The organism is Pseudomonas sp. AG1028 (assembly GCF_007993955.1).
Taxonomy (GTDB): domain Bacteria; phylum Pseudomonadota; class Gammaproteobacteria; order Pseudomonadales; family Pseudomonadaceae; genus Aquipseudomonas; species Aquipseudomonas straminea.
On record NZ_VIVP01000004.1, the window covers coordinates 226818 to 284488 of the forward strand.

Annotated in this window: 32 protein-coding genes and 2 riboswitches (2 of these 34 cut by a window edge); of the genes, 12 read left to right on the plus strand and 20 right to left on the minus strand. The window is 63.3% G+C overall.

From position 1 onward, the window contains the following. Positions 1-190, minus strand: a riboswitch (cobalamin riboswitch); it reaches 7 nt to the left of the window's first position. Between the two features lie 268 nt (positions 191-458). From FB481_RS08280 to FB481_RS08295, 4 genes are all read right to left on the minus strand, one after another. After that, complete coding sequence (locus tag FB481_RS08280) at positions 459-2894, minus strand: membrane-bound PQQ-dependent dehydrogenase, glucose/quinate/shikimate family (RefSeq protein ID WP_147175917.1); 2436 nt, start codon at positions 2892-2894, stop codon at positions 459-461. A 212-nt stretch (positions 2895-3106) separates the two neighbouring features. Next, the gene (gene mntP / locus FB481_RS08285) at positions 3107-3670 is read right to left on the minus strand and encodes a manganese efflux pump MntP (RefSeq protein ID WP_147175919.1); all 564 of its coding nucleotides are present in this window, start codon (positions 3668-3670) and stop codon (positions 3107-3109) included. 4 nt (positions 3671-3674) lie between these two features. Continuing rightward, a riboswitch (yybP-ykoY riboswitch) is annotated at positions 3675-3841 on the minus strand. Positions 3842-3928: 87 nt separating this feature from the next. Then, positions 3929-5296, minus strand: a complete 1368-nt coding sequence (nhaA, locus tag FB481_RS08290) for a Na+/H+ antiporter NhaA (protein WP_093505041.1) — start codon at positions 5294-5296, stop codon at positions 3929-3931. A 192-nt stretch (positions 5297-5488) separates the two neighbouring features. After that, entirely contained in the window at positions 5489-6574 is a 1086-nt protein-coding gene (locus tag FB481_RS08295) for a polyamine ABC transporter substrate-binding protein (protein ID WP_093505043.1), read from the minus strand. A 416-nt stretch (positions 6575-6990) separates the two neighbouring features. Here FB481_RS08295 and FB481_RS08300 point away from each other — a divergent pair, with 416 nt between their 5' ends. Continuing rightward, a complete protein-coding gene (locus FB481_RS08300) occupies positions 6991-7629 on the plus strand; it encodes a response regulator transcription factor (RefSeq protein WP_093505045.1) in 639 nt (212 codons plus the stop codon). Positions 7630-7653: 24 nt separating this feature from the next. On the opposite strand, the gene FB481_RS08305 is transcribed toward FB481_RS08300, so the two are convergent. The 4 genes from FB481_RS08305 to FB481_RS08320 form a co-directional block, all read right to left on the minus strand. Continuing rightward, positions 7654-9651, minus strand: coding sequence for a MacB family efflux pump subunit (locus FB481_RS08305; protein WP_147175921.1), 1998 nt, complete (start codon positions 9649-9651; stop codon positions 7654-7656). Between the two features lie 2 nt (positions 9652-9653). Continuing rightward, complete coding sequence (gene macA / locus FB481_RS08310) at positions 9654-10802, minus strand: macrolide transporter subunit MacA (protein WP_147175923.1); 1149 nt, start codon at positions 10800-10802, stop codon at positions 9654-9656. Positions 10803-10939: 137 nt separating this feature from the next. After that, positions 10940-28651, minus strand: a complete 17712-nt coding sequence (locus tag FB481_RS08315; protein WP_147175925.1) for a non-ribosomal peptide synthetase — start codon at positions 28649-28651, stop codon at positions 10940-10942. Continuing rightward, complete coding sequence (locus tag FB481_RS08320) at positions 28648-38145, minus strand: non-ribosomal peptide synthetase (protein WP_147175927.1); 9498 nt, start codon at positions 38143-38145, stop codon at positions 28648-28650. The genes FB481_RS08315 and FB481_RS08320 overlap by 4 nt, the downstream gene beginning before the upstream one ends. A 594-nt stretch (positions 38146-38739) precedes the next feature. On the opposite strand from FB481_RS08320, the gene FB481_RS23350 reads away from it, so the two are divergent. Further along, positions 38740-39126, plus strand: a complete 387-nt coding sequence (locus tag FB481_RS23350) for a helix-turn-helix transcriptional regulator (protein ID WP_244154167.1) — start codon at positions 38740-38742, stop codon at positions 39124-39126. 102 nt (positions 39127-39228) lie between these two features. Here the strand turns inward: FB481_RS23350 and FB481_RS23165 are convergent, their stop codons facing one another. Further along, the gene (locus tag FB481_RS23165) at positions 39229-39498 is read right to left on the minus strand and encodes a hypothetical protein (RefSeq protein ID WP_093505057.1); all 270 of its coding nucleotides are present in this window, start codon (positions 39496-39498) and stop codon (positions 39229-39231) included. A 239-nt stretch (positions 39499-39737) separates the two neighbouring features. Between FB481_RS23165 and dusA the strand changes: the two genes are divergently transcribed. Together dusA and tal are read left to right on the plus strand one after the other, a co-directional pair. Next, entirely contained in the window at positions 39738-40742 is a 1005-nt protein-coding gene (dusA, locus tag FB481_RS08335) for a tRNA dihydrouridine(20/20a) synthase DusA (protein ID WP_093505059.1), read from the plus strand. 91 nt (positions 40743-40833) lie between these two features. Then, the gene (gene tal / locus FB481_RS08340; RefSeq protein WP_147175931.1) at positions 40834-41760 is read left to right on the plus strand and encodes a transaldolase; all 927 of its coding nucleotides are present in this window, start codon (positions 40834-40836) and stop codon (positions 41758-41760) included. Between the two features lie 62 nt (positions 41761-41822). Here tal and rssC read toward each other — a convergent pair whose 3' ends face one another. Further along, entirely contained in the window at positions 41823-42308 is a 486-nt protein-coding gene (gene rssC / locus FB481_RS08345; RefSeq protein WP_147176110.1) for an anti-sigma factor antagonist RssC, read from the minus strand. 8 nt (positions 42309-42316) lie between these two features. Continuing rightward, complete coding sequence (gene rssB / locus FB481_RS08350) at positions 42317-43501, minus strand: two-component system response regulator RssB (RefSeq protein WP_093505063.1); 1185 nt, start codon at positions 43499-43501, stop codon at positions 42317-42319. Positions 43502-43710: 209 nt separating this feature from the next. On the opposite strand from rssB, the gene FB481_RS08355 reads away from it, so the two are divergent. Then, positions 43711-44010: a PilZ domain-containing protein gene (locus FB481_RS08355; RefSeq protein ID WP_093505123.1), complete on the plus strand. Its 300-nt coding sequence runs from the start codon at positions 43711-43713 to the stop codon at positions 44008-44010. Positions 44011-44099: 89 nt separating this feature from the next. On the opposite strand, the gene FB481_RS08360 is transcribed toward FB481_RS08355, so the two are convergent. Further along, on the minus strand, positions 44100-44759 hold the full coding sequence (locus FB481_RS08360; RefSeq protein WP_372239558.1) for a VacJ family lipoprotein: 660 nt from the start codon (positions 44757-44759) through the stop codon (positions 44100-44102). Positions 44760-44996: 237 nt separating this feature from the next. Here FB481_RS08360 and FB481_RS08365 point away from each other — a divergent pair, with 237 nt between their 5' ends. Together FB481_RS08365 and FB481_RS08370 are read left to right on the plus strand one after the other, a co-directional pair. Then, the gene (locus FB481_RS08365; RefSeq protein WP_093505067.1) at positions 44997-45674 is read left to right on the plus strand and encodes a phosphatase; all 678 of its coding nucleotides are present in this window, start codon (positions 44997-44999) and stop codon (positions 45672-45674) included. A gap of 98 nt (positions 45675-45772) precedes the next feature. Then, on the plus strand, positions 45773-46039 hold the full coding sequence (locus FB481_RS08370; protein WP_093505069.1) for a DUF4404 family protein: 267 nt from the start codon (positions 45773-45775) through the stop codon (positions 46037-46039). Between the two features lie 73 nt (positions 46040-46112). On the opposite strand, the gene queF is transcribed toward FB481_RS08370, so the two are convergent. The 3 genes from queF to FB481_RS08385 form a co-directional block, all read right to left on the minus strand. Further along, positions 46113-46940 (minus strand): NADPH-dependent 7-cyano-7-deazaguanine reductase QueF, encoded by an 828-nt coding sequence (queF, locus tag FB481_RS08375; protein WP_093505071.1) that lies wholly within the window; start codon positions 46938-46940, stop codon positions 46113-46115. 61 nt (positions 46941-47001) lie between these two features. Further along, positions 47002-47700 carry an orotidine-5'-phosphate decarboxylase gene (pyrF, locus tag FB481_RS08380; protein ID WP_147175933.1) on the minus strand — a complete coding sequence of 233 codons (699 nt, stop codon included), beginning with the start codon at positions 47698-47700 and terminating at the stop codon, positions 47002-47004. 88 nt (positions 47701-47788) lie between these two features. After that, on the minus strand, positions 47789-48544 hold the full coding sequence (locus FB481_RS08385; protein ID WP_147175935.1) for a sulfite exporter TauE/SafE family protein: 756 nt from the start codon (positions 48542-48544) through the stop codon (positions 47789-47791). Positions 48545-48650: 106 nt separating this feature from the next. Here FB481_RS08385 and FB481_RS08390 point away from each other — a divergent pair, with 106 nt between their 5' ends. Further along, entirely contained in the window at positions 48651-49616 is a 966-nt protein-coding gene (locus FB481_RS08390) for a LysR family transcriptional regulator (protein ID WP_147175937.1), read from the plus strand. Between the two features lie 51 nt (positions 49617-49667). Here FB481_RS08390 and FB481_RS08395 read toward each other — a convergent pair whose 3' ends face one another. Beyond that, on the minus strand, positions 49668-51188 hold the full coding sequence (locus FB481_RS08395; protein ID WP_147175939.1) for an aldehyde dehydrogenase family protein: 1521 nt from the start codon (positions 51186-51188) through the stop codon (positions 49668-49670). Between the two features lie 275 nt (positions 51189-51463). Between FB481_RS08395 and FB481_RS08400 the strand changes: the two genes are divergently transcribed. Together FB481_RS08400 and mqo are read left to right on the plus strand one after the other, a co-directional pair. Continuing rightward, positions 51464-51832, plus strand: a complete 369-nt coding sequence (locus FB481_RS08400) for a hypothetical protein (RefSeq protein ID WP_147175941.1) — start codon at positions 51464-51466, stop codon at positions 51830-51832. Between the two features lie 329 nt (positions 51833-52161). Then, positions 52162-53772, plus strand: a complete 1611-nt coding sequence (gene mqo / locus FB481_RS08405) for a malate dehydrogenase (quinone) (protein WP_093506991.1) — start codon at positions 52162-52164, stop codon at positions 53770-53772. A gap of 91 nt (positions 53773-53863) precedes the next feature. On the opposite strand, the gene FB481_RS08410 is transcribed toward mqo, so the two are convergent. After that, a complete protein-coding gene (locus FB481_RS08410) occupies positions 53864-54592 on the minus strand; it encodes an amidotransferase (RefSeq protein ID WP_027910674.1) in 729 nt (242 codons plus the stop codon). A gap of 189 nt (positions 54593-54781) precedes the next feature. Between FB481_RS08410 and FB481_RS23170 the strand changes: the two genes are divergently transcribed. After that, the gene (locus FB481_RS23170; protein ID WP_167363183.1) at positions 54782-54952 is read left to right on the plus strand and encodes a hypothetical protein; all 171 of its coding nucleotides are present in this window, start codon (positions 54782-54784) and stop codon (positions 54950-54952) included. 80 nt (positions 54953-55032) lie between these two features. Continuing rightward, positions 55033-55299, plus strand: coding sequence for a PepSY domain-containing protein (locus tag FB481_RS08415; protein ID WP_147175943.1), 267 nt, complete (start codon positions 55033-55035; stop codon positions 55297-55299). Positions 55300-55706: 407 nt separating this feature from the next. Here FB481_RS08415 and FB481_RS08420 read toward each other — a convergent pair whose 3' ends face one another. The 3 genes from FB481_RS08420 to FB481_RS08430 form a co-directional block, all read right to left on the minus strand. Continuing rightward, positions 55707-56606, minus strand: a complete 900-nt coding sequence (locus tag FB481_RS08420) for an AEC family transporter (protein WP_147175945.1) — start codon at positions 56604-56606, stop codon at positions 55707-55709. A 117-nt stretch (positions 56607-56723) separates the two neighbouring features. Further along, positions 56724-57521: a transglutaminase family protein gene (locus FB481_RS08425; protein ID WP_147175947.1), complete on the minus strand. Its 798-nt coding sequence runs from the start codon at positions 57519-57521 to the stop codon at positions 56724-56726. Then, positions 57518-57671, minus strand: partial view of an alpha-E domain-containing protein gene (locus tag FB481_RS08430; RefSeq protein ID WP_093506983.1) — the 3' portion only. The gene runs 797 nt beyond the window's last position; 154 of the gene's 951 nt are visible here — the last part of the coding sequence; its start codon lies off the right edge, out of view — the gene reads right to left on this strand; it ends in the stop codon at positions 57518-57520. Before FB481_RS08430 ends, FB481_RS08425 begins: the two co-directional genes overlap by 4 nt.

Genomic DNA, 57671 nt, shown 5'->3' on the forward strand with positions numbered 1-57671 from the left:
AGCCCCATGCCGGCAGGTCTCCTGACTGGTACGTCTGCACAGCGATGCGGCCTTCCCGGAAATGACTCCAGTGACACGATTGCAGCGCTGCTCTGTACCTACAGTTGCGGGGGCAGTTCCGTTTGGCCACCCGAGGTGGCGACGGATTCCCTATTAATTCCTCGCGGAAACCGGCGGCGGCATCTTAACCAATAAGTAGTCCGCCTGCAGTGTTTTGCGGCGCCGGCTCGTTCAGCCAGGGCAACGCAACGACCTGCGCGAAAGCGCGGCCATTATTGTTACAACATAACATTTTAGCAAGCTGATTCGGTCATGGCTGATAACCAACAGCTAGACGGGGAATCAATACAGGCAGGTTCAGAGCAAAAAGGCGCCGATGAATGCAATAGACCGGCACGACGATCGCCGCCCCATAGAAAAAGGCCCCTGTAGCGACTTCGCTGCAGGGGCTTACGGACTCAGTCCGGCAGTGCGTAGGCGATCACGTAGTCGCCGCGGTCCGGCGAGTTACGGCCGCCGCCCGCAGAGATCACGATGTACTGCTTACCGGTGGCCGGATCCTTGTAGCTGATCGGCGTGCCCTGGCTGCCGACCGGCAGACGACCTTTCCAGACTTCCTGGCCGGTGGCGCTGTCGTAGGCGCGCAGGTAGTAGTCCTGAGTGGCGGCGATGAACAGCAGGCCGCTCTGGGTGGACAGCGTGCCGCCGATGGTCGGCATACCGACTGGAATCGGCAGGTGCATCTTGATACCCAGCGGGCCGGTATCCTGCACGGTGCCGACCGGTACTTGCCAGGCGATCTGCCGGGTGTTCAGGTCAACGGCGGTCAGGGTGCCGAACGGCGGCTTCTGGCACGGGATATCCAACGGCGAGGTGAAACGCAGCTTGGCATTGATCGCGTACGGCGTGCCTTCCAGCGGTACCGCGGCGTTGGCGATGTTGGCCGCTTCGCCGCCGTCATTCTTCGGCACGCTGCCTTTGGCTGGCTGAGGAATCAGCTGCACTTCGAGACCGACACGCATGTCGTTGACGAACAGGTAGTTGCGCGTCGGATCGACCGACAGGCCGCCCCAGTTCATGCCGCCCAGCGAGCCTGGCAGATTCAGCGACGGGTCGGTACCCGGCGGCGTGAACAGGCCGTCATAGCGCATCGACTTGAACTTGATGCGGCACATCAGCTGGTCGAACGGCGTGGCGCCCCACATGTCGGACTCGGTCAGAGTGTCCGCACCGATCTGCGGCATACCGACGGAAACCGGCTGGGTCGGCGAATAACGCTCACCCTCGATCTGCCCCGGTTGCACCGCACGCTCCTGCACTTCGGTCAGCGGCTTGCCGGTCAGGCGGTCGAGCACGAACAGCTGGCCGGCCTTGGTGCCGAACACCAGCGCCGGAACCTTGCTGCCGTCGGGCTGGGTGAAGTCGATGAAGCTCGGCTGCATCGGCACGTCGAAGTCCCAGAGGTCGTTGTGCACGACCTGATAGACCCACTTCTCATCACCGGTGGTGGCGTCCAGCGCCAGCATAGAGGCACCGTACTTGCGGTCCAGCGCGGTGTGCTTGAGGCTCCACAGGTCGATGGCGGCGCTGCCGACCGGCATGAACACCGTGTTGGAGTCCGGATCGTAGGACATCGGCGCCCAGACATTCGGCGTGGAACGGGTATAGGTGTCGCCCACCGCTGGCGCTTCGCGATCTTCCGGCTTGCCCGGGTCGAATGCCCAGCGCATCTCACCGGTGATCACGTCGAAGCCGCGCATCACGCCGCCCGGCATATCCGTGCTGACGTTGTCGGCTACACGGCCGCCAACCACCACGGTCGTGCCGGCCAGGGTCGGCGCCGAGGTCAGTGAATACTGGCCCGCATCGGCACCCTTGCCCAATCCCGCCTTGAGGTCGACACGACCCTGTACGCCGAAGTCGGAGCAGAACTCGCCGGTGTTGGCGTCCAGGGCGATCAGCTCGGACTCGATGCTGTTCATCAGAATGCGCTGCTGGCAAGCGGCGCCGGCCGCTACGCTGGCCACCTTGATGGGCGTCGAATTCGGCTGCGTGGGCTGGGCGATCGGCCGCGTGGCATCGAAGTACGCGAGGCCGCGGCAGCGCATCCACTTCTTCTGCTGGGCATTGATCTGCCGGTTCCAGATTTCCTTGCCGGTAGCCGCTTCCAGGGCGATGACGTTGTTGTGCGGGGTGCACAGGAATACGCGGTCACCGACCTGTAGCGGCGTTTGCTGGTCTTCGGCGCCATTGCCGGTCGGGCTTTCCGGGACGTCACCGGTGCGATAGGTCCAGGCGACCTGCAGATTCTTGACGTTATCGGGGGTGATCTGGTCCAGCGCGACGAAACGCGAGCCGCCTGGCGTGTTGCCGTAGTGCTCCCAGTTTTGCTGCGCCTCGCTCGCCGGCGTCGCCACCGGCGCATTGCCACTGGCGGCCACCACCGGATGGGGCTGGAACATGCCCCATACCGCGGCGCCGAAACCCAGTAACAACACACCGGCCGCCACGAAGGCCGGCGCCGGCCTGGCGGTACGGCCGCTACCGCGCTGCAGCAGCGGATAGGACAACGCCACGCAGATCATGAAGCCGGTCAGCACCATCAACCGCGAGATCAGCGGCCAGAAATCCAGGCCGGCGTCCCACAGGGACCAGGCCAGGGAGCCGACGAACACCGCTGCGAACAGCACACCGCCAGAAGCCCGAGCACGCACGATCTGTAAGCCAGCGACCAGCATCACCACACCGGCGATCAGGAAGTAGGCACTGCCGCCAAGCGCGACCAGGCGGTACCCGTAAACGCTGAAAAACAGGCCGGTTGCCAGAATGACCAGGCCGAGCGCCGCGAGCCAAAGTCGCGCGACAGCCGAAGGTGGCGATCTATCGTTTGCCATCGAATAATCCAAGAAGTCGTTTTAGAAGAGCCCGGCGGGCGATTAACCGGCAATTATACAAGCGCAGCGGCTGTCGAAATATTCAGAAACATGGCTGAATTCATCTATATGTATCGTTTTTCACGATGCCGTTTCGCTGAGTACTCGCAACCGCCCTACTCCAACGTCCGCAAAAGCCTGACGAACGCGCTGCAGCGCAGCGGGCGCGAGCATCACATGGTGTGCTCGTAGAGAATCGCTGCGCCCACGCCAATCAGCACCAGGCCGCCGAGGATCTCAGCCTTTTGACCGATGGCGGTGCCAATCAGACGGCCGAGCATCACACCGATGGTGGCCATGGTCATGGTCGCCAGGCCGATAGCCAGTGACGCCACCCAGATGTTCACGTCGACGAAGGCCAGGCCGATGCCCACCGCCAGCGCATCGATGCTGGTAGCGAGCGCCGTGGCGGCCAGCAGCCAGAACGAATGGGACTTGGGCTTTTCCTCTTCCTCATCAGCGTCGGGTCGCAAGCCTGCGTAGATCATATGCACGCCGAGCAGCAGCAATAGCGTGAAGGCGATCCAGTGATCCCACTCTTCGGCAAAACTGGCGGCCGCCTGGCCGATGAACCAGCCGATCACCGGCGTAATAGCTTCGATCACGCCAAAGATCAGCCCGGTACGCAGCGCGTCGAGAAAACGGGGTTTATGCAGCGAAGCACCCTTGCCAACAGCCGCGGCGAAGGCATCGGTGGACATGGCGAAAGCCAGGAGAACGAGGGATAGGAAGCTCACGGTTACGTCTCGGTCGGGCTATGAGTCAATGACGGATACACGCGCCCGACCTTAGGCACGTATCTGTCATTGGTCTCACCAACCGAAAGGTGTTCGTACCACGGCTGCTGCCGAGAATGTTGATACGAACGCTGCCAAATAAAATTGGCAGCAGGCTACTCCCCAAAGAGGCCCGCACTTTACCCAAAAGTACGGGCCGAAAAAACCATTTTCTCTGGGTATCAATCGCTTGCCGAAGGCCGAAAGACAAGCAGCAGATCAGGCCGCGCTGGAAGAACCCTGGCTACGCAAACGCTTTACGTAAAGCACACCCCAGATCAACCCCAAGATTGCCGAAGCCAGCGAGCCAAGCAGCACGCCCAGCTTGGCTGCAGCCAGCAGGTTGGCATCGCTGAACGCCAGGTTGGCGATGAAGATCGACATGGTGAAGCCGATCCCGGCCAGCAGACCGATCAGCGCGACGCCGCGCCAGGACACGTCGGCCGGCAGGCGGCACAGGCCAAGCCTGACCACCAGCCAGCTGACGCTGATAACCCCGGCCGGCTTGCCGACCAGCAGCGCGATGGCCACGCCCAGCATCACCCAGTGCGAAGTTGCCGACGAAAGATCGGTTCCGCCCAGGCTCACACCGGCGTTGGCCAGGGCGAACAGCGGCATCAGGCCAAAGGTGACCCAGGGGTGCAGTGCCAGTTGCACGCGCACCACCGGTGGCAACAGCTCGCGCTGGGCCAGGCGCAATTCACGCACAGATTGGGCAGCTTCGTTGGACGCCACCGCCGTACCACTGTCGTCTTCCAGCTCACGGGCGATACGGCCCACGGCATCACGCGGCAGCTCGCGGGTTGGCAGGCAGATCACCGGCGTCATCAGGCCGAGAATCACCCCAGCCAGAGTCGGGTGCGCACCGGTCATCAGCAGCCCCCCCCACATCAGGCCGCCAGGCAGTACATAGGCGAAAGCCGAGCCAATACCAATGCGCTGCAGACCCAGCACTGCCAGTGCACCGATGCCAGCCAGGGCAAAGCCGCTGTAGTTGAGGCCGTCGGAATAGAACAGCGCGATGAGGATCACCGCGATCACGTCATCGATCACCGCCAGGGTCAGCAGAAAGATGCGCACGCCAGAAGGAATACCTTTGCCCAGCAAGGCCAGCAGGCCGACCGCGAAGGCGATATCGGTGGCGGCCGGAATCGCCCAGCCGTGCAGACCGGCGCCCTTCAAATTGAGGCTGGCGTAGATTAGCGCGGGCATGATCACCCCGCCGCAGGCTGCGGCAATGGGCAACGACGCCTGGCGCAGATCGGCCAGGGCGCCATCATGCATCTCGCGGCGAATCTCCATGCCGACGACCAGAAAGAACAGGGTCATCAGGCCATCGTTGATCCAGAAATGCAGGGACTGGCTAACGCCAAAGCTACCGAAGCCAAACGACACGGGCGCATGCCAGAGCGCGTGATAACTGTCGGCATAGGGCGAATTGGCCCAGATCAGCGCGGCGGCGGTGGCCAGCAGCAGCACCACACCGCTGAAGGCTTCACGATGAAGGAGGTTACGAACGCAGGCGAAGGCATGCTCAGCCAAACGCTGGGCACGGGGAATATCCTGAAAGGACGGGCGCGATTTCATGGACGAACGAGCTCCGCGCGGCGGCCCGACCAACGCAACAGACCTGTCTCACCGCACCATGCGGCTAACACCCGGGCGTCATCCTACACAGATGATCACTTCAGGCACCAGCCCCACCGACGATCAGATGCAAGATGAGAGAACTGTCGAAATAGCGTAACGGCGGCGCTCACAAGGCGCCGCTACGCGGGCTCAGCGCCCGGTTTTGATCCGCGTCCACTCACGGGTGATGATGCGCTGGATTGGCGCTGGAAGGTCGGCGGACACGTAGAGTTTGCCGATCACCTCATCGGCCGGGTAGATGCCCGGGTTGTCACGCACGCCCGGCTCGAGTAGCGCGGTGGCATCCTTGTTGGGGTTGGCGTAGCCCACGTAATCGCTGACCGGCGCGATCACCTCGGGGCGCAGCAGATAATTGATCAGCGCATGGGCGCCATCGGGGTTACGGGCATCGCGGGGAATGGCGAGCATGTCGAACCACAGGTTGGCGCCCTCCTTCGGAATCACATAACGGATATCCACCGACTTGCCGGCGTCCTTGGCACGACTCTGGGCCTGCATCACGTCACCCGAATAGCCGACCGCCACGCAGATATCACCGTTGGCCAAGTCCGAGATATAGCGCGAAGAGTGAAAGTAGGTCACCGACGGCGCCAGTTTCTGAAGCAGCGCCGAGGCCTTGGTGTAATCGTCGGGCTCATGGCTATTGGGGTCGAGCCCAAGATAATGCAGCGCCTGGGGAATAATCTTCACCGGCGCATCGAGAAAGGCCACGCCACAGCCCTTCAGCTTGGCCAGATTGTCGGCGTTGAACACCAGTTCCCAGGAATCAACCGGCGCGCCATCGCCCAGCACCGCCCTGACCTTCTCGGCGTTGTAGCCAATACCGACCGTCCCCCACATATACGGCACCGCGTATTTGTTTCCAGGGTCAGCGGCCTCAAGGCGCTGCATCAGACGCGGATCCAGATGCGACCAGTTGGGCAGCTTGCCGCGCTCCAGCGGCTGGTACACCTGGGCGCGAATCTGCTTGGACAGAAACTGGCTGGACGGCACCACCAGATCGTAGCCGGAGTGTCCGGACAATAGCTTGGCTTCCAGCATCTCGTTGGTTTCGAAGACATCGTAGGCCACGGCGATGCCGGTTTCCTTCTCGAAGTTCTTCAGGGTGTCGGGGCCCATGTAGTCGGACCAGTTGTAGAAATGCACCTGTTTGTCATTGGCTTGGACGGTGGTGCAGGCGATGAGGCTGAGACTGGCGAACAGCAGCTTGTTCATGGTCGTTTCTCCTGGAACAACAAGTCAGGCAGCCGTGAATGGCACTACTTGAGGCAAGCATAGGAACGAATTCGCAGAATTACCCTGAATACCCTTCAAAGACTTCGAGTCTTTTCTACACGTGCCCAACCAAAAAGCCAGCCACATTTTCACAAAATGGGAACGGCGCGCAGCGAACTCCCCCTACATGTGCACAAATAAAACGCTTTGGAGGAACTAAGGCGCGTAACCGAGCGGAGCTGGTTTCAAAGTCGACGTCAAGTGGTCACAACACCAGGACTACTCTGGCACGGCATGGCAATAGCCCTTTCATCGCTTTCCGAATCTGAATGCCAAGCGAATCACACCAAAATGACCAGCAGGTCATATAATCACCTGACAACAAATTCTCAGTTTTGAATTCATGGATGAAAATCATGCCTTATCGTCTGCTGCCACAGATAGGTAGAGCGATTGCCAGTATTGGAAGCAACCAGTTCACCATTGCTCTTCACAATCTGATCATGGAAAAACTGGGCGTGGATGCTGCCCACTTTCAGTCGATCGCTCTCCTGGCCTCGCCCAATGAGCCCGAGCAAACGCTTGACGACTTGATAACATCGAACAGCGGTCAATTACCGCCTGATAGCGCCTCGCGCCTGCGCATTCAAGAAAGCACCGAACATTTCCAGCACAGCATCGTGGTATTCCGCCAGGAGCCTCTTGGTGATGAGGAGGCAAACCAACTCAATCATCTAGCCCCATTGCTGTTTTCACTACTCGAACAACATCTGCAATGCCAACGAAGCCGTGCCGTCATTTCCACCAGTATCGAGGAGCGTTTTCAAGAGCGCTTACGCGTAACGGGCATGAAATTATCAGAGCGCGAAAAACAGGTTTGCCTGGGACTGCTTGCAGGGCATACAGCCCCGCAGCAGGCCGAGCGTCTTAAGCTTACCGTCAACACAGTCGGCAGCTACATGCGCCGCGCCACGGCAAAGCTCGGTATCAGCGGCCGGAACGCACTGATGCGCTGGCTGTATGAATCATCCGACACCATGCCGTCAGCCAACTAGGGTCTTATAACCCTTGCAAGACTCTCAATCCCGGGCTAAGGCATTGATTGGATCGAGCCGGGCAGCGTTGCGCGCCGGCACGAAACCAAACAGAACGCCTATCAGCGTCGAGCAAGCGAACGCAGTCACCACCGACAGTGGCGAAAACACCATCTCCCATTGGCTGACCACCAGGGTGAATAGGTAACCGATGGCATAGGACAAGGCGATACCAATCACTCCGCCGATCAGGCAGACCATGATCGCCTCGACCAGAAACTGCTGGCGGATGTCCGACTGTCGCGCCCCCACTGCCATGCGAATGCCGATTTCGCGAGTCCGTTCGGTTACCGAAACCAGCATGATGTTCATCACCCCAATACCACCAACCACCAGCGAGATCACCGCGATCAGCGACAGCAGCAGAGTCAGCGAGCGGCTGGTCTTATCGACGGTCTGCATCACACTGTCCAAGTTGTTGGTAAAGAAGTCCTTAGTGCCATGGCGCTGTAGCATCAATGCATTGATGCGCTCCTCAACGGCCTTGCTGGGCATACCGTCTTTGACCCTTACGCTGATACTGTCCAGATGCCGCTGGCCGAGAACGCGCCCAGCAGCCGTCTCATAGGGCATCCAGACATTCAATGTGTTGCCTGCGATGAACAGGTTCTTGTGATCGGCAGTCACGCCAATAACCGTACACGGCAATTGGCCAACCAGAATTACCTGGCCGAGCGGGTTCACATCCGGACCGAACAGCCGCTGCGCGGTGTTGTGGTCCAATACCACCACCTGGGCCTGGCGCCGAGCGTCCTCGTCGCTGAAGCTTATTCCGGCGGCGAGTTGCAGATTGCGCACCTGGAAGTAACGGCTGCTGACGCCATTGAGCTGGGCGTCAACGTCCAGGTTGCGGTAGCGCAGCAGCATGCTGCGGCCTAGCACCGACGTGGCACTGTCGACGTAATACAACTGATTGAGCGCGACCACGTCTGCTGGCAGCAGGGTTTCAATCGACTTGGCCCGACTATCACCGAAATTGCTGCCGGCGTAGATGTCGATGGTATTGCTGCCGATTGCTTGAATATCCTTGAGCACGTAGCGCTTAGCACCCTCGCCAATGGCCGAGATCGACACCACCGAGGTGATTCCAATGATGATTCCGAGCATGGTCAGCAAGGTGCGCATACGGTGTGAGATCAGCGCGATCCAGGCCATGGCGAAGGCTTCACGGAACAGCCCAAGGCCGACCCGCCAGCCGCGTTGGGGCGCAGCCTCGGCGTCAGGCTGCGACAACGCTGCTACTACAGGGACATTGCTTCGGTCGCTGACGATCTGCCCGTCACTAACCTCGATCACCCGGTCGGCATGCTCGGCGATCTTCGGGTCGTGAGTGACCAGCACCACCGTATGTCCGGCCGCGTGCAGCTCGCGCAGGATGCTCATTACCTCGCGGCCACTGGCGCTGTCCAGCGCACCAGTCGGTTCATCGGCGAGTATCACCTGGCCACCGTTCATCAACGCCCTGGCGATACTCACTCGCTGCTGTTGACCTCCGGAGAGCTGGCTGGGCCGGTGCTCCAGATGCCCGCCCAGGCCCAGCCGAACCAATAGTGCCTCGGCACGCTGGTTCCGCGCAGTCTGCGCGGTGCCGGCATAGATCGCCGGAATTTCCACATTGCTCATCGCATTCAGGTGCGGCAACAGGTGGTAGCGCTGGAAGATGAAACCAAAGTGGTCGCGGCGCAGCGCCGCCAGAGCGTCGTCATCAAGGGTGCGAGTCTCACGCCCCTTGACCCGGTAACTGCCTGCGCTGGCGTGATCCAGACAACCGAGGATGTTCATCAGCGTGGATTTGCCCGAGCCTGAAGAACCGATGATTGCCACCAGCTCTCCGGCATAAATATCCAAGTCGATGCCGCGCAAGGCGTGGAACTCACGGTCACCGGCCATGAAGCAGCGGCTCACATCACGCAGCCGCAGCAACGGTTCGTCGGTGTTCAGGGGGTGGTTATCCAACCCCTGAAGGTCAACCTTCTGATTCATGCTCAGCTCCCCGCCGCCAGCGCCTGCGGGTCGGCGATCACCACGCGCTCGCCCTCCTTGAGCCCGTCGCGGATTTCTGCCTGCACGTTGTTATTGATGCCGACTTTCACTTGGCGCGTCTGTGCGAAACCTTGCGCATCCAGCACCCGCACCTTGTGCGTGCCATCGCCATTGCTGGCCCCGAGTGCGGCAACCGGTACGTTGAGCGCATCGGTAGAGGTGTCGAGCACGATACGCACCTGAGCCGTCATGCCGATGCGCAGGCGCTGATCGGGGTTGGGCACGTCGAACAGCGCGTTGTAGAAAACTGCTGCATTCTGCCGCGTCGAGGTGCTGTTCTCGGTTTCCAGATAATCTTGGGGTGCTGGTTCGGTGCCTCGCAGTGTGGCGTAGTAGCGCTTATCGTCACCCAGAATCGTGAAATACACCGCCTGCCCTGGGCTGATATGGATCACATCGGCTTCAGATATCTGCGCCTTGATCGTCATGGTGTCCAGATCAGCCAGTTTCAGCAGCACTGGCACCATCTGTTGAGCAATGACCGTTTGGCCTTCCTGAGTCACGATGCCCACCACAGCGCCATCAATGGGGGCGACGATACGCGCGTAATCCAGATTTACCTTTGCGGTATCGATTTGTACTCGGGCACTTTTGATCTTTGCGTCTAACGATCCAAGATTGGCCTCAAGTACCTCGTAGTCTGATTCGGCCTTCTCGAAATCCTGACGCGAAACGGCCTGATCTTCCTGCAGTTGTTGATACCGCTCATACAGCCGCTTGGCCTGTTTCACCTGCGCCTGGGTCGAACGCCGCTCCGCCTGCAACTGCTCCTCGTCGACCTCGGCCTGGCGCAGGGTATTGCGCAAGACCAGTGGATCTATCTGTGCGAGCCACTGGCCCTTTTCTACCTTGTCGCCCAACTTCACCTTTAGAGACAGCAGCTGCCCGGATACCTGCGCGCCCACATCCACCTGCCTGACGCCTTCCAGCGTACCGGTGGCCAGTACAGCATCCTCGATATCAGCACGGCTAACTTCAGCAGTGATGTAATGCGGTGGTTTGGCTGGTGCACTGATGGCGTAAAGCACCACGCCTGAAAAAACGGTCAACGCCGCTACCCACCCGATAAGCCGCTTTTTTGATTTGTTCATTTTTGCCTAACTACCCTGTAAAAAGCGCTGCCCGCCTGAACCGAGCAGCGTCTGACTGTCTGTAGCGGTGCCAAACCGCGCCGGGCAGGCGCGGGTGACGAGTGACCACCGTTGTTATTACCGCTAAGGTCAATCGCTCATGGCAGGACCTTCTCGACACTGCTGGCCTGCGCCTCATACCACCAGGCAGCCAGGCTATAGACGTCAGGTGTTTTGAGGATACTGAAATGGTCACCTGGGCCATGCCAAAGCTTCAGCCCTGGCAACAATTGCCTCCAGGTCGCCGCCATGCGCGCCTGCTCCAGTCGATTCTCTTGCTCGCCGAGGCCGGCGTCGGTAACCAGCACCAGATGCGTTGAGCCGCTGTACACCCCAGACTTCGGTCGATACTCGCTGCGCAGAGCGCTGCCGAAGGTGCGCACGATGCCCTGTAATGCTTGGCCGGCCAGCCGTGGCGGTAACAGCCCAGTACGCACCATGGCTTCTTCCAGCAGGCGCATCTGCGTGCTGTCGTCCTGGCTAGCAAAGGTCTGACGATCCAGATCCAGGGATCTTCCGCTGGACAATTCGAGCGCTTCGATCAGGCGCTCCAGCACTGCCGTACCGGTATGGGACTTACCACACAGTGCCTCGCCGTTCGGCGCCTCACTGTCTATTAGGGTCAGCGAGCACACCTCTCGTCCCTTGGCGTCGAGCATCACGGCCATCGCGTGCGCTACCCAGCCGCCGAACGAATGCCCGACCAAGTGCAGCGGTCCCTGCGGATACTGGGCTTCCAGCGCCGTCACGTAGCAGCGTGCCGCGGCTTCCACCCGGCTGTGCGGAAGGCTACGTCCGTCCAGGCCTCGATGCTGCAGAGCAAAGATCGGCCAGGTGCTGCCCAGTGCTTCGGCCAAGCCGATGAAGCTGGTCACGCTGTCACCGGCGCCTGGGACACAGAACAACGGTGTCCTGTCGCCCTGGCCACTCTGGATCGCCAGAAGCGCAGCATGTACTGGAGTGGTCGGCCGTTGCAGCGATGCTCTGGACATCGCCTCGCCCAGTGCCTGAGCCAGCACCGCGACATGGGGCGCACGCATCAGGCTCATGTGATCGCCCGGTACGCTCATGCGCTGCAGGTACGGCTCGGGCAGTACCGTTTCCCAACCGTTATTGGCACTGGCCTGCGCCGGAGCCTGGCCACGCTCTTCAGCGCAGAATAAATGTACCGGCAATCCCAATGGCTGCAGCTGGTAGTTGGCCAGGGCATGACCGTGGGCCACCTCGCGTTCCAGATAGTGGCGTAGGGTCAGGTCACTGGCCTTGGCCAGCTCCTCGTAGAGCAGCCCGGCGTCGCGACACGCCTGCAGCAGCTCATCGAAGCCTGGCAAGATCGCCTGGGCCTGCCAGCTCGCCAACTGCCGCACAGCAGTGTGCCCCGCCTCGCCCTGGGTTTGCCAGTGGCTCTGGCAATGCACAAGCAGGTGACGCTGCAATACATCGGGCGCATGCCAGCGCTCCTTGCCCTGATCGGTGAGGCGCGGCGTGTAGCTGTCGATAAGACCGACGAAACCGACCGTCTCGTCCATACCCACCAGCTGCGTAGCGACCTCATAGGCCAGCACCCCGCCGAATGACCAGCCAGCCAATCGATAAGGACCGCTGGGCTGTACGCTGCGGATATGCTCGATCATGTGCGCCGCCATGCGCTCCATGGTGCTCAGCTGTGGCTCGCCGAGAGTGATACCCGGCAGGCCATAGATCGGGAAATCACCCGGCAGATGCTGCCCCAACACCGGGAAGTAAGCATCCAGGCCGGTGAAGTCGTGGAACAGGAAAAGCGCCGGCTCCTTACCCCCCGCACGCACCTCGACAATGTTTTGTGTGACGGCCTTCGCCGGACGCTGTTCAAGCAGTTCGGCCAAGGCGGCGATGCTCGGCCGCTGGAACAACTCGGCCAGGGTCACCGACAGTCCCTCGTCCTGCAGCAGACTGACTAATTGAATCGCTGACAGCGAGTGCCCGCCCAGTTCGAAGAAGCTGTCGCAGCGCCCGATTGGCCCCGTCTGCAGCACCCGCATCCAGCATTCGGCGAGGCGCTGCTCCAGCGCCGTGCGCGGTGGTTCGCTGGCCGCACTCCCCACCTCATGCGCGGCCAGATCGGGCAGCGCGCGGCGGTCGACCTTGCCGTTCTGGGTCAGTGGCATGGCATCCAGACCCATATAGAAGGCTGGCACCATGTACTCCGGCAGGCGTTCCAGCAGATTACTGCGAATCGCAGCGCCGTCCAGTGCTGGGTCACGACGGGTGAAGTAGGCGACCAGGCGCACGGACGCATCGTCCAACTGCCGGGTGACTACTACAGCCTCGCCGATACCGGGGCACTGCGCCAGGTGCTGTTCGATCTCGCCGAGTTCGATACGTACACCACGAATCTTTACCTGATCATCGTTGCGCCCCAGGTAATCCAGGGTGCCATCGTCCAGCCAGCGCACCAGGTCGCCGCTGCGGTACATCCGCGCGCCCGGCTGCGCCACGAATGGATCGGTAAGGAAACGCTCGTCAGTCAGATCCTGGCGATTCAGGTAGCCACGCGCGACCCCGTCGCCGCCGATATACAACTCGCCAGGTACACCAATCGGTACAGGCTGCTGGCGGGCATCCAGGACGTACAGGCGGGCATGCGTCACCGGTTTGCCGATGTGCAATATACCGCCAGGCTCCATCAACCCAGAGCTGGCCACCACCGTGGTTTCGGTCGGCCCGTAGTTGTTCACCACGGCAAAGCCGGGATCACACGGGAACTGCCGCAGGCGGTCGCCGCCGATCAGCAGCGTGCGCAGCGTCGGATGCTTCAGCTCGCGACTGAAGGCGTATTCGGCCACTGGGGTGGGCAAGAACGCCACTTGCAACGGCTGCGCCTGCCACCAGTCGAGCAATGTATCGAGCTGTTCGTTGCCGATATGCGCGGGCGGCAGGTGCAGGGTCGCCCCGGCGCACAGCGCTGGCCAGACTTCCCAGGCCATGGCGTCGAAGCCGAAGCCGGCGACGCTGGCGGTGTGGCTGCCGGCGCCCAGGTCAAAGGCCTGGCAGTGCCAGTCCACCAGATTATTTAGGCTCTGGTGCTCGACCATCACGCCCTTGGGCTGGCCGGTGGAGCCGGAGGTGTAGATCACGTAGGCCAGGTGACGGGCATTGAGGCCCGGCACCTGCGGGTTGTCTTCACGGGCGCTCCAGCTTGGTTGGTCGAGCAGCACAACCGGCGCAGACTGCGTTGGCACACGCTCGAGCAGATCCCGCTGGCTGATCACTACCACTGGCGCACTGTCGCTCAAGAGGTAAGCAATGCGCTCGTCCGGGTGTGCCGAATCCACCGGCACGTAGCCGGCGCCGGCCTTGAGCACTGCCAGCAGCCCGATCAGGGTGTCCAGACTACGGCGGGCCAGCACCGCCACGCGTTCGTCCGGGCGCACGCCCAGTTCGATCAGGTGGTGGGCCAGGCCGTTGGCGCGAGCGTTCAGTTCGGCGTAGCTCAGGGTGGCATCGCCTACCTGGGCGGCAATCGCGTCGGGCTGCTCAAGCGCCAGGCGCTCGACACGCTGATGGACAGGCCGGGTATCTGTTGGCATCACGTAGTTCGGGTTGAAGCGCTCCAGTAGCTCGTGGCACTCGGTTTCAGGCAAAACGCTACAGGTACTCAGCGCTTTTTCTGGCTCCTGTTCCAGGGCCAGCAACAGTTGCTGCACGGCGCATACGAGATAGCCGCAGACGCGCTGTGCATCGATCCCGTTGGCGGTCAGTGCGGTCATCGCAAAGCGGTCGCCCAAGTCATCAACGCTGACCGTCAATGGGTAGCTGCTGCGCTCCTTCGCCTGGAGCAACTCGATGCCCTCCCAAGCCTCCCCGGTGCCTTCTTGCCGGCTGCTGTGCCGATAGTTGAGCAAGGCACTGAACAGCGGTGCACCGGCCGGCAAGGCACTGGCACGCTGCGCCAGGGCCAGCGGTGCATGCTCGTGAGCCAGCAGATCAGTGAGGCGTATGTGGGTCTGGCGCAACGCTTGCTGCACGGACTGGTCAGCCAGATCGACCCGTAACGGCAGCGTATTGATGAACACACCAAGCGTGCGCTCCACGCCCTCGCCACCTTGCAGACGGCCCAGCAACACGGTGCCGAACACCACTCGCTCACGGCTGGACAACTGCCCTAGCACCTGTGCCCAGGCCAGGTGCATCAAGCTTGCTGGGCTAACGCCATAAGCCCGCACCTGTTCGCGGATGCGTGCACACAGCGCGCTATCTAGGCGCTGACTGGCCTCGCCTGGCGCCCGGCTGCTTTGCAGCGCCGTAGGCCCATAAGGCAAGGTCGGCTCGTCGATATCGCCCAGTTGCTCGCGGAAGAACGCCTCATGGGCGCCCTGCCCCGGCCCGCTCAGGGTTTGGGCGATGTAGTTGCGATACGGCACCGGCTCACGCAATGCCGCGCCCTGGTCGAGCAGCAGGGTTTGCAGCTCCTGGCCCAGCAGTTCCAGACCGAGGTGATCCATGATCAGGTGATGGAACGACAGCACCGCCAGGATGCGGCCATTTTGCGGGTCATCGGCATAGGCCAGGCCCAGCAACGGCGCGCGTTGCAGATCCAGTACCACCAGGTCGTCGAGCCTGGCCAGGGGCACTTCGTGCAGCATCAGTTCGGCATGCCGCCAGACCACCTGCACCGGCGCCTCCAGCCCTTCCCAGAAAAGCGCAGTGCGCAACGCGTCATGGCGCGCGACGACCTGGCGCAGTGCCTGGCAGAAAGCCTGCAGGCGCGAGCGGTCGGCAAATGCGAAGCGTGCCTGCAGGCGATAAGGGTCGTCGTCCGGGCGCGACAGGTAGTGGTAGAAAATACCGGCCTGCAACGGCCCCAGCGGGTAGATGTCCTGCACGTTGGCGGCACCACCGGGCACCGCGGCAACGATGCGCTCGATGGCTGGCTGCTCCAGTTGCACCAGGGTCAACATGTCCGGGGTGATGCGCTGGCAACCGGCAGGAATGCGGTTTTCCGGTAGCGCAGTCTGTACGAGCTCTGAGCCGATGCTGGCCGCCAGCGCTGCCAGGGTTGGCTGAGCGAACAGCACGCGCACGTTGGCTTCCAGCCCCAGAGCGCGCAGGCGGGCGATCAGGGTCACCGCTAGCATCGAGTGACCGCCCAGTTCGAAGAAGTCGTCATGCCGCCCCACCCGCTCGACCTGCAGCAGCTCGCACCAGATTGCCGCCAGGGTGGTTTCCAGCTCGCCCTGCGGCGCTTCGAAAGCGCGCTCCGGTAGCGCTTCACGATCCGGCACCGGCAACGCACGGCGGTCGACCTTGCCGTTGGCGGTCAGCGGCCAGGATTCCAACTGCACGAACGCACTCGGCACCATGTAGCCCGGCAGCCGCGCCAACAAGGCACTGCGCAGGCCACTAGCCGACAGCGCCTGCGGCCCGGTGAAATAGGCCACCAGGCGTGGCTGGCCGGGCATGTCTTCACGGGCCAGCACCAGCGCTTCTTCGACCCCCGGCACCTGGCCGAGCTGGCTTTCGATCTCGCCCAGCTCGATGCGCATGCCTCGGATCTTCACCTGATCATCGTTGCGCCCCAGGTAGTCCAGGGTACCGTCGGCGTTCCAACGCGCCAGGTCGCCGGTGCGGTACATCCGCGCGCCCGGTTGGGCCACAAACGGGTCATCGAGGAAACGTTCGGCAGTCAGGTCGGCGCGGTTCAGGTAACCGCGCGCCACGCCCTCACCGCCGATGTACAGCTCGCCCGCTACGCCGCTTGGCACCAGTTGCTGGTGCTCGTCGAGCAGGTACAAGCGCGTATTGGCGATTGGCTTGCCGATGTCCAGGCGCCCTTCCGGCCACAGCCGTCCAGAGCTGGCCACTACCGTGGTTTCGGTCGGCCCGTAGTTGTTCACCACAGCAAAGCCCGGATCACGCGGGAACTGGCGCAGGCGATCACCGCCGATCAGCAGGGTGCGCAGCGTCGGGTGTTTCAGTTCACGACTGAAGGCGTACTCGGCCACCGGCGTGGGCAAGAAGGCTACCTGTAGAGGCTGCGTCTGCCACCAGTCCAGCAAGGCATCGAGCTGTTCGTTGCCGATATCTGCCGGTGGCAGGTGCAGAGTCGCCCCGGCGCACAGCGCCGGCCAGACTTCCCAGGCCATGGCATCGAAGCCAAAGCCGGCGACGCTGGCGGTGTGGCTACCGGCGTGCAGGTTGAATGCCTGGCAGTGCCAATCCACCAGATTATTGAGGCTCTGGTGCTCGACCATCACGCCTTTCGGCTGACCGGTGGAGCCGGAGGTGTAGATCACGTAGGCCAGGTGACGGGCATTGAGCCCCGGCACCTGCGGGTTATCTGTACGGGCGCCCCAGCTTGGCTGGTCGAGCAGCAACAGCGGCACACTCAGCGCTGGTACGCGCTCAAGCAGATCCCCCTGGCTGAGCACCACCACCGGGGCGCTGTCGCTCAGGAGGTACGCGATGCGCTCGTCCGGGTGTGCCGGATCAACCGGCACGTAGCCAGCGCCAGCCTTGAGCACCGCCAGCAGGCCGACCAGGGTATCCAGGCCACGGCGGGCGAGCACCGCCACGCGCTCGTCCGGGCGCACGCCCAGTTCGATCAGGCGATGGGCCAGGCCATTGGCGCGGGCGTTCAGTTCGCTGTAGCAGAGGGTTGCTTCACCAGCCTGAGCGGCAATCGCGCTGGGACGTTCAAGCGCCTGGGCCTCGATGCGCCCATGCAGGGTTTGCATGATGGCGAACGGCATGGCACTGGCGTTGAAGGTGTCGAGCAAGGTTTTCCGCTCTGCATCGCTGACCAGCGGCACTGCCTGGATAGCGCATTGCTCGTCCCTGACCAGTGCCTGCAACAGAGTCTCGAAATACTGACCATAGCGGCGCACGCTGGCCTCATCGAACAGCGCCGTGGCGTAGTCCAGGGTGCCGATCAGCACATCGCCGCGCTCGCCCAGGTTCAACGACAGGTCGAACTTGGCCACCTGGCTGCTCTGCTCCACCACCGACAGTGCCAGGCCGTCCAGAGTCGGTAGCTTGGTTTCGCCGGCCAGCCAGTTAAGGGTGGTCTGGAATAACGGCGAATGCGCCAGGCTGCGGGCTGGAGCCACACTCTCGACCACCTGTTCGAACGGCAGATCCTGATGATCCTGTGCATCCAGCACCCGGCTGCGCACCTGATCCAATAAGGCTTCGCCGGTGGGCGCTGCCGACAGGTCGAGGCGAATCGCCAGGGTGTTGACGAACAGGCCGATCAGCGGCTCCAACTCGGCCCGGTTGCGCCCGGCTATCGGGCTGCCGACCACCACGTCGGCCTGGCCGGACAAGCGTGCCAGCAGGGAGGCCCAGGCGGCCATCAAGGTCATGTACAGCGTCACCCCCTGACGCTGTGCCAACGCCCGCAGGCCGGCGGTCAGCTCGGCGTCCAGGTTCAGCGCCAGGCTGGCACCAGCGAAGTCCTGATGCGCCGGCCGTGGCCGGTCGGTAGGCAGACTTAACAAGGTTGGTGCGCCCTGCAGCGTCTGACGCCAGTAGGCGGCTTGCTGCTGCAGACGTTCACCGCTCAGCCAATTTTGTTGCCAGGCGGCGAAGTCGGCGTACTGAATCGCCAGAGCCGGCAGCGGGTCGGTCTGGCCATAGTGCAATGCCGGGTACAGGGCCAGCAGTTCGCGGGTCAGCACGCCCATCGACCAACCGTCGGCGACGATATGGTGCACGTTCAGTGACAGCACGTGGTGGTCGTCGCCCAGGCACAACAGGCAGGCGCGCAGGGCCGGTTCGCGGCTCAGGTCGAAGGGTTCGACAGCCAACTGCGCAAGCCGCTCGTGCAATGCCTGCGGCTGCTCGCGCAGATCCTCCAGCGGCAGTTGCAGCGGTGTGGAAACGAACACCACCTCGGCGCCCTGCTCATTGGCGATGAAGCGGCTGCGCAGGGTTTCATGCCGCTCGACGATGCGCGACAGGCTGCGTTGCAGCGCCACCACGTCGAGAAGCCCGCACAGCTCCAGGACCAGGGGAATGTTGTAAGCCTGGCTGCCTCCGTCCATTTGGCTGAGGAACCACAGGCGCTGCTGCGCGAACGACAGCGCCGAAGCCTCGCCACGTGGCAGCGGGCGTATCGACTCGACCGGCGCGGCGTGTTGGTTGGCCAGCGCCGCCGCCACGGCTGATAGTTCACCCAGGGTGAACAGCTCACCCAGCGGCAGTTCCAAGCCCAATTGCTGGCGCACCTGGGAGACCATGCGCATGGCCAGCAGCGAATGCCCGCCCAGGTCGAAGAAGTGATCGTGACGCCCTACCCGCTCGACCTGCAGCACTTCGGCCCAGATCGCCGCCAGCGCGTTTTCCAACTCGCCTTGCGGGGGGTCGTAGGTCAGCCCGACCAGGCTCGAATGATCCGGTTTGGGCAGCGCGCGCTGGTCGAGCTTGCCATTGGCGGTCAGCGGCAGGGTTTTCAGTTCGACGAAGGCCGACGGCACCATGTAGTCCGGCAGGCTGGTCTGCAACTGCGCGCGCATCTGCTGCGCGGTCTGGGTTTCGCCCGCTTCGGTTGTGGTGAAATAAGCCACCAGGCGTACCTGCCCTGGTTCATCCTCCCGGGCCAGGGCTACGGCATCGCGAACCCCCGGCAACTGCTGCAGGGCATTGGCGATCTCGCCCAGTTCGATACGGAAACCGCGAATCTTGACCTGATCGTCGTTGCGACCCAGGCACTCCAACTGGCCGTCTTCCAACCAGCGCCCAAGGTCGCCGGTGCGATACATCATCGCCCCCGGCTGGTCGCTGAACGGGTCGGCGAGGAATTTCTCGGTGTTTAGCTCGGCGCGGTTCAGATACCCCAAGGCCACGCCATCGCCGCCGATATACATCTCCCCCACCACGCCTATTGGTGCCAGGCGCTGGCGTGCATCGAGCACATAGACACGGGTGTTGCTGATCGGTCGACCAATCGGCAGGACTTCCACATCAGCCTCGACCGCCCGCACTTCGTACGCGGTGGCGAAGGTGGTGCTTTCGGTCGGGCCATAAGCATTGAACAGCCGGGTATTCGGCGCGTGGGCCAGCAGCGCACGGTAGGTTGCCGGGTTGGCCCGCTCGCCGCCTGAGAGCAACACGCGCAAACCAGCCAAGGCTTGCGGCAGCAGTTGGGCGTACTGGTTAAACAACGCCGTGGTGAGGAACAGCACGCTGACCCCGCCCTGGCGCAGCATGCTGGCAAAGCGCTCTGGATCGATCAGGGTGGCGTGGTCGACGACCAACAATTGCGCGCCGTTGAGCAGCGCGCCCCAGACCTCCAAGGTCGCGGCATCGAAGGCCGGGTTGGACGCCAGGGCGAAGCAGTCGCGGTCGCTGAACTCGGCGTAGCCATTGTTCAGCACCAGGCGGACGATGCCGCGGTGCCCAACACGAACCCCCTTGGGCAGCCCGGTGGAGCCCGAGGTGTACATCACATAGGCCGCCGAATCAGGCGCATGTGGCAAGTCGAGATTGTGCTGTGCCTGGGTCTCGAGGGTCAGCGTATCCAGGTCGATACGCCGGATCGGCGCCGCTACTGGCAGCCCGCTCTGAGTCAGCAAGCAGACGGCGGCGCAGTCTTCGAGCATGTAGCTGTGTCGCTCGCTGGGCGCGTTGACGTCCAGGGGCACATAGGTGGCCGCGCACTTGCCGATGGCCAGTTGGGCAATCACCAGTTCGACTGAACGAGGCAGCAGAATGCCGACATGATCGCCCGCCTGGATGCCCTGCCCGCGCAGATGATGGGCCAAGGCATTGGCCCGGGCATTGAGCTGCGCATAGCTTAGCGAGTGGCGGCCATGCACCAGCGCCACGGCTTGCGGGTGCAGCGCGGCGCGCTGTTCGAACAGTTGGTGCACCGCTTGCTCGCGCGGGTAATCGAGACGGGTGTCGTTGAAGGTCGCCAGCAGCCGCTGACGCTCGTGCGGCGGAATGATCGCGCCGTCCAGGCCTCGCTCTGGGTGTTGCTCCAGCGCGTTGACCAACTCACCTAGCGCCTGCTGCAGGTACGCACAGATGCGCTGCGCATCCAGCCCCCCTTGAGTGCGGGCGGTGAGCAGGAACTCATCACCCTGGTCGTCGATGCTCATGGTCAGCGGGTAGTTGCTGTGCTCTTCGGCCTGCAAGACTTCGATGCCCTGCCAGGCGGCACCCCGCTCAGCGTCGCTCCGCGCGGCACTGCTGTGTCGGAAGTTCAGCAGCGTGCTGAACAATGGCGTGCCCGCGGGCAGCGCACTGCAGCGCTGTGCCAGAGCCAGCTGCGCCTGTTCGTGAGCGAGCAATGCGCTGAGGCGCTGGTGGGTGTCGAGTACCGCATCGCGAGCGCTGAGTTCGCCCAGATCGATACGCAACGGCAAGGTGTTGATGAACACGCCCATGGCGCGCTCGGCGCCTTCGCCACCGAGCAGGCGGCCCAGCAGCACGGTGCCGAACACCACCTGCTGGCGGCCAGAGAGCTGGCCCAGTACCTCGCCCCAGGCCAGGTGCATCAGGCTGGCGACACTGACATTCAGCTGACGGGCCTGCGCACGCAGCCGCTGGGCCAACGCCGGCTCCAGCGGCAGCACCGCCACGCCGGGTGCCTGCACACTGTGCGATGCGCTCATGCCATACGGCAGGCTGGGTTCGTCGATATCGCCCAGTTGTTCACGGAAGAAAGCCTCGTGGGCCTGTTCGTCAGGCCCTTGCAGCACCTGGGCAATGTAGTTGCGATACGGCACGGGCTCAGGCAACCGCGCCTGTTCGCCGAGCAGCATGGCCTGCACTTCGTGGCCGAGCACCTCTAGGCCGATGTGATCCATGATCGCGTGATGGAAGCGCAGCACTGCAATGATCCGCCCAGCGCCTTCATCCCTGGCGTGCGCCAGGTGCAGTAGCGGCGCCTGGGTCAGATCCAGGCGCGCCGGACCGTCCAGTGCTGCCAGTGGCACCTCCTGCACCGGCAGGCAAGCCTCACGCCAGACCACCTGCACCGGCGTCTGCAGGCCATCCCAGCGCAGCGCGGTACGCAGGATATCGTGACGTTCGATGACCCGTTGCAGCGCTGCGCAGAAGGCGTCCAGGCGCTCGGCACTGGCGAAGGCGAAACGCGCCTCCAGCAGGTAAGGGTCGGTCTCTCCCGCCGCCAGGTGATGGTGATAGAGAATGCCGGCCTGCAGTGGCCCCAGCGGGTAGATATCCTGCACGTTGGCCGCGCCGCCGGGCACCTGGGCGACGATGCGGTCGATGTCAGCCTGCTCGAGGCTGAGCAGCGGCAGCAGCTCGGGGGTGATCTGCGTGCAGCCTGCCGCGATCAGGTTGGCCGGTACCGACGCCTGTGCCTGGCGCACCACACTGCGTGCCAGCACCGCCAGGGTCGGCTGGGCGAACAGCGCACCGACATCCACCGACAACCCGGCACGGCGCATGCGCGCGACCAGGGTGACGGCCAGCAGCGAGTGCCCACCCAGCTCGAAGAAGTTGTCCTGCCGACCGACGCGCGGCAGCTTGAGCAGCTCGGCCCACAGTTGCGCCAGCCAGATTTCGGTTTCGCCTTGCGGCGCCTCGAAGCGGCGCGCCAGCACGGCACTGTCGTCCGGCGCCGGCAGAGCCTGGCGGTCAAGCTTGCCGTTGGGGGTCAGCGGCAGGCTGTCCAGGGCGACGAACGCCGTGGGCACCATGTAGTCCGGCAACGTGCCCAGCAGATGGCTGCGCAAGGCGTCGATGCCCGGCTGCGGCCCCGCTGCGCAACTGAACCAGGCCACCAGGCGCTCGTCACGCAATAGCACGGCGGCTTCGCGCAGCGCCGGGTGTTCGAGCAGGCGTGCTTCGATCTCGCCCAGCTCGATGCGCAGGCCATGCAGCTTGACCTGGAAATCGCTGCGGCCGACAAACAGCAGGTCGCCGTTGGCCAACTGACGCACCAGGTCACCACTGCGATACAGGCGCTCACCGGCCACGAACGGGCTGGCGATGAAACGCTCGGCCTGGGCGGCCGGCAGGTTCAGGTAGCCACGCGCAACCCCGGCACCGCCGATGTGCAACTGGCCGACCACGCCTTGCGGCACCGGTTGATCCCAGGCGTCCAGCACATACAGGCGGGTGTTGCTGATCGGCCGCCCGATCGGCAAGGTTTCGGCGGGCACCGGCTGGCCGGGCTGCAGGGTCCAGACACTGCAGTCCACGGTGGTTTCCGTGGGGCCGTAGACGTTGTGCAGGCGGACATTGGGCAGGCGTTCACGCACCTGGGCAGCCAGCGCGGCGGTCAGCTCGCCGCCGCCGCAGACGATGTCGGTCAACGAACTGCAGGTGTGGCACTGCGCTGCGCCCAGGAACTGCTGCAGCAGCGCCGGCACGAACTGCACGACGCTGACCTGGCGCTGGCGGATCACCTCCACCAGATAATCCGCGTCGCGCTGCCCGTCGGGCCGCGCCAGCACCAGGCGCAGCCCGGCGCACAGCGGCCAGAACAGCTCCCATACCGAGGCATCGAAACTCACCGGCGTCTTGTGCAGCAGCGCACCGGTCGGCTGCGGCGGGCACAGCCGCGAACTCCACTGCACCAGGTTGCACAGGTTGCGGTGCTCGACCATCACGCCCTTGGGCTGCCCGGTGGAGCCGGAGGTGTAGATCACGTAGGCCAGGTCGCTGGCGCTGGCCGTCGCCAGTTGTGGATCGGTCTCGGACTGGTCCGCCCAGAGGCAGGCATCCAGGTCGATCAGCGGTGTCGCGCCGCCGGCAAAGCGCTCACGGGTGCTGCCGTCGACCAGCAGCGCCAGGGCGCCGCTGTCGTCGAGCATATAGGCCAGGCGCTCGGCCGGGTAGCCGGGGTCCAGCGGCACGTAGGCGCCGCCGGCCTTGAGAATCGCCAGCAGACCGACCACCAGCTGGGCACCGCGCTGCACGCAGATCGCCACGCGGCTATCGGCGCTCACGCCCTGGCCGATCAGGTAATGGGCCAGCCGGTTGGCCTGTTCGTTGAGCTGGCGATAGCTCAGTTGCCGTGCGTCGACGTCCAGCGCAATGGCTTCGGGAGTGCGTGCCACCTGCGCCTCGAACAGCGCAGGCAGACGCTCCTCGACCTGTGTGCTGGCATCGTTGGCGTTGAGTTCGAACAGCAGGCGCTGACGCTCTGCCGCGCTCAGCAGTTCGATACGCTCGGGCACTGCCTGGCCATCGGCTGCCATGCCGCGTAGCAGTTGCTTGAAATAACCGGCGTAGCGCTCGACCGTGGCCGAGTCGAACAGGGCGGTGGCGTAGTCGAGCATGCAGGTGAAGCCCTCGGCGCCATCGCTTACGCTGAGGGTCAGGTCGAACTTGGCGAAGGTCGGCTGTTCGCCCAGCGCTTCGAGTTGCAGATCACCTAGTTGCAGGGGCGCACCCTGGCTGCCATCCCAGGCCAGCGAAACCTGGAACAACGGACTGTGGGCCAGGCTGCGCGGCGGCCGCACATGCTCCACCACCTGCTCGAACGGCAGATCCTGGTTGGCCTGAGCTTCGATTACCCGGTTTTTCACCCGAGCCAGCAAGGTGGCGACGTCGGGCGCACCGCTGGTGTCGACGCGTACGGCCAGGGTGTTGACGAACAGGCCGATCAGCCCTTCGATCTCGGCACGCCGGCGGTTGGCCACCGGCATGCCGATCACCACTTCATGCTGGCCGGACAAACGCGCCAACAGCACCGCCCAGGCGCTCATGAACAGCATGAACGGGGTGACGCCATGGCGCTGGGCGCTGGCGCGCAGCTCGGCGCACAGTGGCGCATCCAGCGGCAGAGCCACGGTGGCGCCGCTGTAGTCCTGGCGCTCCGGGCGCGGCCGGTCGGTCGGCAGACTGAGCAGCATCGGCGCACCGTCCAGGGTGCGCTGCCAGTAATCGGCCTGCGCGTTGAGGCTCTGTGCGTCGAGCCACTGGCGTTGCCACAGGGCGTAGTCGCCGTACTGCACTACCAGCGCGGGTAGCGGATCGGCCTGGCCCTGGCTGAACGCCTGGTACAGGGCGCTCAGCTCGGTGGTGAGTACGCCCAGCGACCAGCCGTCGGCAACGATGTGATGCAGGGTCAGCAGCAGGATGTGGCGGTCTTCGGCCAGGCACAGCAGGCGCCCGCGAATCGGTAGCTCCTGCTGCAGGTCGAAGGCTTGGGCCGCTTCGGCGCGGATCACCTCGCGTACCGCTTGGCTGTCCTGGCCACGCAGATCCTGCCAGCAGAAATCCGGCCGCATGCTGGCCGGGGTCAGTGCGACGCGGGCCTCACCATCGTGTTCGACGAACAGGCTGCGCAGCGCCTCGTGACGCTCGACGATACGCTCCAGAGCCAGGCGCAGCGCGCGGCTGTCCAGCTCGCCGTTGAGGCAAAGGCCCAGCGGAATGTTATAGGCGCTGTTGGCATCGCCCATCTGCGCCATGAACCAGATGCGCTGCTGCGCGGCGGATAACGGCAGTGGCCCGCTGCGCGGCGCCGCCTCGATGGCCGGCAGATGATCGGGAGTCGCACCTTCCAGGCATTGGGCGACAGCCGCCAGGCTGCCGTCAGCGAACAGGTCGGCGAGGCTCAAAACCCGTTGCAAGCGCTGGCCGACCTGGGCCACCAGGCGCATGGCCAGCAACGAGTGACCGCCCAGTTCGAAGAAGTCGTCATGCCGCCCCACCCGCTCGAGCTGCAGCAGCTCGCACCAGATTGCCGCCAGGGTGCTTTCCAACTCGCCCTGCGGCGCTTCGAATGCGCGCTCCGGAAGGGCTTCGCGATCTGGCGCAGGCAACGCACAGCGGTCGACTTTGCCGTTGGCGGTAAGCGGCCAGGACTCTAGGTGCACGAACGCACTCGGCACCATGTAGCCCGGCAGCCGCGCCAACAAGGCACTGCGCAGGCCACTAGCCGACAGCGCCTGCGGCCCGGTGAAATAGGCCACCAGGCGTGGCTGGCCGGGCATGTCTTCACGGGCCAGCACCAGCGCTTCTTCGACCCCCGGCACCTGGCCGAGCTGGCTTTCGATCTCGCCCAGCTCGATGCGCATGCCGCGGATCTTCACCTGATCATCGTTGCGCCCCAGGTAGTCCAAGGTGCCGTCGGCGTTCCAACGTGCCAAATCGCCGGTGCGGTACATCCGCGCGCCCGGTTGGGCCACGAATGGGTCATCGAGGAAACGTTCGGCGGTCAGGTCGGCGCGGTTCAGGTAACCGCGCGCGACGCCCTCACCGCCGATGTACAGCTCACCCGCCACGCCACAGGGCACCAGTTGCTGGTGCTCGTCGAGCAGGTACAGGCGGGTGTTGGCGATTGGTTTGCCGATGTCCAGGCGCCCTTCCGGCCACAGCCGTCCAGAGCTGGCCACTACCGTGGTTTCGGTCGGCCCGTAGTTGTTCACCACAGCAAAGCCCGGATCACGCGGGAACTGGCGCAGGCGATCACCGCCGATCAGCAGGGTGCGCAGCGTCGGGTGTTTCAGTTCACGACTGAAGGCGTACTCGGCCACCGGCGTGGGCAAGAAGGCTACCTGCAGCGGCTGGGCCTGCCACCAGTCGAGCAAGGCATCCAGTTGTTCGTTGCCGATATGTGCCGGTGGCAGGTGCAGGGTCGCCCCGGCGCACAGCGCCGGCCAGACTTCCCAGGCCATGGCGTCGAAACCGAAACCCGCCACGCTGGCGGTGTGGCTACCAGCGCCCAGGTCGAAGGCCTGGCAGTGCCAATCCACCAGATGGTTGAGGCTCTGGTGCTCGACCATCACGCCTTTCGGCTGGCCGGTGGAGCCGGAGGTGTAGATCACGTAGGCCAGGTGACGGGCATTGAGACCCGCCATCTGCGGATTGTCCTCGTGGGCGCTCCAGCTTGGCTGGTCGAGCAGCAACAGCGGTGCACTCATGGTTGGTACGCGCTCGAGCAGATCCTGCTGGCTGAGCACCACCACCGGGGCGCTGTCGCTCAAGAGGTAGGCGATGCGCTCGTCCGGGTGCGCTGGATCGATCGGCACGTAGCCAGCGCCGGCCTTGAGCACCGCCAGCAGGCCAACCAGGGTATCCAGGCCGCGACGGGCGAGCACCGCCACGCGCTCGTCCGGGCGTACGCCCAGCTCGATCAGGCGATGGGCCAGGCCGTTGGCGCGGGCGTTCAGTTCGCCATAGCTGAGGGCTGCTTCACCCACCTGGGCAGCGATGGCGTCGGGGCGTTCGAGGGCCTGGCGTTCGATACGCCAGTGCACGGTGTGCAGGCTTTCATAGGCACTGCGCGAACCGGCGAAGTCCTGCAGCAGCTGGATACGCTCGTCGTCCGGCAGGATATCGAGCCGAGCGCAGCTTGCCGCGGGCGCCTGCTCCAGTGCATCGAGCATCTGCTGCATGGCGCGCTGCAGGTACAGGCAGGTGCGCAGCGGGTCGACGCCCGCAATCGTTTGCGCGGTAAAGGCAAAGGCTTCGCCCAGGTCGTCGACGCTCATCACCAGCGGGTAGTTGCTGCGCTCGGTGGCCTGCAGCACTTCGATGCCTTGCCACAGTTCACCGCTGCCATGCTCGGCCGAGCTGTGCCGGTAGTTGAGCAGCGCGTTGAACAGCGGCGTCGGCGCGGCCACGCCGCTGCAACGCTGCGCCAGAGCCAGCGGGGCATGCTCGTGGCGCATCAGCGTGGTCAGGCGCTGGTGCGTGGTGCGGATCGCCGCCACCATGTCCTGGGCTTCCAGGTTCAGGCACAGCGGCAGGGTGTTGATGAAGATGCCCAGGGCCCGCTCGGTGGCCTCGGCGCCCAGCAGGCGGCCCATCAGCACGGTGCCGAAGACCACGCGCTGACGCCCGGTCAGCCCCGCCAGCACGTGCCCCCAGCCCAGGTGGAACAGGCTGGCGACACTCACCCCGAGGCTACGGGCCTGGGCCCGCAGGCGCAGGCTCAGCGCCGTATCCAGGGTGATACTGTGCTCGCGGGTCTGTTCGCCGTCGCCGCTCAGATCCTGCAGGTCGTAGGCCAGAGTCGGCTCCACGATGTCGCCCAGCATGCCGCGGAAGAACGCCTCATGCTCGGCCTCACTGACGCCCAGCAGTGCCTGCCCGACATAGTTGCGAAACGGCACCGGCGTGCCCAGGCTCGCCCCAAGGCCCTGCAAGCAGGCATGGACTTCATGACGCACCACCTCCAGCGCACTGTGGTCGAGGGCGATATGGTGGTACAGCAGGCTGGCTTGCACCCGGCCATCGACAGTGCTGCCGCACACCAGCCGCAGCAGCGGCGCCTGGGTCAGATCCAGCCATGGTGATACCTCGGCATCGAGGCCGCTGGCGCGCTCTTCGACGCTCAGCCGGGCATGGCGCCAGACCACCTGTAGCGGCCGCTCCAGACCCTGCCAATGTACCGAGGTGCGCAGGATGTCATGCCGGTCGATGACCGTCCGCAAGGCCTGCACAAAAGCCTCCAGACGCTGCGCGTCGGCTACGGCAAAGTCCACGCGCATCACATAGGGATCGCGACCGTTGGCACTGACGTGGTGGTAGAGGATGCCTTCCTGCAACGGCGCCAGCGGATAGATGTCCTGCACGTTGGCGGCGCCACCGGGGATCTGCTCGACCACCGCGTCGATGGCCTCCTGGTCGAGTGTCACCAGGGTCAGCATGTCGGGGGTAATGCGTGTGCAACCGGCGGCGATACCATTGGCCGGTAGCGTCGGCTGGCCGCGCTTTTCGTTACGGTACAGGCCCTGCTCAAGCAGCTCGATGAGCCCCGCCTTGTGCGTACGCAGGTGCTCCACCAAACCGTTGTCGCTGAGCGCGCGGCGATTGCCCTGCACGGCCAGTTGCCCATCTTTGACGGCCAGCTGGATGTCCAGTGCCTTGAGTGTCGCCAGAAGCTCGTTGATGCTCACAGGATAATCTCCATGCTCTCTGTGATGGCGGCATAACCGGCCAGTGTCGGTTGCTCGAACAGGGCGCGAACGTCGGCCTCGATACCTTCCTGCCGCAGGCGCGCAGTCAGGCTGATGGCCAACAGCGAATGTCCGCCCAGTTCGAAGAAATTGTCATGTCGGCTCACCGCCTCGACGCCGAGCAGCTCGCGCCACAGGTCGGCGAGCAGCTCTTCCAGCTCGCCCTGCGGGGCTTCGTGAATACGCGCGGGCAAAGCCTCGCTGCTAGGTGCCGGCAGGGCCTGACGGTCGAGTTTGCCGTTGGGGCTCAGCGGCAGGCTCTGCAGGTGCAGGTAGAACGCCGGCAGCATGTAGTCCGGCAGCCGGTTGCGCAGCGCCTCGCGCAACACCTCGGCGCCGCTCGGCGTGCCGGTGTAATAGCTCACCAGGCGCTGCCCGCCCGGGCCGTCGTCACGCACCATGACCACGGCGTCCTCGACACCGTCGCACTGCGCCAGCGCCGCCTGGATTTCGCCCAACTCGATGCGCAGGCCATGCAGCTTGACCTGGTCATCGTTGCGGCCGAGGAACTCCAGGCTGCCGTCGGCATGCTGGCGCACCAGGTCACCGCTGCGGTACAGCCGCTCACCGGCCACGAACGGGCTGGCGATGAAGCGCTCGGCCTGGGCCTCTGGCAGGTTGCGATAGCCACGGGTGACGCCTGCGCCGCCGATATGCAACTGGCCGACAACACCTTGCGGCACGGGCTGGTCGTGGGCATCGAGCACATACAGATGGGTGTTGGCTACCGGCCCGCCGATCGGCAGGAAGCGCTCGGGCACCGGCTGATCCGGGGCCAGCGTCCAGACGCTGCAGTCGACGGTGGTTTCAGTCGGGCCATAGACGTTGTGCAGGCGCACCTTGGGCAGACGCTGGCGCAGCAGGCTGGCCAGCGCCGGGGTCAGTTCGCCGCCGCCGCAGACGATATCGGTCAGGCTGTCACAGGCCGCGCTTTGCGGCAGCTCGAGGAAATGCTGCAGCAGCACCGGCACGAACTGCACCACACTGACCCGCCATTCACGGATCAACTGCGCCAGGTAGGCCGGGTCACGCTGCCCGTCGGGGCGCGCCAGCAGCAAAGGCAGGCCGCTGCACAGTGGCCAGAACAGCTCCCACACGGAGGCGTCGAAGCTGATCGGGGTCTTGTGCAGCACGCGGCCCTGCTCACCCTGCGGGAACTGCCGGGCGCTCCAGTGCACGAGGTTGACCACGTTGCGGTGCTCGACCATCACCCCCTTGGGTCGCCCGGTGGAACCGGAGGTGTAGATCACATAGGCGAGGTTGCTCGCCTCCAGGCCAGGCAACTGCGGGTCGTGCGCGGCCTGTTGCCCGTGCTCGTCGGCATCCACGTCGATGCAAGGGATGCCCGGCTGGTCGAGCAGCGTACGAGTGCCAGCCTGAACCAGCAACGCCGTAGGCGCGCTGTCTTCGAGCATGTAATGCAAGCGCTCGCGCGGGTAGCTCGGGTCGAGCGGCACGTAGGCGCCACCGGCCTTGAGAATCGCCAGCAGGCCGACCACCAGCGATACGCCGCGCTCGACGCACAGCGCCACACGATCATCTGGTTTCACCCCCAGCGCGAGCAGATGGTGAGCCAGGCGGTTGGCGCGCTCGTTGAGCTGCCGGTAACTGAGCTGTTCGTGCTCGCTGAGCACGGCCATGGCATCCGGCATGCGGCGGGCCTGCGCTTCGAACAGTGAATGCAGCGTTTCATGCTCATCGAACGGCAGCGCTGAGTCGTTAAAATCAACTAGCAAACGTTTGCGCTGCGAGGCAGGCAAAACGTGCACGCGCTGCAGCAACAACTCCGGCTGGCTTTCCAGCGCATTGACCAGCCCTTCCAGCACCTCCAGCAATTGCTCGCCTACTCGCTGTGCGCCGACGCTTTGCGGTGCGGTAACACCTACGCGCAAGCGTTCGCCGAGGTCGTCGACGTTCAGACTCAGCGGGTAATTGGTGTGGTTGTCGCTGTCGAGGATTTCCAGGCCACGCCAGGCATCGCGCTGAGCATCCTGGCGCGCCTGGCCAGCGGCATGGCGGTAGTTGAGGATCGCGCTGAACAACGGCAGCGCAGCGGATACCGCGCTGCAACGCTGCGCTTGAGCCAGCGAGGCATGTTCGTGGGCCTGCAACTGGGCCAGCCGCGCATGAGTGGCACGCGCAGCGTCGCGCACGCCAACGCCGTCGAGATCCACCCGCAGCGGCAAGGTGTTGATGAACATGCCCAAGCCGCGGTCGGCCCCCTCGCCGCCCTGCAAGCGCCCAAGTAGCACGGTTCCGAACACCACCTGGCCGTTGCCGGTGGCCGCACCCAGCACTCGGCCCCAGGCCAGATGCAACAGGCTGGCAAGGCTGACGCCCAGTTGCCGGGCCTGGCTGCGCAGGCGCCGCAACAGCGCGTCAGGCAGGCGGTGCCAGGCTTCTTCCAGCGGGTGCTCGCCGCTTTGTACATCGTGCAGGTCGAACGGCAGCGTCGGCTGTTCGATATCACCCAGTTGCTCACGGAAATAGGCTTCGTGTTCCGCCTCGCTCATGCCCAGGCGTGCATGCGCCACGTAATTGCGATACGGCACGGCCGGCTGCGTCGGCGGCGCATCGCCGCGCAGGTGGGCGAGCATTTCCTCGCGCATCACCTCCAGGGCGGTGGCATCCAGCACGATATGGTGGAACAGCAAGGTGGCCGTCAGCCCTTCCCCATCGGATCGCTGGCAGAACTCCAGGCGCAGCAGCGGCGCCTGGGTCAGATCCATGCGTGACGGAGCGGCTTGGCTGTCCCGAGCCAGCACCGCCACTTCCTCGACGCACAGTTCGGCGTGGCGCCAGACCACCTGCTGCGGCGTGGTCAGACCGTCCCAAACCACCGCCGTACGCAGGCTGTCGTGCCGGGCGATGACTTTGCGCAAGGCCTCGACGACGGCCTCCAGGCGCTGGCGGCTGTCGATGTTCATGTGCAGTTGCAGCAGGTAAGGGTCTGCCTGCTCACTGGTCAGGTGGTGATAGAGAATGCCCTCCTGCAGCGGCGCCAGCGGATAGATTTCCTGCACGTTGGCGGCCCCACCGGGCACACCGGCGACGATACGGTCGATGCTCGCCTGGTCGAGTTGGGTAAGGCTCAGCAGCTCTGGAGTGATGCGCGTGCAGCCTTCCGGTACCCGACTGCTCGGCACCTGGATATCACGGCCACTGCCGACCGAGGCCGCCAGTGCGGCGACGGTGGGCTGGCCGAGCAGCACCCGCACATCGACCGGCAGGCCGGCACTGCGCAGGCGCTCGACCAGAGTCACGGCGAGCAGCGAATGGCCGCCGAGTTCGAAGAAGTTGTCCTGGCGGCCGACCTTCTCCACGTCCAGCACCTGGGCCCAGAGTGCGGCGATACGTTCTTCCACCTCGCCCTGTGGTGCCTCGTAGACACGGCTGACCAGGGCATCGCGATCCGGGTCAGGCAATGCACGGCGGTCGAGCTTGCCATGTGCGGTCAGCGGCATGCTGTCCAGGCGGGTGAATGCCAGAGGCACCATATGCGCCGGCAAGCGCACCTGCAAAGCGTCACGCAGGGCCTCGCCAGACACCTCGGCAGCCGCCGTGAACCAAGCCAGCAGGCGTTGATCGCGAACCAGCACCACAGCGCTCTGTACCTCGTCGAGGCTGACCAGGGCCGCTTCAATTTCTCCCAGTTCGATGCGCATGCCACGGATCTTCACCTGGTCGTCGTTGCGACCCAGGTAGTCCAGTGTGCCATCGGCGTTCCAGCGCACCAGATCGCCACTGCGGTACATACGCGCACCGGGGCTGTCGCTGAACGGATCGGCCAGGAAGCGCGCCTCAGTCAGCGTTGGGGCATTCAGATAGCCACGGGCCACCCCTGCTCCGCCGATGTACAGCTCACCGGCCACGCCCTCGGGCACCGGCTGGCACTGTTCGTCGAGCACGTACACACAGGTGTTGGCGATGGCTCGGCCAATGTGCAGAGCCCCGCCCGGACGCAGTTCGCCGGAAGTGGCGACCACCGTGGTCTCGGTAGGCCCGTAGTTGTTGACCACCGTGAAGCCCGGGTCGCGGTCGAACTGGCGCAGGCGGTCGCCACCGACCAGCAGGGTGCGTAACGTCGGGTGCTGACGTGGGCGGCGCAGCGCCTGCTCGGCTACCGGGGTCGGCAGGAAGCTGACCTGCAGCGGCTGCTCCAGCCACCAGTCGAGCAGTTCATCGACATGTTCGTTGCTCACCTCGGCTGGCGGCAGGTGCAACACCGCACCACTGCACAAGGCAGGCCAGACTTCCCAGGCCATGGCGTCGAAGCCGAAGCCGGCAACGCTGCTGGTATGGCTGCCCGCTGCCAGGGCGAAGGCCTGGCAATGCCAATGCACCAGGTTCTCCAGGGTGTGGTGTTCGACCATCACGCCCTTCGGCTGCCCGGTGGAGCCGGAGGTGTAGATCACATAAGCCAGGTTGTTCGCTGTCAGGCCAGGCACCTGCGGATTGCTCTCGCTGGCCTGGCGCCAGACCGGCGAATCGATATTCAGGAGCGGTCGGCCAGCGGCCAACGCCTCTGTAGCGGCCTCGGTCAGCACCACGCGTGGGTCGCTGTCGGCCAGCAGGTAGGCAATGCGCTCAGCCGGATAGGCCGGGTCAACCGGCACATAGGCGGCGCCGGCCTTGAGCACCGCGAGCATGGCGACCACGCGCTGCAGGCCGCGCTGCAGGCACAGCGCGACACGCTGTTCCGGCGTGATTCCAAGGGCGATCAGGTGATGAGCCAGGCGGTTGGCCTGGGTATTGAGTTCGGCGTAGCTGAGCACCTGCCCTGCCTGGATAAGTGCAGCAGCGTCGGGATACGCCCGCGCCTGCGCCTCGACCAGGGCTTGCACCGTGGCATGCTGGGGGAACGCTTGCACTTCGGTGCGTCCGGCCTCCAGAAGTTGGCGACGCTCGTTGACGCTGAGCATCTGCAGTTGCTGCAGGCCGGTGGCCGGCGCTGAGGCCAGAGCCTGAACCAATTGCTCCAGGCAATGCTCCACCCAGCCGACGATGCGCTGCGCGCCCAGGCCTTGCTGGGCCAGTACGTGCAGGTCGAATCCTTCACCGAGGTCGTCGACGCTGAGGGTCAGCGGGTAGTTGCTGCGCACGTCGCCGCCCAGCACCCGCACGCCCTGCCACAGGCCCTGGCCTTCGCGAGGTTTCACAGCCGCGCTGTGCCGGTAATTGAGCAAGGCGCTGAACAAGGGTGCGCCGGCCGGCACGCCACTGCAGCGCTGAGCGAGCACCAGCGAAGCCTGTTCGTGGGCAATCAGCGCCGACAGCTGGGCGTGTACAGCCTGTACCGCACTACGGGTATTCAAGGTGGTTGCGACACGCAACGGCAAGGTGTTGATGAACACCCCTAGCGAGCGGTCGCCATCATCCGCCCCCATGCGGCCCAGCAGTACGGTGCCGAACACCACATCGCTGCGATTGGCCAGGGTGCTCAGCACCCGCGCCCAGGCCACGTGCAACAGGCTCGCCGCACTCACGCCGGCGCGCCTGGCCTGCTCACGCACCCGCCGGGCGAGTTCGCCGCTCAGCGCGCGGCGGCTCTCTTCGACGGCACTGCCATCCGCTGCGACCTCCTGCAGGCCAAAGGGCAGCGTCGGCTCGTCGACATCGCCAAGCATTTCGCTGAAGAACGCGGTGTGCCGCGTATCGTATCCAGCCAGACGCACCTGGGCCACGTAGTCGCGGTATGGCAGCGGCGCTGCCAGCTCGGCCAGGCGGCCTTCGAGAACGGCGGCCATCTCACGGCTGACGATTTCCATGGCGCTGTTGTCCAGCACCAGATGGTGGAACAGGATGATCGCCACGATTTCATCGCTGTCCGGTTGGCGGGCATGCACCAGGCGAATCAGCGGGGCCTGGGTCAGGTCGAGGCGATGGTGCCGGGCATCGAACTGGCGCTGCAGGCGTTCGAGGGTCGAACCCTGGGTGTCGCTCGGATCGAGACTGATGGCCTGCACCGACAGCGGCGCCTGGCGCCATACCACCTGATGGGGAGTCTCCAGGCCCTCCCAGACCAGCGCGGTGCGCAGGATGTCATGCCGTTCGATCACCTGCTGCAACGCCGCCGCCCAAGCCTGCAATCGCGCTAGCGAGTCGAAAGTCAGACGCCACTGCAGCAGATAGGGATCGCCCTGCCCGGCACTCAGGTGGTGATAGAGAATGCCCTCCTGCAGCGGTGTCAGCGGGTAGATGTCCTGGACATTACCCGCGCCACCCGGTACACCAGCGACGATGACATCGATCTCAGCCTGGCTCAATCGGGTCAGGCTCAGCAGCTCCGGAGTGATGTGCGTGCAACCGTCCGGAATACGGTTGGCCGGAATATTGAGCGCCGCAGCGCGCCGCTCGCTGGCGGCTAGCGCGGCCACGGTCGGGTGGCTGAGCAGGGTGTGCACATCGGCTTCCAGGCCAGCGCTGCGCAGGCGCTTGACCAGCTCGATGGCCAGCAGCGAATGGCCGCCCAGTTCGAAGAAGTTGTCCTGCCGCCCGACCCGTTCGGTGCCCAGCACCTCGGCCCAGATTTCCGCCATGCGGGTTTCCACGCCACCCTGCGGAGCCTGGTAAGCGCTGAGAGCCAAGCTAGCGCTATCCGGAACAGGCAGCGCTCGACGGTCGAGCTTGCCATTGCGCGTCAGTGGCCACTGCTCCAGGCGCACGAAGGCACGCGGCACCATGTAAGCCGGCAACTGCGCGCGCAGCGCCTCGCGCAACTGGCCGATATCGACAGCCGCCGACTCGGTGAACCATGCCACCAGGTGCTCGTCACGCACCAGCACCACAGCGTCCTTGACCCCCGGCCAGGCCGCGATGGCCACCTCGATCTCGCCCGGCTCGATGCGCATGCCGCGAATCTTCACCTGATCATCGTTACGGCCCAGGTATTCCAGGGTGCCATCGGCGTTCCAACGCACCTGGTCGCCACTGCGGTACAGGCGAGCACCGGGCAGGCTACTGAACGGGTCGTCGATAAAGCGTTCGGCGGTAAGCTCTGGCCGGTTCAGGTAACCGCGCGCGACCCCTGCCCCGCCGATGTACAACTCACCGACCACGCCGACCGGTACTGATCGCAGATGGGCGTCCAGCACGTGAACCTGGGTATTGCCGATCGGCCCGCCGATGTGCAGACAGGTATCAGGCTGCACCACACCGGAGGTGGCGACCACGGTGGTTTCGGTCGGGCCGTAGTTGTTGATCACCTGATAGCGACGCGCCTGGCTGAACTGACGCAGGCGGTCACCGCCAATCAGCAGGGTGCGCAAGGTCGGGTGCTCCTGCGCGTGGCCAAAGGCGTACTCCGCCACCGGTGTGGGCAGAAAACTGACCTCTAGCGGTTGGGCTCGCCACCAGTCCAGCAGTGCTTCGACATCGTCGCCGCCCTCCTGCACCGGGGCCAGGTGCAGGGTGCCGCCGGCACACAGGGTCGGCCAGACTTCCCAGGCCATGGCATCGAAGCCGAAGCCGGCCAGACAGGAGGTCTGGGTACCCGGCTGCACATCGAAGGCAGTGCAGTGCCAGTCCACCAGGTTGGCGAGCATGCGGTGCTCGACCATCACCCCTTTCGGTTGGCCGGTCGAACCCGAGGTGTAGATGACATACGCCAGATTGTCGCCGCCCAGTTCGCTCAGCGGCGCCGTGACACCACTCGCTGCCTCGAACGCGAAGGTGTCCAACGCGACCAACGGCGCCGTCAGCGGCGGCAGGCGGTCGACCAGGGTGGTATGGGTCAGCACCACGGCCGGAGCGCTGTCGTCGAGCAGATAGGCCAGGCGCTCCTGCGGGTGCGCCGGATCGACCGGCACATAGGCGGCACCTGCCTTGAGCACCGCCAGCAGCCCCACGAGGGTATCCAGCCCGCGCTGGCAAACGACCGCTACACGGGTCTCGGGGCCGGCACCACAGTCGACCAAGTGCACAGCCAAGGTATTGGCGCGCTGCTCGAGCTGCGCGTAGGTCAGCTGCTGGTCGAGGTGTACCGCTGCAAGGGCATCCGAGCGCTGACGAGCCTGTTGCTCGATGCGTTGATGAATCAGTGGCTCGCTCGACGAGATCATCTCGGTGGCGTTCCAGCCTGCCATAAGCTGCTGCTCGGACAGTGTTGACAAGCTGAAATCGGCAATCATCCGCTCAGGGTTTTCAAGCCCCTGCTCTAGAATCTGCAGCAGGCGCTCGCCAATTGCGGCAGCGTCCTCATCCCCCAGCCACGCACGGTTATAGACCAGGTGTAACCATGTAGCACCAGTTAGGGCATTGCTGCGCAGATGGATGGCCAGGGGCGTACTTTCATGCCCATTGGAGACCTTGAACGTGCTGGCTTGGGCATCGCCATAGCGGTAGTCATGATTTTCCTGCTCGTAGGATACCGACACCTCGAACAACTGCGACCGCTCCTCGCGCGACAGTCCCAGCTGCCGATTGAGCTCGCTCAAGGGAAAACGCTGATGGCGAAAGTCACGCTTGAGGCTGTCTCGAATGGCTACGATCAGTCCGCCGAAATCGTCATGTTCAGAGCTTTGCAGACGCACCGCACTCACCTGCGCAAAATGCCCCAGAGTCGCCTTGCCGCGCGCCCCGCTGCGGTTGAGTAGCGGTACACCCACCACCCACTCTGAACGCTGCAGGGTGCGAGTGAAGTAAATGTGCGCTGCCGCAAGTAGTACATGGAAGGCAGAGGATCGGTGATGTTGTGCGAGCGCCTGCATTCGCAGGTGCAGATCCGCGGGCAGCGCCTGTACCCAAGTATTTGATGGCGTTGCCGCTGTCTCGTCAGGCCGCCGATGGCGCGCTATAAGTACCGGCTCGGGGAGGCTCTGGTACTTGTCAAGCCAGTAGCTCTGGTCGCGCATGAACGGGGCAGATTGCCGATAACGCAGGTCATCCTCAATGAACGCGCTGTAGCAAAGACCTTGATCCTCGACTTCTACACCCTCGCCTAACGCTGTGTAATGCTCGCCCAGCACCTTGACCAACTGCCCGAAGCCCCAGCCGTCGAGAATCAGATGATGGGCATGGATCGCCAGCCAATGCTCCTCTGTGGCTACACGGATCAGACAGAAAGTTATCAGAGAGCTGCTGTATAACTGGTAGGGGCGTTGCATCTGTGCATCGACTAGTCGCTGTGCAGAAAGTGACGGCTCTGGCTCGGCACTCAGATCATGTAGCGCCATATCCACCGAAGTGGGTGCTGCGAAGGATTGCACCGGTAAACCATCGCCCTCTTCCATGGGCATTATCACCGTGCGTAGCGCCGAGTGAGCGGCCACCAGGCGCTCAACTGCCAGCCTCAGCCTGCTGATGTCGAGAGCCCCTGTCAGTCTTAGGTAGCCGCCGATGTTATAGAGCGGAGAATCGCCATGGCTGATCTGGTCGAGCCAGACATCCTGTTGAGCGGCACTCAGCGGAAAGCGTTCGACAGCGCGGGCAGGCATGGCTCAAGGTCCTTCTTGGCAAAATTTAAGTGGGAATTAAACATTGCCGTTTTTGTAATGCATGACCCCTCAAACCGGGGCAACCGAAATAGTAATTATTTGTAACCGTTTGACAGGACCTCCTCACGAAGTTTGAATCTAGTCTGAGCCTTTTTAGGAGCTCACCAGCATCTCTGCCTGAGGACTTTTGAGGACTGTGAAATCATCATGATTAGTGCGAAATTCGCCGATGAAGCTGACGACCCAGTCTTTTGCCAGCGCCTCGCTCTTGTGGTAGCGAGTACTGGCGGCCCCACTTTCGCCAGCAGAGTCCTGGAACTGATTGGCGATGTAGTACCCATTCATGGCCTAGAAATAAGCGAATTGACAATAGATATATCGAGCGCCGAAATTCGAGACGTCACTGCCATAGGCTCCGCAGGCGTCGCTTATAGAGGATGCGGTACTGGTGCACTTGAGCAAGGTTTACTACCGAGCATTCTGCACATGAAGGATCCGCTTCTTATTCAAAGCAGATTGAGACCTAGCGATTCCCACTCAAAGGGTCCTGTTCATCAGTGCAATTTGGTCTCCCGCACCGGGAATCTCCGGCGCATGATTTGTTTCTACCGCCAGGCAAGCTTGCGCAGCTTCTCATTGTCAGAAATGTCAGCACTCAAGGTGCTTTCGGACACGCTTTTGATACTCCTAGAGCAGCACTCACGTAATTTGACTCGTGCAGGAGTGTCGAAAAAATCAGCCAGCAATACAGTCCATTCTATGGATAGTGCTTTCAGCAAAAAGCTTGAGCGGGAATGCATTCCACTTTCTTCCCGAGAACAAGAAGTTTGCGTAGGTTTGCTATCAGGTAAAACGGTTCCTGAGCTGGCATTGCGTCTACAGGTCAAGAACAGTTCTGTTGAAAGCTATCTCAAGCGCGCCACTGGCAAGCTCGGCATTAAAGGACGTCACGGCTTGGCACGATGGATGGCTGGCGGCTGATTTGAATTAAATCAGGAGCTGAATCGCCGCCAGAAAAGGGCGATATAAAGCAAAGCTGCCATTCTTCATTGGAGGGGTAAGCAAAATGTGGGGTAGATAATTTCAGTCGCCCCCGCCGCCTCCATCCCCACCGCCATCACCGCCCCCACAATCGCTTGCACCGCCATCACTTCCGCAAAAGTTGCCGCCGCGGTGGTCGTTATCGATCATGGTGCTGCTGGAACCGCCCGAGTCGCCAGAGTCATTTTTCTTACTTGGCTTGCGACTGGCGGAGGTGAAGAACTTGTAGAGAATGCGCGCCCCCAACGCCACCAACACCAGTACATAGATCCACTGGGTTATACCGATACCCCAAAAGCCCTGATTGATCATCGCCATATCCTGCCGACTGTCCCGCCCTGAGCCAGTGTCGTCATCGAGGCACTGGTATTTCGCTACTTACGACCCGGCCAGGCTGATGGTCGTTCAACGCTGCTCCGCATCGCTTTCCTGATAAACTGCGCGCCCGACACCTATGCCCCGGCCTAGGTGCATCAACCCGTTTACCTTACTTGACGATTTCACTTCCGGCCCTGTAGCAAACCGCCAGAATCATTACCCCTATACCCGAGATGCCCTTGCAAACTGCCTCCGCCACCGAACGCCCAATCCTCTCCCGTCGCTTCTCCGTGGCGCCCATGATGGACTGGACTGATCACCATTGCCGCTACTTCCTGCGCCAGCTGTCGCAGCATGCGCTGCTGTACACGGAAATGGTCACCACCGGGGCGCTGCTGCATGGAGATACCGCGCGTTTTCTGCATTACGACCAGAGCGAGCACCCCGTGGCGCTGCAACTGGGCGGTAGCAACCCGGCGGATCTAGCGGCCTGCGCACGCATTGCCGAGCAGGCGGGGTACGACGAGGTTAACCTCAATGTCGGCTGCCCCAGCGATCGGGTGCAGAACAACATGATCGGCGCCTGTCTGATGGCCCACCCGGCGTTGGTAGCGGAGTGCGTCAAGGCAATGCGTGACGCAGTGAGCATTCCGGTGACCGTCAAGCACCGCATCGGCATCGACGGGCGCGACAGCTACGCAGAGCTCCGCGACTTCGTCGGCCAGGTGCGGGATGCCGGCTGCGGCAGTTTCACCGTGCATGCGCGAATCGCCATCCTGTCGGGACTGTCTCCCAAGGAAAACCGTGAGATTCCGCCGCTGCGCTATGACATCGCCGCCCAGCTCAAGCAGGACTTCCCGAATCTGGAGCTGATCCTCAACGGCGGCATCAAGACCCTCGACGCCTGTCAGGAGCACCTGCAGACCTTTGACGGCGTGATGCTCGGCCGCGAGGCTTACCACAACCCGTACCTGCTGGCAGAGGTCGACCAGCAACTATTCGGCAGCGAGCGTGTGCCGGTCAGCCGCCATGCGGCGATGCTCGCGATGCGCCCCTATATCGAGCGACACATGGCCGCCGGTGGCCTGATGCACCATGTCACACGCCATATGCTCGGCCTGGCTCAAGGCTTCCCGGGCGCTCGGCGCTTCCGTCAGCTGCTGTCGGCGGACATCCACAAGAGCGATCAGCCACTGGCCATTTTCGACCAGGCGGCCGACATCCTGCAGGGCCGTTGAGCTTCTATGGCCACTCGGCGGCCTTGCCAGCAGTTGAGCGCCAACTGAGGCTCAGGTAAGGTCTTGGCACCCGAATCGACAAGGCCGTGCCATGACCTCCAAGCTGGATCAACTCAAGCAGTTCACCACCGTGGTTGCCGACACCGGCGACATCGACGCCATCGCCCGTCTCAAGCCGGTGGATGCCACCACCAACCCCTCACTACTGCTCAAGGCCGCCGCACTGCCCCGCTACGCCGAGCTGCTCAAGCAGGCGGTGGCGGCGAGCAAGGGCGACGTCGACCTGGCCAGCGACCGCTTTGGCGTGACCGTGGGTCGAGAAATCCTTCAGGTGATTCCCGGCCGTATTTCCACCGAGGTGGATGCCCGTCTGTCCTTTGACACCCAGGCCACTCTGAGCCGCGCCAAACGCTTGGTTGAGCTATACGAAGAAGCCGGCGTGAGCCGCGAGCGTATCCTGATCAAGATCGCCTCGACCTGGGAAGGCATTCGTGCCGCCGAGCAGCTGGAAAAGTCCGGCGTACAGACCAACCTGACCCTGCTGTTCTCGTTCGCCCAGGCGCGCGCCTGCGCCGATGCCGGCGCGTTCTTGATCTCGCCGTTCGTGGGCCGAATCTACGACTGGTACAAGAAGGCCGAAGGCCGTGACTACGTAGGCAGCGAAGACCCCGGCGTACAGTCGGTGACGCGCATCTACGACTACTACAAGGCCCAGGGCCACAAGACCGTTGTAATGGGCGCGAGCTTCCGCAACGTCGGTCAGATCGAACAACTGGCCGGTTGCGACCGCCTGACCATCAGCCCCGAGCTGTTGCAGCAACTGGCCGACGATAATGGCCCGCTGGAACGCAAGCTCAATACCGAAGTCTCCGGACAGAGCGAAGCACGGATCAGCGAGAGCCAGTTCCGCTGGGACATGAACGAAGACGCCATGGCCACCGAAAAGCTCGCCGAGGGCATCCGCGGGTTCGCTCGCGATCAGGAGAAACTGGAAAAGCTGCTCACTGCCAACAGCTGAGCCTGCGCAACGAAAAACGGGGCGCCAATATTATCGGCGCCCCGTTTTTTTATGGCCGGGCTTCAGGGGTGCTGTTCTAGTGCGCTGACCAGGTCATGAAAGGCCGCACGGTTCGACTCGTTCAGGCCCATCAGGATGCGATGCGCTTCCAGCACATGAGCACGCACCACATCTTCCGACTGATCCTGCGATGGCAGGTCGGACAGGCAATCCGGACACTCGTAGGGCTGGTCGATGATGTTGAACACCTGATCGAACCCCATGGACTGCAGCAGTCGGGTGATGTCGGCGTGAGTGGTCACCACCGTTGGCAACAGACCGACCTTCTGGCGCGACAGAATCGAGAGTTTGGCCAGCAGCCCCAAGGTGGTGCTGTCGATGCTGCGGGTTTCCGTCAGATCGATGACGATGGCGGAGAAATTCAGCGCAGTGAAGATCTTCTCGATTGTGGCGTCCAGAGCCGAACACAGGGTCAGGCGCACTTCGCCGATGAACTTCAGGACGAAGGTGCCATCCTGTTCGGCAAACTGGATTCTACCGGGGCTTATCCCAGGATTCATGCAAGGTTCCTGCTTAACACCAGCAAGGCGATATCATCCGGCATCTCCGCCAGATTGGCCAGTCCAAACACGCTACGCAACCCATCCAGGGTTCCACCTGCCTCGCTGACCAGCTTGGGCAGCAGGGCTTCTTTTTCCTGAAGGTTGTCACCGTCGAGCAAGTCGAGGATGCCGTCGGACAACAACGTCAGGCTGAATGATTCGGGAAGCTCGATTTCCAGGTCGTTGTAGTCGGCCTCCTTGAACAGGCCAACCGGCAGGCCGCGACCCTCCAGATAATAGGCCTTGTCACCGGTGTACATCACCGGCAGCGGCAAGTGGCCACCAATGCTGTAAGTCAAGCGGTTGGATTCTTCATCGATAACGCCGCCGAGCATAGTCACGTGCTTGCCCAGCTTGCAGTTGATCAGGCCACGGTTGATGTGGCTGAGCACGTCCGACGGTTTGAACTCGGGCAGCATGCCGTTGCGCCGAGACTCGTAGAGCAGGCGCGTGGTCATGAACTTGAGCAGTACGGTGACGAAGGCCGACGACGCGCCATGGCCGGATACGTCCGCCAGGTAGAAAGCCACACGGCGCTCGTCGACCCGGAAGTAATCGACGAAGTCACCGGAGAGATAGAGCGACGGAATGATTTGGTGGGCGAACGACAGCCCCTCGTCTTCCCAGGGCGTGACCGGCAGCATGTTCATCTGCACCTGGCGGCCAGCGTTCTGGTCTTCCTGCAACAAGTGCAGGCTGGCCTGCAGCTCGCGGTTGGCGGTTTCCAGCTTTTCGCGGTAGCGCTCGTTCTCCTGGCGCAGGTGCACCCGATCCAGCGCACGGCGCACCGAATGTTCGAGTACGGCCAGGTCTTCCAGAGGCTTGATCAGATAGTCGGCAGCGCCGAGGCGCAGGGCCTCGACCACATCGGTCATCACGCCGGCGCCGGAGACCACGATGATTGGCGCGGAATACTCCAGCGCGCTGATACGGCGGATCAGTTCGAGACCATCAACCTGCGGCATGCGTAGGTCGCAAACCACCAGATCGGGCCGCTCGCGTTCGAACACTTCGAGACCTTGCAGGCCGTTGCTGGCCAGCAGGATGTTGAAGCCGCTGTCTTCCAAGTAGGCTGCAATGCTGGCGCGCACGACTTCGTCGTCATCGATCAGCAGCAACGTGGCACTGGTTTTGTGCATGGGGTGTCCAGGCAAACTGCGCCGGGGATGGTTAGCGTAAACGCAGCCAACAACCTGCGCGGGTACACGGTTCGCGTCAAGGCGCAGACGGTACTCCCATCCTCAGCGCGATTCAACAGGCGCCGTTGCCGCTGAGCGGCTTTACACCTTAAATGGCCGAGGGTTATAAGAACTGCAACAAAAGCCCGACCTTCAATGAGGATAGCTTGATGAGCCAGAATGATCGTGATTACACGGAAAAGCGCGATTACATTCGCATGCGCCTGGAAACCCAGGTGACGCTGACTCACGACGGCCAGTCGGTTCCGGCACTGTGCCGGGACCTCTCGAGCACCGGCATGCAGCTCGAAGCGCAGTGCAAGGCGAAGGTGGGCGACAAGGTAAGCGTGCTGGTTCCGTCCACTCACGATTCACTCAAGGGGCTGGAAACCGAAGCGGAAGTCGTACGCGTAACCGATCTGGAAGATGGCCGGCAAGTGCTGGGACTGGCCGTGACCTCGATGAACTGAAACATTCAGTAACGTGATGGAGCCCACCTCCATCACGCCTCTCTCGGGCCGTTCGACCCTCGTCCTACCAACAGCGACCTAGCTGTTTTCTAGAAATCATCCTCCACCTCGCCGTCACGCACGCGGAATTCGCGGTTCTGCAGGTAGGCGTTGCGGATGAAGATGTACTTGTCGCCGCTGACCATGCGCTCGGCATCCAGCAGGCTGGCGCGGGTATCGACTACGTTGACGCCGCGCACCACATTGCGCGTCGGCACATGGTCGATATAGGGATACACCGTCAGGAAGCTATCCGGAATCTTGGCCGGCGCATCGCGCAGCGAGCTCGGACCGAGCAGTGGCAGCACCAGATACGGGCCGCTTTCCACGCCCCATACGCCCAGGGTCTGGCCAAAGTCTTCGTCGCTGCGCTGCAGGCCCATGCGAGTAGCCACGTCGAAAAAGCCCAGACCGCCAAGGGTTGTGTTGAACAGGAAACGGCTGGTATCAACGCCCGCATCGTGCACCTTGCCCTGCAGCAGGTTGTTGGCCAGGTTGCCGACCTCCCACAGGTTGCGGAACACATTGTGCACACCGGTTTCGACGAATTGCGGCGTCACCTTGCGATAACCCTGAGCCAAGGGCTTGAGGGCGTAGGTGTCGACAGCATCATTGAAGCGGAAGATGGGACGATTGACTGACTCCCAAGGGTCTTCCGTTGCCGCCTGGCCTGCCAACGGCAGCGCCATCAGACCGGCGCAGGCCAGCATCCGACCAAGGCTCGCGATCCAATCGGGTCCAATCAAACGCATCATGTTTCTCCTAGGCTATGGGCGCAGCCTGTCAGGCGGCAGCGCCGTAGTATAAAGCCGTCTGCAGGCAATAGGCAGAGCGCCGTGGCGCCTGGGACGCGCTTCACGCTACCGCATGTCTGGGGAATGGCTTGTCACGCCATCGTCACATTGGCTTGCCATGGTGGGCGCGATTACCGCCAGGGAATGACACCCATGCCTCAGCCCGCGTTCTGCGCCGCCACTTCTCCCTTCACGGCCATCCTCTTCGGCCTGTCCGGCTGCCTGGTGGACTTCGGCGCCCGCAGCGCATCGCTAAATGCCCAGCGACACCTGACACTGGTGCGTGAAGGCGGCAACCCTGCGCGCCAGCCAATCGGTAGCCTGGAGCTGGATAGCTGCGCCGAGCCGACACCAGGCGCACTCAGCACCCTGCGCAGCCTGCATGAACAGCAAGTGCCCTGCGCCTGGCTGGACGAGCTGCCGCAAAGCCTGACCGAGAAACTGGCCGCCCGCCTGCCCGACTGGCTGGCGGCCTCCCCGACTTGCACCCAGCGCATCTGGCCGGCACCGGATGCCTGCTGGCAGGCCCTCGCAGCGCTGCAGATCGAGCGCCTGGAAGGCTGCGTGCTCGTCAGCGGCGAGCCGCGTCTGGTACAAGCGGGGCTGAATGCCGGCTTGTGGACGGTCGGCCTGGCCGCCTGCGGCTCACTGGCCGGCCATACCCTGGCAGACTGGCAACTGCTTGACGGCACGCAACGCGACCGCTTGCGCGCCGAGGCAACGCTGGCCCTTTACCGCATCGGCGCGCACTCGGTGATCGACCAGCTTACCGACCTGCCAGCCTGCCTCGAGCACCTGCAGATCCGCCGCAGCAAGGGCGAAAAGCCCTGACCCGGCACCTTTCGATTGAGCTAGGCTGGATACGAAGTACTGACCTTTCGTCGCGCCGTACGGTCAATTGTCTTGCCTATCAAGAAAGGGAGAGCCCCATGCCTGCGAACCATCTGCAGCAGCAACTGGAAGAGCTGCGCAAGCAACTGGTCGAACATCCGCCGGAAAGCGAGGAGGACCGCGAATCGCTGGAACTGCTCGCCCGCGACATCGAACTGCAGCTCGCCGCACAACCGGTGTCCACCCCCGATGCCTCGCTGGTCGATGGCGTCAACCTGGCGGTGGAGCGTTTCGAAGTCAGCCACCCGACGCTCGCCGGCAGCCTGCGCAACATCATGCAGACCCTGGCCAACATGGGTATCTGAACCCGATGCCAGAAACGAAAAAACCAGCCTTACGGCTGGTTTTTTTTTGCCTTTCCATTCAGGCAGATAACGCCTATTGCCGGACCAGACGCCGGTTCGCCGACAACGCCTTCAACGTCGTGCGGTACGGATTGATATCCAGGCCACCGCGGCGCACATAGCGCGCATACACGGTCAGGTACTCCGGCTGCAGCAGCTTGTGCAGATCCAGAAAGATCCTCTCCACGCACTGTTCGTGGAAATCCGCATGCTGGCGGAAGCTCACAAGGTAAGCCAAAAGGCTGGCCGGATCCAATTTTGCCCCACGACACTCGACCACCACACTGCCCCAGTCCGGCTGGCCGGTTACCGGGCAGTTGGATTTGAGCAGGTGGCTGTGCAGGCTCTGTTCGACGACGCGCGCCGGATCGCAGCGCAGCAGCTCGGGCTGCGGCGCGGCGTAGTTGCTGATGCTTACGTCCAGCTCGTCGATGCACAGGCCCGGCAAGGCGCTCAGCCCTTCGCGCGCGGCTTCTTCCAGGCTGCGCACACGCACACTCACCGGCTTGCCCGCAGTAGCCGACAGGTCTTTCTCCAGCACAGCGACCAATTCGGCCACGCTGGCGAACACCGACTGGTTCAGCGAGTTCAGGTACAGCTTGAAGGACTTGGACTCGATGATGTTCGGCGAATCGGCGGGAATCGCGAACTCGCCGATGGCCACGACCGGTTTGCCGGATGGCAGCAGCCAGGACAGCTCGAAGCAGTTCCAGTAATCCACGCCGCTATACGGCAGCGTATCGGCGCTCAGGCCCAGTTCGGCCCACTTGGTCGCACGAGGAATAGGAAACAGCAGTTCGGGCGAATAAGTGGCGATATACTCGCTGCTCTTGCCCAGCGGCGAATGTTCCACGGAATTCATGAGGCGTTACCTGCAATGCAACGGGTGCGGCAGCGAGCGCCGCACGAAAATGAAGGGCTGATCAACCCAGCTCGGCGACCAGCTTGGCCAGGGCGGCGGCCGGATCCGCGGCCTGACTGATCGGACGGCCGATCACCAGGTAGTCGGAGCCGGCGTCCAAGGCCTGGCGCGGGGTGAGGATACGGCGCTGATCGTCCTGAGCGCTGCCGGCTGGGCGAATGCCGGGCGTCACCAGCTGCAAACCAGGTTGAGCGGCCTTGAGAGCCGGTGCTTCGAGGGCAGAACAGACCAGGCCGTCCATGCCAGCTTTCTGCGCCAGCGCGGCCAGGCGCAGCACCTGCTCCTGGGGCTCGATGTCCAGACCGATACCGGCCAGGTCCTCGCGCTCCATGCTGGTCAGCACGGTCACGCCGATCAGCAGCGGTACCGGGCCGTTGAAGGCGCTCAACACCTCACGGCAGGCGCTCATCATGCGCAGGCCGCCGGAGCAATGCACATTGACCATCCACACGCCCATCTCCGCGGCGGCCTTCACGGCCATGGCGGTGGTATTGGGGATATCGTGGAATTTCAGGTCGAGAAAGACCTCGAAGCCTCGCTCACGCAGCGTGGTGACAATGTCCGACGCGCAGCTGGTGAACAGCTCCTTGCCCACCTTGACCCGGCACAGTTTCGGATCGAGCTGATCGGCCAGCGCAAGTGCCGCCTCACGGGTCGGAAAATCCAGGGCGACGATGATGGGTGTCTGATAAACGGACATGGGCAATTCTCGAGCGGACCAAATTCGGCGCGCATTGTAGCGCAATGCCGCTGCGATGGGCGGCGGCCCGGACGAGACTCGTCGGGTGTCAGGTCTTCAGTCCGAGCATCAGCGCGCACACCAGCAGGAAGGCGGTAAACAACACGCGCAGCATGCGCTCGGGCAAGGCGTGGGCCAGGCGTACACCCCAGCTGATGCTGAGCAACCCGCCGATGGCCAGCGGAATGGCCAGCGCCCATTGCACATGGTCATGCAGCGCGTAGGTGGCCAAGGTCACTCCGGTGCTGGGCGCAGCCAACGCCAGGGCAAGCCCCTGGGCGACGACCTGGGAAGTACCGAATACGCTGGTCAGAATCGGCGTAGCGATCACCGCACCACCGACGCCGAACAAGCCGCCCAGAAGGCCCGAGCCGCTGCCCAACACGGTCAACCAAGGCCACGGATGACGCAACTGGCCCGACGCAGCCGGCGGGCGCAGAACCATGCGCAGCAGGTTGTAGAACGCCAATGCAACCAGGAACGCCACGAACGCCAGGCGCATTGACTCGGGGTCCAGATTGACCGCCCAGCTGGCGCCGAACAGCGCGAACACGAAGCTCGTCAGCGCCAGGGCCAGGGCGTGGCGCAGGTCGATACGGTTGCGCTGGTGATAGCGCCACAGCGCTAACAGCACGTTGGGCACCACCATGACCAGCGCCGTGCCTTGGGCAAGCTGCTGATCGAGACCGAACAGTACACCCAATGCCGGAATCGCGATCAGGCCGCCGCCAATACCGAACAGCCCGCCGAGAGTGCCGAGCGCCAGGCCAAGCAGAATATTCAGGGCAAACGCTAGCAGATCCATCATTCATCTCAATAAACAAGGTGAGCGCATGCTACCTGCGGCTGCCTAGATAGGTAACGCATAGCCCGGCATAATGGCTGTGCGATTTGCGCATAGCGAGCCTGCCATGAATCCCGATGCCCTGACTGACCAACTCAGCCTGTTTCTCGACGTGCTGGAAAGTGGCAGCTTTTCCGCCGCCGCCCGGCTGCATCCACTCACGCCGTCGGCGGTGTCGCGGCGTATCGACGCCCTGGAGCGCTCGCTGGACTGCGCCCTGTTCAGCCGCAGCACTCATGCGGTGCGCGCCACGTCGGCGGGCCTGGCGTTCGCCGAACGAGCGCGGCGGATTCTCGCCGAACTGCACCTGGCCCGCGCCGAGGCGGTATCGCTGAGCAGCGCGCCGGAGGGACTAATCCGCATAGACTCACCGGCGCCGTTCGGTCGTCGCCACCTGGCGCCAGCAATTGCCGACTTTCTCACTGCCTACCCGGGGCTGGACGTGCAGCTACGGCTGATCGACAGCTTTATTGATCTGCACGGTGCTCACTTGGGCGAAGTGGATCTGGTGCTGCGCATCGGGCCGCTCGCTGACACCCGCCTGGTGGCGACGCCGCTGTCGCCGATGGTGCGAGTGGTCTGTGCCAGCCCGGCGTACCTGGAGCGCCGCGGCGTGCCGCGAACCCCTGCCGAGCTGCTAGAGCACGATGGCCTTGACTGGGACGGCCTGGCACCCGCTTACGCCTGGCGCTTCGAGAACGCAGGCAAGCTGGCGGTCTACCGCCCTCGTCGCCTGCGCATGACCGCCAACAATGCCGAGACGCTGGTATTCAGCGTGCTGGCGGGCCTGGGCGTGGCGCATCTGCCGACCTGGCTGGTCAGCGAGTACCTGGTGCGTGGCGACCTGGTGCCGCTGTTCTGCGATAACGGCCTGCCGGCGCCCGAGCCCAGCGGCATCTACGCACTGCGCCTGGAGCGCGATACGGATTCGCGCAGCCGTCTGCTGCTGGAGTTTCTGAAAAACCGCTTTGGCCCCACGCCACCCTGGGACCTGCCACTGCAGAGCGCCCTGCAACGGGGTGCAGGCAACTAGAAAACAAAAACGCGGCCGAGGCCGCGTTTTTGTTGAGCAACCACTGAACGATCAGAAGAAGCCCAGCGGGTTGATGTCGTAGCTGATCAGCAGGTTCTTGGTCTGCTGGTAGTGGTCGAGCATCATCTTGTGGGTTTCGCGCCCGACCCCGGACTTTTTGTAGCCGCCAAAGGCAGCGTGCGCCGGGTACAGGTGGTAGCAGTTGGTCCAGACGCGCCCGGCCTTGATACCGCGGCCCATGCGGTAGGCGCGGTTGATGTCGCGCGTCCACACGCCGGCGCCCAGGCCGAACTCGGTGTCGTTGGCGATGGCCAGGGCTTCGGCTTCGTCCTTGAAAGTGGTCACGCCCACCACCGGCCCGAAGATTTCTTCCTGGAACACGCGCATCTTGTTGGTCCCCTTGAGCAGGGTCGGCTGGATGTAATAACCGCCGGCCAGGTCGCCCTCCAGCTTCTCGGTCGCGCCGCCGGTGAGCAGCTCGGCGCCTTCCTGCTGGGCGATTTCCAGGTAGCTGAGGATCTTGTCGTACTGCTGCTGCGAGGCCTGGGCGCCGACCATGGTGTCGGTGTCCAGCGGGTTGCCGCGCTTGATCGATTTGATCTTCTTCATCACCTCGTTCATGAATGGCTCGAAGATCGACTCCTGCACCAGCGCCCGCGACGGGCAGGTGCACACCTCGCCCTGGTTGAAGAAGGCCAGCACCAGGCCTTCGGCCGCCTTCTCGATGAACGCCGGCTCGGCCTGCATGATGTCTTCGAAGAAGATGTTCGGCGATTTGCCGCCCAGTTCCACGGTGCTGGGGATGATGTTGGCGGCGGCGCATTTCATGATGTGCGAGCCGACTGGGGTAGAGCCGGTAAAGGCGATCTTGGCGATGCGCGTGCTGGTGGCCAGCGCCTCGCCGGCTTCACGGCCGAAGCCCTGGATGATATTGAGCACGCCCGGCGGCAGCAGGTCGCCGGTGATCTCGGCCAGCAGGGTGATCGACAGCGGCGTTTGCTCGGCGGGTTTGAGCACCACGCAGTTGCCGGCAGCCAAGGCCGGAGCCAGCTTCCAGGCGGCCATCAGCAGCGGGAAGTTCCAGGGAATGATCTGCCCGACCACGCCCAGCGGCTCGTGGAAGTGATAGGACGCGGTGTGCTCGTTGATCTCCGCCGAGGTGCCTTCCTGGGCGCGGATGCAGCCGGCGAAGTAGCGGAAGTGATCGGCGGCCAGGGGTACGTCGGCGTTCAGGGTTTCGCGCACGGCCTTGCCGTTGTCCCAGGTCTCGGCTACGGCGAGCAGCTCGAGGTTGGCTTCGATACGGTCGGCGATCTTCAAGAGGATCAGCGCGCGGTCCTGCACCGACGTTTTGCCCCAGGCGTCGGCGGCAGCGTGGGCGGCATCCAGGGCCTTGTCGATGTCCTTGGCGTCCGAGCGCGGGAATTCGCCGATGGTCGAGGCGTCCACCGGGCTGGTATTGGTAAAGTACTGACCGCCCACCGGCGCGACGAACTCGCCGCCGATGTAGTTGCCGTAGCGCGATTTCAGGGTGACGACGGCGCCTGCGGTACCGGGTTTGGCATAAATCATGTGAGCGACCTCTTTATTGTTGGGGGCCTGCTTTCTGAGGCCAGAGACAGGCCGGGGTTCGATTCCGACTGCCAGCAACCTGCCGCCTGCCACCGAATCGCCGTAAACCGGCGTGGCAGAGCCTGCGGCTGCCGAGCTGCTATCAGGATAGACGCCTTCGTCGTTTTTGCCGCGGGGCCCAGCCAAGCCAGTTGCCGCCATACGGGGAAGATTCTCTGAACATTGCCAGAACCGGGGTAGTCACCTGATCACATGCCCACGATCAGGAGACCGACATGCACAAACTCATTGGCTCGACCCTACTGCTCGCCGCCCTGTTCAGCGCAGGTGCGCAGGCGGACGAAGATGGCCTGACCCTACAGCAACAGCGCGAAAAAATCGGCGACGAGATGGTTCAAGAACGCACCGGTACTCCGCCGGCTGACGTAAACGGTGCAGGCCAGTCGACGACCGATCCGATGCAACAGCAACAGCAGACGCCGCGCAGCACACTCAACTCCCCTGTCCGTCAGAACGGCACCGGCACCGGCACCGAGCGACAGCCTTCCACAACCGCGCCAAACATAGGTGGTGGCTCGACGGCTCCGGCCACACCAGGAACCGGCGGTGGCAGCCAAGGCGTCGGCGGTGCGGCAACTCAATAAGGCGAGAATCCGCCACATCAACGACCCTTTCAGCGGCTCGACGGCGAAAACTCGCCAGTCGTGCCGCCTCCCTACTGCCACGCAATAAGCGCAGACTACTAATTAGCTGACTAATAGTTATGCAGGCATGGATCTTGCGTTTCAGGCGGCCTGCGACGAAAGCGCGCAGATGAAGGTAAATGCCCGGTGTTTCAAAAAATCACCGGGACTGGCCGGTTTCGCAGAACGAAACCTGGCGACGAGCCGCGAACTTGACCGCCTGCTTACCGCACGTGAGTCGGCGTCAGCCTCGCCGCCATGCAATCACATCACTGAAATGGTCTGTCTAAATGAAAAAACTCCTGTTGTCCTTCCTGTGCTTGAGCGCGCTCGGCTGCGCCAAGCAGCCCGAACCGGAAAAATCCGTGGACGTCCTGCTGATCGGCGGGGGCATCATGAGTGCGAGCCTTGGCACCTACCTCAATGAACTGGAGCCGAGCTGGAAAATCGACCTGTACGAGCGTCTGCCTGCGGTCGCCAGCGAGAGCTCCAATGCCTGGAACAACGCCGGCACCGGTCACTCGGCCCTTGCGGAGCTGAACTACACCCCGGAAAAAGAAGACGGCAGCATCGACATCAGCAAGGCGGTGACGATCAACGAGTCCTTCGAGATCTCCAAGCAGTTCTGGGCCTACCAGGTCGAGCAAGGCGTTCTGAAGAACCCGACTTCCTTCATCAATAACGTGCCGCACATGAGCTTCGTGTGGGGTGACAAAAACACCGCGTTCCTCAAGAAGCGCTATGAAGCGCTGCAGCACAGTTCGCTTTTCCGCGGCATGGAGTTCTCCGAGGACCCCGAGCAGATCAAACAGTGGGTACCGCTGGTGATGGAAGGCCGCGAGCCGGGCGAGAAAATCGCTGCCACGCGCATGGAGATCGGCACCGACGTCAATTTCGGCGAGATCACCAATCAGCTGCTGAACAACCTGTCGCAGAAAAAAGACGTGTTCAACGTTCACGTGCAACATGAAGTGCGCGACATCAAGCGCGCCGACGATGGCACCTGGAACGTCGTGGTGGCGGATCTGGCCAACGGCGAGAAGCTGAGCACCGTCAACGCCAAGTTCGTATTCATCGGTGCCGGCGGCGGCGCCCTCAAGCTGCTGCAGAAATCCGGCATTCCGGAAGCCGAAGGCTATGCCGGTTTCCCGGTTGGCGGCTCCTGGTTGGTCACTCGCAATCAGGACATCGTCCAGCAGCACCAGGCCAAGGTTTACGGTATGGCTTCGGTCGGCTCGCCACCCATGTCGGTTCCTCACCTGGATACCCGCGTGATCGATGGCAAGAAGGCGCTGCTGTTCGGCCCATTCGCCACCTTCTCCACCAAGTTCCTGAAGAATGGTTCGCTGCTGGATATGTTCGGCACCATGACCACCCACAACATCTCGCCGATGGTCAATGCCGGCATCGACAACTTCTCCCTGAGCACCTACCTGATCGGCCAGCTGATGCTCAGCCAGGAAGACCGCATGGATTCGCTGCGCGAGTACTTCCCGATGGCCCGTGACGAAGACTGGGAAATGCTGCAGGCCGGCCAACGCGTACAGATCATCAAGAAGGATGCGGAGAAAGGCGGCATCCTGCAGTTCGGCACCGAAGTGGTCAGCTCCGAAGATGGCTCCATCGCCGCACTGCTGGGCGCATCGCCGGGTGCTTCCACCGCCGCGCCGATCATGCTTCACCTGATGGAGCGTACCTTCAAGGACAAGATCAAATCGCCGGAGTGGCAGGCCAAGCTGAAGGAGATCATCCCCTCCTACGGCCAGAACCTGAACAACAACCTGGAACTGACCAACCAGACCCGCGCCTGGAGCAGCGAGCGTCTGCAGTTGAAGTTCGTCGAGGTCAAGCCGGAGGCGCAAGCCGAGGATGCGCAGCAGGCAGAAGCTGCAGCGCTGTAAATCTGGCTAAGCGACGTCTCCACGCGAGGCGCCCAGCTGAAACGAAAAACGGCCCGCGAGGGCCGTTTTTTTATGGATGGTCAGCAAGCGCTCACGCCGGCTGTGCGGCCTTGCCGTTGGCCACGAAGCGCAGCATCCACTCGCCGACTGTACGCCCGTGGTGTGCCTGATCCAGCGTCTGGACCGCCGCCCGGTAAGTGGGTTCGCCGATGTGCTGCTGGCGGATGTCCAGCAACGCCCGGGAATACTCGGGCACGAATTCGGGGTGGCCCTGGAAACACAGCACCTGATCGCCGATGCGGTAGGCCGCGTGGGCGCAAAACGGGCTGGTGGCCAGCAGTGTGGCGTTTTCCGGCAAGCGGGTGACCTGGTCCTGATGGCTGATCAATAGCGTCAGCTCATCCAGTTTCGGCGTCATCCAGTCGGGCTGCTCGGTGAGCTGGTAATGATGGATGCCCACGCCCCAACCCGCGCTCGCACGCTCGGCCTTGCCACCGAGCAATAACGCCAGCAGCTGGTGACCGAAGCAGATACCCAGCAACTTGTCGCCGGCCTGGTAACGCTCGAGCAGGTACGCCTTCAACGTTTCGATCCAGGGGTCGGTGGCGAAGGAATCGGCCTTGCTGCCGGTGACCAGATACGCATCGAAGCGCGCATCGGCAGGCGGATAGTCGCCCTGCATCACATTGAACACGTGGAACTCGGCGGCGATGGCCTGGCCCGCGAAGAGACGTTCGAACATCTTGCCGTAGCCCTGATACTGGTCGACCAGCTCGGGACGCAGGATGTCGGTTTCCAGAATGCAGATCTGCAGCGACATGGCGGTACCTGAAAAGAGAAACGAAGCAGGCAAAGCCTGCCTTGGCTGCTGCATCAAGGCAAGAGGCATGCCGCTATCCGAACCATCAGCCGTTTCGATGGCCGTCATAAGCCATATTCACTTCTCCCCCAGCACGGGCGCGCCGATGATTGCGGCATCGGCCCAACGGCCCTTCACGAGCACCGCCTCATGCACAGCCAAACCATCCGCTACGCGCGCAACGGCGCTCTGGCCGCCATCGCGTTCTACCTGGCAATCGCCCTGCCCCTATTGGCGGCCAGCATGCAGCACCCGAGTCCACCAGTGCCGACACTGAGCGAAGCACCAGCGGCCGCACCAGACCAGGGCAGTTTTACCTGAACCCCAAGCGAAGCGTGGAACTCCAACGACCAGTGCCTGTTCGCAGGTACGACATTCCTATTGCGTAAAGGAGTTCCACGATGCTCAAGAAGACTCTGACTGCCCTTACCGCTGTTGTTGCCCTGAGCGCAGGCGCCGCCATGGCCGACCGCCCGGGCGCCGACTGGATCAGCATCGAGCAGGCGCTGAGCAGCGCCAAGCAGGCTGGGTATACCCAGATTCACAAGATCGAGGCCGACGATGCCGGCTATTGGGAAGGTGAAGGCACCAAGCAGGACAACCGTCTTTATGAGTTCCGTGTGGATGGCAAGACTGGCAAGGTTATCCGTGAGCAGCTGGACGACTGATCCAGCGTAGGAAGACCGGCCCCAGTGGCCGGTTTTTCATTGACTCGCGCGAGCCCGACGAACGGTTATGTCCAGTGCAACAACCATCGCAGCGTGCACAACGTCTGGCTCCACGGTTTTACGCAAGTGTAAAAGCGTTCCATATCCTTGTAGCAGGATAAAACGCCTTTTTAGCAACAAAGCGATCTAAAAAATCAAATCGCCCGCTCTACAGTCAATACATATGCCGTCGGGTTTTGCCGAGGCGCTGGGGACGAGGCGGTTTTCACGGCCCACATGACAACAATCACAAAAGGTGAATGGCCATGTTCAAGAAACCCAAATTCCGCCAAGCGGGGCTGATCCTCTTCGCCACCGCCGTTCTGCTGATTCTTCCCAACCTGAGCCGCATGATTGGCTGACGCCTATCAGCCGACTCGGGGCATCAACCAGGCCAGGATCAGCGGCAGCCAGCCAATGGCCAATAGCGTCGAACACATCACCAGGCTCGCGACTTGTTCGGGCGAGCGATTGGCGCGGATCGCGAACAGGTAGTTGAATACCGCCACCGGCATCGCCGACTGCACCACCAGCACGGCGTGAGTCAGCGGCTCCAGCCCCATCACCGCACCGATTGCCCAGCCGACGCCAGCCCCCAGCATAATGCGCAGCGCCCCCAGCACCAGGCCGGATCCCAGGTGATGCAGGCGAATGCTGGCCAGTGAGACGCCCAGGGTCAGTAGCATCAACGGAATGGTCATGCCGCCCAAAAGGCCTACGGTATTAGCGACCCAGCGTGGCAACTGCAGATCCCAGAAAATCATTGGCAAAGCCACAATCAAGCTGATCATGATCGGGTTGCGCAGCAGGTTGCCCAGTAGCTGCTTGGTAGAGGTCGCGCTGCCGGACAACGCGACGCCAACGCTGAATTGCATGATCGACAACGTCAGGAAGAACGCCACGGCAAGCGCCAAGCCATGTTCGCCAAAGGCATACAGGCTGATCGGCAGGCCCATGTTACCGGTGTTGGGAAACAGGAACGCCGGTACCAACACCTTCCACTGCTGGCGGAACAGCCGACTGAACAGCGCGCCGAACAGCCCCATGCATAGGGTCACCAGTACGCAACCCAGGGCCATGCTGGTAAACGCTTCGGGGTCGATATCGGCGCGGCTGAGGGTCGCCAGTACCAGGCTCGGCGTGCCGATGGTCAGCACCAGGCGGGCGATGAACTCGGTGGGGTATTGCTGGCCGCTACGGGCCCAGGCATAGCCGATGCCGGAAACGATGATCACCGGCGCCAGTACAGCAAACAACTCGGCCAGCATGGCCTCTCCCTTTGGGCAAAGCGCGCATGCTAGGGGCGATCAGCTGCTGATCGCAAGCACTGACGGCATGAACGAGCACAGCGATTCAGCATGGCTCGCTCGCGGCCCTCTTACCCATCACTGTGCCTGCACCTGAATCAGCGGCTCGACATCGACCCGCGCCATCATCCGCTCGCTGCCGCCGCCACGGCGCATGCCGCGTACCGGGCAGGCATCCAGGTAATCGAGGCCGATGGCCAGCTTGAGATGGCGCTCCGGGCGCGCCAGACAGTTGGTCACGTCGAAGCTGTACCAGGCGCCATCGAGCCAAGCCTCGGCCCAGGCGTGGCTGGCCAGGTGATCCTGACTGTCGGTCACCAGATAGCCAGATACGTAACGCGCCGGAATGCTGAGGCTGCGCGCGCAGGCGAGAAAGGCGTGGGCATGGTCCTGGCAGACGCCCTGACGCCCGGCGAACGCTTGGGCAGCGCTGGTTTCCACGGCAGTGGCCCCGGGCTGATAGCGAATGTGGTCGTTGAGGCCATGCATCAGGTCGATCAGCGCGTTGCGATCACGGCGCTGGGCGCACTGCTTCCAGGCGAACTCACGCAGCGCTGCATCCGCCTCTGTCAGCCGGGTGAAGCGCAGGAACGGCAGCGCCGACTGGCTCTCGTGCTCGGCATCACTGGACTCGTCGATATCTACCAGGCCTTGGGCGCCGATGACAATGGACTCGTGAGGTTCGTCCAGAGTCAGCACGTGGAGAATGTTGCCGTAGGGGTCGCGCTGCGCACGAACCGGCCGCGGCAGATCCAGCTGCCAGTCGAGGATTTGCTGGCGAGTGCTGTCATGGGGCGTAAGGCGCAGGTACTGGATGCTGGCCCGTACCTGATCGTCGTAGTGATAGCTGGTGTTGTGGCGAATGGACAGTCTCATGCGACCTCCAGATAGGACGTGTGAATGGCGCTGCCGAGTTCGTGAATCTGCTCGATGAATTCGGTCAGCCAGGCGTGCAGCCCCTCCTCCAGCACCTCATCGATGCTGGTGTAGCGCAGCCGCGCATTGAGTTCGGCCGCCAGGCGCTGC

Bases quoted from the DNA above. Each gene is read 5' to 3' on its own strand.
- FB481_RS08355 (WP_093505123.1), top strand. From the start codon at position 43,711: ATGAGCCAGAATGATCGTGATTACACGGAAAAGCGCGATTACATTCGC.
- FB481_RS23170 (WP_167363183.1), top strand. From the start codon at position 54,782: ATGCACAGCCAAACCATCCGCTACGCGCGCAACGGCGCTCTGGCCGCC.
- FB481_RS08390 (WP_147175937.1), top strand. From the start codon at position 48,651: ATGAATCCCGATGCCCTGACTGACCAACTCAGCCTGTTTCTCGACGTG.
- FB481_RS08410 (WP_027910674.1), bottom strand. From the start codon at position 54,592: ATGTCGCTGCAGATCTGCATTCTGGAAACCGACATCCTGCGTCCCGAG.
- FB481_RS08385 (WP_147175935.1), bottom strand. From the start codon at position 48,544: ATGGATCTGCTAGCGTTTGCCCTGAATATTCTGCTTGGCCTGGCGCTC.
- macA (WP_147175923.1), bottom strand. From the start codon at position 10,802: ATGAACAAATCAAAAAAGCGGCTTATCGGGTGGGTAGCGGCGTTGACC.
- FB481_RS08305 (WP_147175921.1), bottom strand. From the start codon at position 9,651: ATGAATCAGAAGGTTGACCTTCAGGGGTTGGATAACCACCCCCTGAAC.
- FB481_RS08365 (WP_093505067.1), top strand. From the start codon at position 44,997: ATGCCTCAGCCCGCGTTCTGCGCCGCCACTTCTCCCTTCACGGCCATC.
- queF (WP_093505071.1), bottom strand. From the start codon at position 46,940: ATGAATTCCGTGGAACATTCGCCGCTGGGCAAGAGCAGCGAGTATATC.
- FB481_RS08320 (WP_147175927.1), bottom strand. From the start codon at position 38,145: ATGCCTGCCCGCGCTGTCGAACGCTTTCCGCTGAGTGCCGCTCAACAG.
- nhaA (WP_093505041.1), bottom strand. From the start codon at position 5,296: ATGAAATCGCGCCCGTCCTTTCAGGATATTCCCCGTGCCCAGCGTTTG.
- mqo (WP_093506991.1), top strand. From the start codon at position 52,162: ATGAAAAAACTCCTGTTGTCCTTCCTGTGCTTGAGCGCGCTCGGCTGC.
- FB481_RS23350 (WP_244154167.1), top strand. From the start codon at position 38,740: ATGATTTGTTTCTACCGCCAGGCAAGCTTGCGCAGCTTCTCATTGTCA.
- FB481_RS23165 (WP_093505057.1), bottom strand. From the start codon at position 39,498: ATGATCAATCAGGGCTTTTGGGGTATCGGTATAACCCAGTGGATCTAT.
- FB481_RS08415 (WP_147175943.1), top strand. From the start codon at position 55,033: ATGCTCAAGAAGACTCTGACTGCCCTTACCGCTGTTGTTGCCCTGAGC.
- pyrF (WP_147175933.1), bottom strand. From the start codon at position 47,700: ATGTCCGTTTATCAGACACCCATCATCGTCGCCCTGGATTTTCCGACC.
- FB481_RS08400 (WP_147175941.1), top strand. From the start codon at position 51,464: ATGCACAAACTCATTGGCTCGACCCTACTGCTCGCCGCCCTGTTCAGC.
- FB481_RS08300 (WP_093505045.1), top strand. From the start codon at position 6,991: ATGCCTTATCGTCTGCTGCCACAGATAGGTAGAGCGATTGCCAGTATT.
- dusA (WP_093505059.1), top strand. From the start codon at position 39,738: ATGCCCTTGCAAACTGCCTCCGCCACCGAACGCCCAATCCTCTCCCGT.
- tal (WP_147175931.1), top strand. From the start codon at position 40,834: ATGACCTCCAAGCTGGATCAACTCAAGCAGTTCACCACCGTGGTTGCC.
- FB481_RS08280 (WP_147175917.1), bottom strand. From the start codon at position 2,894: ATGGCAAACGATAGATCGCCACCTTCGGCTGTCGCGCGACTTTGGCTC.
- FB481_RS08425 (WP_147175947.1), bottom strand. From the start codon at position 57,521: ATGAGACTGTCCATTCGCCACAACACCAGCTATCACTACGACGATCAG.
- FB481_RS08370 (WP_093505069.1), top strand. From the start codon at position 45,773: ATGCCTGCGAACCATCTGCAGCAGCAACTGGAAGAGCTGCGCAAGCAA.
- rssB (WP_093505063.1), bottom strand. From the start codon at position 43,501: ATGCACAAAACCAGTGCCACGTTGCTGCTGATCGATGACGACGAAGTC.
- FB481_RS08395 (WP_147175939.1), bottom strand. From the start codon at position 51,188: ATGATTTATGCCAAACCCGGTACCGCAGGCGCCGTCGTCACCCTGAAA.
- FB481_RS08295 (WP_093505043.1), bottom strand. From the start codon at position 6,574: ATGAACAAGCTGCTGTTCGCCAGTCTCAGCCTCATCGCCTGCACCACC.
- FB481_RS08420 (WP_147175945.1), bottom strand. From the start codon at position 56,606: ATGCTGGCCGAGTTGTTTGCTGTACTGGCGCCGGTGATCATCGTTTCC.
- FB481_RS08360 (WP_372239558.1), bottom strand. From the start codon at position 44,759: ATGCTGGCCTGCGCCGGTCTGATGGCGCTGCCGTTGGCAGGCCAGGCG.